We start from the raw sequence: 56,864 nt of genomic DNA on the forward strand, positions 1-56,864 counted from the left end.
TACACCTGTTGAAACACATCCCTGTAGGAGCCGGCGAAGCCTGCGATCTTTTGATCTTCCGGCCCGCGAATCCATGGGAAGTTTCCTGCAAAGTGCGGGGCTGTCCGTGAACTAGGCGGGATTGGTCATGAGGGATAGGCTTTGTGTGTCGCCGCAAAATCGGCGATACGGACGTGCAAGTCCGCATCGGCACACTATCGGTTATAGCTATTCACCGAGCGTTTTCTTATGCTCGCGAATCGTTATGGCAGCTGTGTGTGGGAGATCTCAGGATCTGCCGGTTTGCCGATTGCCGGTCTTGCACACCTATACACAGCTGCCACCTTATTCGAAGTGCGAGCGAAGGGGTGTTAGCTCCTTAATCGGTATATTTCAATGAAGAAACCAACACCCAATCCCCCGGAAACCCCGGACATATCGCCCTACGAATCTCTGGAATCGAAGAAATTCCACGAAGCCGCCGAACGCGCCCTCGACCACCATTTCAAACCAGCCGTCGATCCACACCTCAAACGCGAGAACGGCCTCTTCAAACTCTCCCCCGGCACCGACGCCGAAGCCCTCATGGCCAACGCCTCCGAAGACCTCCTGTCCATCAGCGTCATCGCCTGCGACCTCGCCGACGACCTCCACGGCTCCCGCCGCTCGGTTGCACTCGCCCTGAGCAGAATGGCGGACGGGGTGAGATTGATGGTGGAAGGGACGCTCGACCAGATTGAAGTGCGAAGCGTGGCGGCCAAGCCGTAGCGAGATTTGAGGATGAAAAAAGGGGACGTTAAGTCCCCTTTTTGCAGCCGTCTTCGCTATCTAAAATCTTCAGCGCTTTTAGGTAGTGCCTCTATACCCTGCCGGGCAACCCGACTAACAAATGAATAACCACCCGCGCTGCAAGACTGCCGGAACACTACCTTGTCATCCTTGAGCACAGTCAGAAAACTCACAAACGCCTGATTAACGAGGTAGGTATACGGGCCCTTTTTGAATTTGATGTTGTTCAGGTTAACGCTGCCTTCCGACGCATCCACTACGAAGAACTTGCCCTTGGGAGGCACGTTTTTCTGCGGATAGAGCATTTCTATCTTTCCCGGAACACCGTAACGGTATTGAACATATCCCGCAGTGGGCTTGTTGTTCCCTTGCGCGCAAACAGAAACCGTTTTACCCCCCGTCAAAGGACAGCTGAAGTAGATGTCTTCTTCGGCGGAGCACAACGTTCCATCCTGCCCGCCCTGCAATGGCGCTGTTTCTTGCGAAACGCGTTCTGGTACTTGATTGGCGTCGAAGCAATTGGACAAACAAACCAGCTTCGAAAGATCCGGAACCTCACTTTCAGTAAACAGGTACGTCGCTGAACCGTCACGGTTGCGGGCGTGGTAAACGGGAACACTGACGGCCAGCCCTTTGGCAGACACCGGCACCTCGGTGTCCCGACCCGAGACGACCCAGCCTTCGGCCTCCCCGCACAACGCCTCCAAAGCAACTTCATTGAACGGATCTTTCGTGGGCACGGCGAACGGCTTGGCATCACCTCGGCAGTCGTAGCCATGCCAATAGGGCCCGGTGTTCATATCAATGTCGATCGAGAAAACATAAGCGCCGTCGAGCACCACTTTTCCGCTGTCGTAAGTGAATACCAGCCAGCGACGCGACTTCGCCTGTGAGGAGTTTTCCTCCTCCAGGATGTAGCGCTCGCCATCTCGATACAGCCAGAAAACACTCATCGCTCCGGCCGATACCGGCCTTTCGGAGAGACGTTGCCCGGACTTAGCGTCCACCAGGAAATCGTCTTTCAGCGCCAGCGCACAGTTGCTGTCGGCGGCCATGCAAGACTCGAGTGACGGGAACATCGGCCCTGCCCCCACAGAGAAAGAACACAGCAATAACGCGATCAAGCCTAATCTTTTCAACTTGCTTCCCTGCTCATGATTTACGGATCTGATTGAACAGACTTCTTTCTTCAGCCCAGTTCTCTGCGTTTTAAAGCGAGTAATCCATCACTTCTCCCAACTGCCAGCATTGTCCACGGACAAACCGATACTCGAAGACGTAGTCGGTATCTGGCTTCTGCAGGATCGCGATCGCCTTGTCACCCCGCTGTTCCTTGACGGTCAACGTCAGGCCCTGGGCCTCTCGCGTTGCTTGATCCGGAATGACAGGAAACTTAAGTTGATCGCCGCTGAGACTGCGCTTTTCCATCTCGGGTTCGGGATCGCCGGCCACGGTCGTGACCATTTTCAGCGGTTGTTGTACGAAGGCTTTTTGCACATCTGCGCGTTCGGAGAAAGCTGAGAGGAACGCTGAAAAGTCGGTCGAAGGGCAAGCAACATTGGACGTATCAACCTCGGCTTTGAGTGGATTCTGGCCGATGTCCTGATGCAGTTTTGAATCCGCAATTATCTTTGCATCCAAGTCTGCCAAGCGCTTTTTAATGCTGGTCGCATCCTTGTAAGCACATTCGACCTTTACATCATCCGCCAGATTTAGACCGTCGAGGCAGTTCTCAAGCTCGGGATCTGGTGGGTCGCCGCTAAAAAACCGCAAAGCCAACTGATCGCCGTCCTTGACCAGTGGCAATTCCAGCACCGAATAGGAATCACCTTCGAATTGACTGTGCGAGACTTTTTGTTTTGTCAGAACCAACATGGACTTCCCCGCTTGCTCCGGGAACTTGCGCTCGAAGAAGAACACCGAGGCGATCTGCTCACCTTCGACCTTCCACACATAATTCAGCGAAGGCTTCACCGTATTCGTGGTGGTGTAGAAGATCTCGGCATAAGGAACATGCCCTTCCCTCACCTGACCTTTGAGGTTGTTCTTCAAAAAAAACACGGTGATTTTTTGATCACCGAGCGAGGCAACTACCGGCGGATGCAGCTCACCGATGGTTTGAGGGTCACTTGCTAATGCCGGCTGAGCCAACAAGGCAACCATGAATCCGAGCGCACTCATACAACTTAAGAGCTTGGCCAATTCCACTCACTTCCCTGTTAATCAATCTTCAAATGTTTAGGCTGAGGGTTTTACGATGACTCAGGTGCGCCGCACTTCAGCTCTTTGATTTGCTCATTCTGAATCGGTATCACACAAGCGAGCCGCTTCTCTCTTTCCCCACGAAGCTCGAACAAGCTGAGCGTCAGGTGTAAACCATCAGTAGCGAACGCATGATCCTCAAACACCGCACTGGCATAGCCATCCCAAAACGAATTGCCCTCGAAACTGCAGAACCGCTTGGACGCCAGCACTCGCCAATTGCCATTGGGCGCGAGAAGCTGGACATTGAGGCAAGGGTTGCCAAACGTAGTGACGTAGCGAGCTACCACATCACCGAAACGTTGCGAGGCCGATGCAGAAACCTTGGCCACATCGACCACTTCACTCGGGCCGTCAGGCGCAATCGCATCCAGGTAGGCGGCACGCTCCAGACTCATTCTGGTGATGCACTTATTGAGTACTTGGGAATAAGCCTGCGAACCGGGTGCGACAGCCGTGGTTTCGAGGGGGCAGGTGGTGTCACGCAATTTGATCCAGGCACGTTGCGACCCTTTGGCAGCGGCCATGTTTGTCTTGGTCAGCTCCGGTTCGGGGCTGGACTCAAACCGCGACATCAGTTTTTTGTAGCTGGCATTGAGTCGTGCGTCGGCATTCTTGCGGTCGGCCTCCAAGCACTCATCGTATTGCCAGCTCACGTTGATGACTTTGCAGGTGTCCTCGGCATGCGCGATTGATGCGCACAGCGTTCCAAGAGGCAATGCGATAAAACGGACAATCCTGTTCAATTTTTCATTCCCTGATGTGCAGTTCGCTCAATCACTCTTTGCGGAATTTTCTGCGCCTTGCCGTCGGCGCTCATCGCGTCGCGGTACTCGCGGTAATAACGCTGCGCTTCTTCTTGTCGATCAAGTCGCCACAGCGAATCAGCCATGTTCAGCATCAGCACTGTGCGCTTGCCGACAGCCTCAACGCCTCGATAAAACTTCAGCGCCAGCTCATCTTTGCCGCCCTCGGCCAGGTAAAAACCCAGGTCGTTGTAGGCTTGAACATTTTGCGTCGGGGGATGACATGCCATGTAGGATTCGGGGCTTAAAAAGTCCAGGCTGCCTTCGATGGAGTCAGCCCGGGCCTGCGCAGTTTTAATCGTCGAGATATATTTCAACCAGTCCTTTGGGGACTGCGTTTCCAGGATGGGCGTGAGGACTTCGCCATCTTCCGAAAACCACTGATTACCAACCCATTTGCCTAGACAAAACCGGGGAGAGCGCTCAGCCAGCACGCAACCGGTCTCCATCGAAATCACATCGCAATGCTGTTGCGACACCAGTTTTTCTTCTTGATTCTCATCCGACAACATGCCGAAGACCACCGGGTCGAGCAACAAGGTTTTCTTGTCAGGGCTGAGCCAATCGGAGTGTCCATCGGCGCCAACGTCGGCACTGAAGACCGGGAGGGTTTTGCCGTTGGCGGTGAACCATACGGTCAGTGATTCCACACCGGGCATCGTCCATTTGGTCGCTCGAAACGTCACGGTGTGTCCGTCGATACCGACTATGGGCGGGTCCTCGGCAAGAGCGCTTGTGGCGGCAAAAAGGCAGCTGATCATCACTACCCACTTAAGGCTGACCATAGACGATCCTCTTCACCGCCGGGCTTTCTGACATTAGCTGCCTCTTCGTAACGCCATAGGCCTTGATCAACTCTTCCCGAGATCCCTTCGAGCCAAATGAGCGTTGATTATTATCGAAGCTGTATTGCTCCAATCGGCCTGTTGTCGAGTAATAGCCGTGCCACTCCGGGCAAGAACCACAACCGCCATATCCGCCTATCGAAACAAGGCTGCCCTGGGTGCCTTCCACGCAATCCATCGCCACAACAACATTGCTCAACATCTTCGTCTTCGCACCGTCGGAAGTGAGTTGTGAAACTTTGCTGATATCACGGCGAAACACTTTGCTACCGATGTTGATGGTCTGGTCGGAGCAGACCGGGATGACGTGGGTTCCCGCACCATCCACCGTCACCGATCGGCAGGACGACACCAACACCACTTCAACACCGCCGCACTGCATGACATCGCGCTGAGTAAAGGCGTCCGAAGGCGAGGCGAGAGCTGGAAGCGAGAACAGCAGCGAAAAGCTGCCCGCGAGAAAACGGCTCATCCACTCACTCCTCATCCATCGGCGACGATTCCACATCGGTCATGCTTAGCAGCCGAAACTCATTGTTCACAAACTCGTAGTAACGATCCCGGTTACCACTTTCCAACGCATTCCCTTGGGCATCTTCTTCGCCGTCGAGCGTGATGCCGGACACGATGATCAAGCGGCTCTCGGGTTGGTAAACCATGCCGAACGTGCTGCCGTCGTAAACATTCGGCAAACCACCAACAACCTCACCGGTCTGGGCGTCCAGCACTTCGCCGCAAATCGCGCTGCCGCCACAGCCGAGCCTGTGAAGGATGTAATGGCCGGCGAAGTTGACCTTGCCTTTCAGGGCTTGCACCCGTGCCTGATCCATCATTGGGCTGCTGTTTTCTTGCGGCACCAGCTTATGGTTGGGGCCGTTGAAAACTGGCGTGACGGTGTAATCCTTGAAGGCTGGATCGGCAGCGAATGCCATGGACGCGGCAGCCAATATCAAGCTGCCGAGAAGAACCGAAAATCCTTTCACGCTGTAGCTCCATCTATGCAATGCATCGTCAACATGCTCACTCGAAGGCGATGCTCAGCACTGCTGTTTTGATTTCTTCAAATCCTTCAACGCTTATCGCCAACGGGGCGGATGAGCCCGACTCCGCGGACCCAATCAGTACCTGTTCGTTATGCATAAGGCAGAAGGTGATGCGACTGAACAGACGCCGACTCTCATCGTGATAACCGATGATGAATCCTGACGACTTTGCCCCCTTCAGCGACTCAAACGTGTAGGTTTGCGGATCCCCCGCCAACAACGTTGGCCCCCAGCCGTGATCAGTCAGAGTCGCCGGACACTTGCGGTCGTTGGCTTCACGCAACAGCTGCAACTCCATCGCGCCATCGGCCGGCAACTGCTGACTAGTGAGAGCGGAAAAACTTCCCGCACTTTCACACATAACACCAAACCATGGCTCGCTCAGACCCGCTGACTTTTCGAAATTCCACTCAGCGCTGTTTGAGCTTGGCGCCTGCCACAAGTGCGGCGCGTTCAATGTGTTGGGAAGTTGTTTTGTCGCAACGAATACCAGATCAGGCGAATTGAACTGCAGCCATTGATCTTGCGTAAGCGTCATCGAAAACCGGCAGGGTGTCATAACCACCAAAGCGGTAACTGGCCCATGAGCGGCCTGCAATTGATCGGAAGCATTACCGACCAACACGCTATTAGCGGCGATGGCACGGCTAACCTGCGTGAGTGCAAAGCCAAACAATAGGCTGCGTAGGTAGCGAGGTTTTATGAGCCCTGTCGGTGATACATCAGCCACGGCTCGGGTCGCTCGATTCGGTCTCGCAATTGCTTTTCCGACAGTCATGTCGATAGAGCCAAAACAGCGGCGGCAACAACACCAACAGCGCAAAACCGTCGAGCCACACGTGCGACCAGACCTGCTGTTGCGCCGAGAGCCACATATCCTGCGGCGCCCATAACAGGATGCCAGCGATCAACCAACCCCAGACTGCCGGGGCTTTCAAGCGATTGCCCAGGTGCACCAGCGCGAACATGTACAGCGAATAACTTTGCAACGTCGCGCCGAACAGCGCGAGCCACCAGACTTGTTGTTCGTGGCCGGCGGTGGGAACCGCATCGGCACCCCAGAACGACAGTTCGAGGACTTGCAGGTAGCCATCGAGCAAGCCGGAGTCACCGGCCCAGGTCAGGGTAAGACCGGCGAGGATGTGCGTGATCGCAGCGGCATATAGCCAAAGCACCAACGCTGGGCGAAGCGAGGAAGAAGAGGCTGGCATTCCGTGTCCTGAGCGCGTTCCTTGGGGGTGGGGAGTTTAAAGGAAAATCGCGGTCCTCAGATGCTCAAGCGTTAAACGTTTTAGCGTGAGGGATTCAGACAAAACTTGTGCAAAACCGCCTCAAACAGCCCCTCGAAATTCAAATGCAGTGGCTGGCTTTGATCGGCGCCGTGGCTGACGATCCCAATCGCCCCACGTTGAAGAGGCCCAACTGATCACCCTTGTCAGCCGCCATTTGATAACAGGCTAACGCCCGCGATATATCCTTCGTTCCTAACTCCCCACCCTCAAAGGTAGAGGCCAGGTAATTCATCGCGTCCGTGGAGCCCATGGTAATCGCCCGAATAACCTGCTCTTCTGCCTGCTTGGGGTGAAGGCAAGGGCCGTTATAGTCGGTGGAGTTTCCTGAACAAAGAAACGTCGCATAGCCCATCGCACCCTTTGGTATTTTCGAAGCCGCTTTGAACAAAGCCTCAACCTTAGGGGTTTCTAACTGAGGTGCCATTTGCGAAAGACTCAGGCTTGCCGCCGACAGGCTGGCCTGTGCATCACCTGACTCTGCAGCACACACAAAATTCTCCAGGGACGCCTCAATCAACTCCGCAGTCAGCCGGTATTGCTCAAGAAACCCCAGCCCACCTAAAGCTTCAGCACGCTGATCACAGAAGTTCTCGGCGCGGCTCATTCCCGGGTTCTCTGTTGCGACAAGATCCTTCTCACTGATCGACCAATCCTCAATCCCCTCAAGCACCCAGCACGCCTGACGAGAGAAGTTGAAGATCTTGATATTGCTGTTGCCCGCTCGCTTATCCACCACGTTGACGTGACTGTCGTCGACCTCTTCGATCTCGACTCCAGGCGTTTTGCCGGGTGTGATGGCGGCCATCAGCGGATAGGTAAAAGTAGCTCCACTGACACCCGAGGTGGAAGGCTCAAAGGTGCTACGTTCCTTTCCCGCTACCGGCTTCAACACGAGCGACTTGACCGTCATCGCAGTCAGGCGGCGCTGTGATTCGCTGTTGGCGGAAAATGCTGTCAGGAAAGGCGCGAACTCCTCCGAGGGGCAAGCGTCTCTGGTGGGTGCCGTCGAAGTGCTCTTGTCGGATGCAAGAGCAGGGACGATCTTGTCCAGATATGCCGAGCGCTCGCGACTCATTCTGGCGATACACGAGTTAACGGCAAACACATGCGCTGGCATCCCCGTCTCGATTTCGAATGCCTCCAAAGGGCAGTTCGCATCGCGCAACTTCAACCACGCACGTTGCGACTCTTTGACCTTCGCGGCGTACTCCGCGCCCAATGCCGGATCCGCTCGATAGTCAGACTCAAGTCGCGTCATCAGCTGCTTGTAGCTGACATTCAACTGCGTATCGGCAGCCTTCTTCGCCGCCTCCGAGCAGGGCACCATCTCCAGACTTGAGGTGACCTGGCTGCAGTCATCCTGCGCATAGGCAGCTGAAGCCGGCAGCAATACGGCCAGCAGGGTTAAAACAAAACGTTTCACTGTGTTCATCCTTGAGTCATTCAGGCCTTGCGTTTGGTGAATCGGGTGATGCATTGATCTGGTCCGTTCATGCCCCAGTAAGTGCTGAGCAACGCTTTACGTTTTTTGTCGACGCGCAGGTTAACGAAGCCATCGCCGCAGTCCGGGTGCAACTCTTCGAACGTGCCGGTTTTGGCTTGGTAAACAAACACTCGGTAGTAGTCGTAAGTGCCCATGCCGTCATCGAGCTGCCAGATCGCGAAATCCTGGGCGCCGTCGAAATTGAAGTCATCGAACTGCATGTGGAGTTCGTTTTCGGCTTCGAAATCGATTGTCCGCGACTCGCTGTGCGTTTCGCTTTTAACCGCGATGTTCAGCTTGGAGCTTTCGAGAATCAGCGTCGCTTCAACGCCTTTGGTTGGACTGAACGTGGTGGTTTGGGCTAACGCCGGGATCGTCCACATCAGGCCGAGCAGTGATACCGCTAGAGTTTTGAATTGCATGTGCTCGCCCTACTCCTCCCCGTGAAACGCGGCTCGTCTCAATTGCAGTTTTCTCGAGATTTCGCTGCCTGTGGAATACGTTCACCCTTTCCGTTCGTTGTCATTTTAGCGATGTATTCCTTATAAAGCGGACATGCGTCGGACTTCATTCCGATATCCCAATAAGCATCTGCCAAATTCAATGTTGCAACGACTCTCTTCGGAAACTTTTTATGAATCCCCCTCAAAAGCAAAGCAGCTAAAACATTGTTTTTGCTACGATACAAATAATAAGCATAGTCATTTAGAGGCCCTACATTATCATTGGAAATTATCAACGTTAGCTCATACACCAGCTCTTGAGGAATACTCCTCCTTACCTTGTTACCGCTATCATCGAGCCCATAAAACAATTCTCCTTTTTCGCCCTGAGGAAGCTTACCAAGAATATATTTGAAGTCTTTGCTGATTTCTGCAAGCTGATCCTCATTACTCAAATAGCTAAAATCGGGCCCATTTTCGGAGAACTGAGAAAACAGGGTGCAACACGCCACACGCTGAACATTAAACTTTTGCGAAAATAGTGCTTCAACTGGTACCTTCTCACCACCCAAGGTATATTTTTCATTTCTACTAGGTTCCGCCCAAGTAGATTTTTTATAGAGAACCCAGTCTTTCCGCGCAGAATTCCATTTAAAACTATACTGCGTAAGATCAGTATCACGAGTATAAAAATCCAGCAACAACGAAAACTCACCTGGTAGATAACCTACAGATAACCCACCGTCTCCAAGTTCAAAAATCCCCGAAACTGACTTGTTACCCCCACCAATATCTATAGTAATTCGCGAAATTGTACCGTCATCCTCAAGTGGTCTAACACCATACGGATCGCAGATTCCATCCCCATTCAGGTCAGCCTCGCAGCTAGAGCTCGCATTGACCACTGACGCTAGGAGCGCGAAAACTAAAAAAGCTCCCACCCTCATTCCAAGGTCCCCTCAAGTGCAACTATTCGCGCTTCGGCGTATTGTTTAGCCGCTGAAAATAAAAATGGACAACAAAGGGGACAGATTTATTTTGGCTCAACGATAAAGCAAACGGATAAATAAATCCGCCCCCTTTGATTATTAATAAACTCAGATGAAAACACATCCTTCCTATACCTTAGAGCCTCCCTCAACAAACTCAATAGTTTCAACCATCTTAATGACCTCCTTCAACGCAGAGCCATTTAGATCATTCAAGTAGGCCACATTTCCACCTCCACAAAGTGCAGCAGATCCATGGGGGATGCAAAATCCAAACCCACGCGTTCGGTCCTCCTCTTCACCATTTGTAACGTCCTGAGATATCGCTGGACCTTCCCAGTTCTTCCCTTTTAATACATAAAAAGTATTATGCATGGACGTGTCAGCCGCAACATCTGGATCCAAACTCATGACCCATCCTTTGTCAGTCATTTTCCCACCCGAAAAGTTAGCAAAAGTTTGGGCATCGGCGGGATCCACACATCGAAATTTCAAATCGACTTCTATCGGCCGCCTAGAATCAGGCTTAATAACTTTCGAATAAAATAAGAGCGCAGGCACTTCTTCCTTATCCACCTCATAATCACCACCATACAAATTATTAATTTTAAATTTGCACACATTGAGATCTGCAAATATGACCGACCACTTCACATTCGCTTCATTAGCGAACGAAACCGACGAAATTGAAAGAACCAAAACAATCAACCAAACCTTCATCACTGTCTCCTCGCCTTAAACGGATCTGGGAGCTCACTATTCCTGTTGTTGACACTTGTTGCAAAGCTTCATCAGCAGCGTAGCTGTATTTATATTTACCATTGCTATCAAAGAGGCCAGATGTAGCTAAGCTTTTTTTGAACTCAACAGGCTCAATTAAAAAATATTTTCTTCTGTCAGAATATCTGGCTTTGAACTTACGTTCGTAACCAGTTCTCCGTAGCAAATACCATCTTCAAGTTTTACGTTCAATTTAAAACCTGGGATATCTGGGATTGAAACTCCACATATATTTGAAGGCTGTGACTGAGCCACCGAAAAAACCGACATTAAAAATAATCCAAAAGCAAAAATAGGGATAGACCACGATTCACTGTCCAACACTAAAACGTAGTCTGCCCCTGTATCACTCATTACCTATCCACCTTCATATTCAACATGATAAGTTTTTGAGCCTTTAAGTAACGACAGCATACGCTTTCTGGTAGTTTTAACATCTTCTTCGTCGCCACAGGCCTCTATCATAAAAACATGATCAGTGCCAGCCTCCAATACGGCAGTAAAGCAGTATGAGTTAGAATAATATATTCCTTCCCAGCCGGACCAATTAACCCCAGAAACACGACTAGCCTTTGACAGCGGCTGCATTCCCGTACCAATCTTCAATCCGTCGGCCTCCTGTACAAAGCCGCTAGCTACCGCGTCTGGAAAACTCATCGCTACGCAGTTCATCTTTACATTTTCTGTTCTACCATCTTTATATTTGTACTTAACAAATGAAATATCATCATCAGTCTTGAAAAACAAAACACCAGGAGATTCATTTACCTCCATGACACAACCTTTACTTTGCACAACTACGCTATCACTAGCGTGCACAAACAAAAACGAACTTAACAGATACAAAAAAATAAATTTATTCATTTTTCTGCCTTTTTACAAATCAACAAAGTGGACAGATTTATTTGGGTTCAACGATAAAACCATCGGATAAATAAATCCGTCCCCTTTACCAGTCCCCGCCGAAGAATCCCTCGACACTGCAACGCTCGACAGAGAAGCCGCCGACCGCGCCTTCGCCCATTACTTCCCACCTACCCATGACAAACCGTCCAAACGCCGCAAAGGCAGACTCTTCACCATCTCCACCGGCATTGACCCGGAAGCCCTCCTGGCCAACGCCTCCGAAGACATGCTGTCCATCAGCGCCATCGCTGCTAAATTAGCCGACGATGTCGAAGGCTCAAACCGCTCGGTGGCATTGGCACTGAGTCGAATTGCCGATGGTGCGCAGCTCATGGTGGAACGTGCGTTGGATCATCTGGAAGAGTTGATAGCGGCGAGGCAGGAAGCGATAACGTAAACGGAACGAGGGGGACGGATTAAGTTGACAGCCCGTCCCCTACCCCCCCTGTATCTACTAATTTTTGCTCGGTGTCATAGCCTCAAATGAAGATCTAATATCAGATAACTTAGGATCACTTTTGAGGTTTGACCTAGGCACACATGCAGAAAACTTGACCGTTGCACCTTTCACGCCTTTCAACCCATAGAAACAGTCGAACCACAGCCCCTTTTTTCTCACCGAGTACTTACTCTCAGCTGCAGCTCTGTCTTTTTCAGAGTCCCAAAGCATAAAAGGGGACATTAATACTCTGACTGCGGCGGAACCCGACGCTGACGAATGAGCAAGATCCACCTCTCCCGTTTCTGACCCTTGTTGCAAAGCTTCATCCGCAGCATAGCTGTATTTATATTTACCATTGCTATCAAAGCGGCCAGATGCAGCTAAGCTTTTTTCAAACTCAACAGGCTCAATTAAAAAGACATTCTCCTCTGTCAAAATATCTGGCCTTAAGCTTACGTTCGAGACCAGTTCTCCGTAGCAAATACCACCTTCAAGTTTTACATTCAATTTAAAGCCTGGGATATCTGGAATTGAAACTCCACACATAACCAGCGGATGTGACTGAGCCACCGACAAAACTGCGGCTAAAGACAATCCCATGAGAGGAATTAATAATTTTTTCATTACAAAGACTTTTTATTAAAAGCACTCGACGGCGAAGACGCTAACTCAGAGCACAATAAACCTGGTCCCTTTTTGTTTCAGCAAACTCCCGCCTTATTCAGACTCCCCTTCATACTTTTGAGAGCTAGGATTGAAGTGCCAAATATGAGGTGTCATCAGAGGCTCACCACCTTTTCGCTGGATACTCCCGTTTGAGTTTCGTTTATAAGAATAAATTTTTATGTCTTTAAATACGTTTTTTTGCTCACTTTCCGGCTCCAGGACTTCAACTTTGGCAAAGTACGAAGCACCGAGTGGTTTAAGATAGCCATGACATTGAAGCAGGAAGCTAAACACTCGATCACCACTTGAACCAACGCCTGTTGACGCTTCAAAAATAAAATCGTCATTACCGTCATTATTCAAGTCACCGGCATATACAATACTGCCGTGATCAACTAAAAAGTCTTTTCCATCCTGCATTGACAATACTTTTGTCTTACTATTACCAAGATTCCAATCAGAAATAAAACTTTTCGAGTCTTGTTCTGGATTACAGATATCTCCCACAGAAGACCATGCAATTCCGGGTAGCAAACCAATCAACAGCAAAAAATATTTCATAAGTTACACATCCATAATGAAGGAGTTTCTGCCCGGCCGGACCGCACCTTGCGGAAGATTAGTACCATACTGAATCGCATTAGTGATGGAGTCGTTCAGAGCAGCAAGCCGTCTCTGGATCTCATTGGTTAACAACGTCTCATGCGTGTCCCCCCAGCTAGCAACTGGCAATGCCCAATTTACTTGAGAGTTTGAGTCAATTACAAATTGAATTGCCGGAACAACGAGCGACGCGTTAGTAACAACAAAAGCGGGACGATACACGTGCCAACGGAGCAAAATAGCCACAGATTTTTCTGAAGTAAAAACCGCTCCGAGAGTGCTGACCACCTCATGTCCGGAAACTCTAAATTTGACCTCTCTATCCAATATCTTACTCAGCCGAAGTTTTGTCAGCTTCCACATAGCTTTACGGTAGGCCCCGATGGTTCGACCCGCCATACTAAATCTATAATGCCAGTGCCATGTTTTCATATAATTCGCACCTTCCTTTGTAGTCGGCAACGCCTCAAAGTCAGTTTCAGTGCTAAGCTTAATCCACGTATTATATGTACGTACTCCAGGGAAATATAGTCCGGCCTCTCCCCACTGGAGAACGGTATCTAACCCAAACTTTCCGAAAGCCTTGTTAAAAACTTCAGGATTCAAATTTTTAACATATGCGATAAGTCCAGGCAATTCTCCGGGCGCATACGCTGAATTTGTCGTCGAAAATACCCCCATCGTCCAGTGACATGGTCCGGCAGACATAAGCGCATTATCCCAAGCGTTCAATACATCAAATCGCCCATAGCATTCAGCCTCAGCCACCACACGCATAGTTCGATATGTCGATATCTTGGCGCTATTCGCCTCAGCAGCGTTATAGGCAGAGTCATAAAGATTCAAGATTGACATTTCCGCCTCTGGCGACCAACTATGCTTCTTTGCCGTATTAGGTCCACCGAAACCGCCAGGCTCATAATACCCAAGAGTTTGATACTCTAGCCTACTATGTGTATCAGGATAGTCATAATAGCTAGTGAAATCCCTAAAAAATATTCGCGGGGCATTACTAGCAATACTATTATGCGCCCACAAATTGCATCCGTTGCTGGCTAGATCAGTTCGAACTCCGGCTGCAGTATTATTCCATGCCTCAACGACTACTGGACATCTGTAGTCATGGCTCAACCAATATTCAATTGCAGCTCGAGTAAGCTCGTTTACTACACCGCTTATTGGGCCGGCATAAATCGAAGAGTTAGCGACAGACTGAAGACTATCAACATAATAACTAACAGGACCGACTGTCTCACCGGTTACTGTCGCAGACTTTCCAGCCTTTGCCACTATAGATGCAGAGCTATCGAAATACACATCCATGTTATTAACTTTTACTGGAGAACCTGCAGAGTCCAATAGCAGTTGCCCTTTTTTTTCTTCTCTAACTTTAGCAACTTGCGCCATGGACGCATATATTTGAAATTCTCTGACTGCCCACTCAGTATGACTACCAAACCCTCCATCAGGTGTCCCCACAATGGAGAACCCCAAAGTAATTAAGTCTTCCTGGAGTTTTCTTACATGCTCTGAAACACCAAGAGCTGCGCTAGTACCGAGAAATGCAGCTGCTGTTTCTGCAGTGACTACAGATAACACTGGATTATCATTTCCAGCCCAACGAGGGGGCTTGTTTTGCTCAGGTTTTCCATCATGATCACCTCGACGGAGATCAAAATTACCGTAAATCATTGCTCATTCCCTTATGCAATATGCTGTTCTTCGAGACGCTTGATATCGCTGGAAGAAAGATAATCTTTGTCTGCCAACTCACAAGAACGGTGGAAACAACGGGTGGCATGCTTCGTTTTCGGGCCATTTTCACCGTCGATTTTCCCATCATAGAACCCAAGATTTTTAAGGCGGGACTGAAGCCCTTTCACGTCCGAGGCTTCCGACTGAGCTTTCAAGTCCAACTCCCATACCCATGGCTGAGATTCTGCGCCAAAAGGATAAAAGGTAAGCTTGCCCTTCTTCGCATCGGGCGGAACTGGCTGGTCAACAAACCCTTCACTAGAAGTTGTGCCTTTATAGGTCACGCCGTCCACTTCCAGCATATAGGGCTGTCCAGCAATCCCCTTTTTGTCATAGGGACGCTTCATCTGAATACGGAAGCTCTTTTTCTCGGATGCTGGCGGAGGAGGTGGCGGCGCATTCAATAACGCCTGATCCATCAAACTCCCCGCCTTATCCTTATCCGCCGCCCCCGGCAGCACCGGCGGTTTAATCCCGATCCCTGTGCCGGAACCAGCCGACCCACCGGCATTGATTTTGATCACCGGCCCAACCACGGTCACACCACCGCCATCAAGCTTGATAAAGCTCCCACCCCCAAGAATGGTCAGCTCTGTCCCCGCCTCAATAACGATCTTGTCCCCAGCCTTGAGGTGTATCTCTTTCCCCACACTGGTCAGTTGCGCAGTCCCCAACTTCACATGCTGGTTCTGCCCAATCGTCAGGTGATCATCCAGCTTCGCTTCAATCTTGCGGTCGGAAATCGTGGTGCGGTGTTCTTCAGCCTTCAGCTCGGTGTAGGTGTTCTTCACCACCGTGTCATGACGTTCATTCCCGACCCGTATCTTCTGATCGTGCTCAACGTTCTCATCCCAGTCACGCTGCGCATGAATGTAGATCTGCTCCGCACCTTTCTTGTCTTCAATGCGCAGTTCGTTATACCCACCACCACCCGGCGAGCTAAGCGTTTTGAACACGCTGCGAGTCTTGTTCGCCGGCAGTGCATACGGCACCGGGTTTTCCTTGTGGTACAGGCAGCCGGTCACCAGCGGTTGGTCGGGGTCGCCTTCGAGGAAGGTGACGAGGACTTCCATGCCGACGCGCGGGATGCTGATGGCGCCGTAGCGGTCGCCGGCCCAGGAGCTGGATACGCGTAGCCAGCAGCTGGTTTTGTCGTCGGCGAGGCCTTCGCGGTCCCAGTGGAATTGCACTTTGATGCGGCCGTATTGGTCGCAGTGGATTTCTTCGCCTTTGGGGCCGGTGACCATGGCGGTCTGGCTGCCGAGCACGCGTGGTTTCGGGTGTTCGAGGGCCGGGCGGTAGAACACGTCCCACGGGGTGGCGAGGAAGGTGTTGCGGTAGCCTTGGTGGAAGTCGTCCTTGTTGTCGGTGGTGTCGCTGGTCACGCCTTCTTCGAGGACTTGCGGTTGTTTGCCTTCGTGGAAGATTTCGGTGAGCAGCCAGAGGTCGTTCCACTCGCTGCGCGGGTGGTCGGACATTTCCATGAAGTGGCCGCTGACCAGTTTGGTCTGGTCGCCGCGACCTTCGGCCTGGCGGTAGTCGGCGCGATGGCGTTCGAGGGCGCGTTGGCTGAGGAACTTGCCGCGCGCGCGGTCGATGAAGCGGCCGGGGTAGTCGTAGTCTTCGAGATCCGGTTCAGTGCTGTCGCCGTCCGGTTTGTACGCCGCTTCCATTCGCAGGCGCGGTTTTTCGAAGTCGTAGTCGCGGCGCGTGGTGCGCGTGGTGCGGGTTTCCAGGCGCAGTTTGAAGGCTTTGATCACCGGCTCGTCGGCGACCATACCGCTGCCCTGCACATAAGCAGTTGGCTGCCCAAGGTTCTGGAACACGGTCTGGTCGTCGCCGAACACCAGCAGGTGGGCCTTTTCGCTGTGCTGGAAGTGGTAGTGAATGCCTTCCTCTTCGCACAGGCGCTGAACGAAATGCAGGTCGGTTTCGTCGTACTGCACGCAGTAGTCGCGATCCGGGCACGGCTGGCTGAGCTGGAAGCTGTAGGCGTTGCTCTTGATGCCGTGCTCTTCGAGGATCAGCGCGATGATTTTCGGCGCCGACATCTGCTGGTAGATGCGCTGGTTGGTGCGGTGATGCAGGTATTGCAGTTGCGGCACGATCGACACTTTGTAGCGGGTCAGGCGCTTGCCGGCATCGCCCTGGGCGACGCGGTAGATTTGCCCGTGAATGCCGGATCCTTGTGGATCGAATGCGAGAAACGCCTGCTTGTGCAGCAGTTGTTCCAGATCCAGATCAGGGTTTTCGCTGACCAGTTCGAGGTCGAAGCGATACGCCTGGCTGATGCCTTCGGTGCCGGTGAACGACAGCACTTGCAGGTCGCCGACGTAGTCTTCGACCTTGAGGCTGAAGTGGGTTTCGTTAGCTGAGTTGAACATCGTGTGCTCCCTGTTCGAATGTCATCCGTTACGCCCGAAGTCGCAGACGTTGCAGCCAGGACGAAGTGGCGCCCAAGGCGTCACGCAATTGTTGGGCAGTGATGGTGCGTTCTGCCGGGTTGAAGCTCAGCGCGGTTCGCAGCGCTTGCCAGCCGTGCTGGGGTAGATTCGCTGGGGCGCGCAGCTCGCGCTCCAGGTGCTCGTCGCGGGCCTGGGTCGAGGGTAAGCGGCGGAACGGGTGTTTGCCGCCCGCCAGTTCATAGATCACGCAGGCCACGCCGTACACGTCCGCGCTGGCCGACAACGGTTGGCCCTCAAGCAGTTCGGGGGCGGCGTAGCCCGGGGTCCAGGCGTTGAAGCGCTCGCGGCTCAGGTGAGGCAGACCGGGCAAGGTGCCCTCCTCTGCCTGCCCCAGACCGAAGTCGAACAGGCGCAGGCCGTCTTCGCTGAGCATGACGTTGCTCGGTTTCAGATCACCGTGCAGCACGCCGCGACGGTGGGCGTAGGCCAACGTGTCGAGCAGCGGCAGGACGATGTCACGCAATTCTTGCCACGGCAGGCCGAGGGGCCGCTCGCACAGCAATTTGTCCAGGGTCAGGCCACGCATGTATTCCATGGTGATGAAGGCCCGCTGGCAATCGGTGTCGACTTCAAAGGTGTGCGCACGCACGACGTTGTCGTGGCGCAGGCGTCGGGTCAGGGCGAACTCGCTGTAAAGCAAGGCACTGGCGTCCGGCGATTCGGCAAATTCTTCGCTGAGGATTTTCAGCGCAATGTAAGGATCGGGATCGCCGAACTGCTCGTGCAGCAGATCCCGCGCCCGGTAAACGGCGCCCATGCCACCGGCCCCGAGCAGACGCTCGAGGTGGTAGCGACCGGCGAGTACATCCGGCAGCGCACCGATGCTGGCCTTGGTAGGCGCCAGCAACGGTTCGGCCTGGTTGCCCTTGGCGAAGGCGAAGTAGGTCAGGTTGTTGGCCTGCTCGTCGCTGATCAGCAAGTCATCGATGGGCGATTCGAGTTCACTCATTGGCGGATCACCACGGCAGTCAGGTTGTCGCGCGCGGCGCCCCGTAGAGCGCCGTCGAACAAACGTTCCAGCGCCACGTGCGGCGCGCTGAGGCTGAGGGCGTTGCCGAGGGCATCGCTGCTCAAGCCCTGATACAAACCATCGCTGCAGAGCAAAAACACATCGCCCGGATAAACCTCAAGCTCGAGTACATCCAGGGTCAGTGTGTCGGCGGCGCCGACGGCTCGGGTGAGTGCCTGAGCCGCCGGGTGCGCTGCCGCCTGTTCGACGCTCATTTGCTGCTCGTCGATCAGTTGCTGTTGCAGCGAGTGGTCCTTGGACAGCTGATACAACCGCTGCCCGCGCCACAGGTAGCAACGGCTGTCGCCGGCCCAGATACAGGCCGCGCGATTGCCTTCCACCAGCAGCGCGACGACGGTGCTGCCCATGATGCTGTCGTGACGCCCGGCAGTGACGGTCAACTCCTGCCCCAGGCGCCGGTTCAGCCAGTGCAGGCACTGGCGGATGGCTTTGAGGCGTTCGTCGAAGTCCTCGTGTTGCGGCAACTCAGCCAGGCTGGCGACGATCAACTGGCTGGCGATGTCGCCACCCTGATGACCGCCCATGCCGTCCGCGACCACCCACAGACCATGCTGCGGCGAGTCGAGGAAGGCATCTTCGTTGCGCGCCCGCACCTTGCCCGGGTCGGTACGCGCCGCGCTGCGCCAGGGACTGGCCACCAGCATCAGAGCTGCACCGGCATGCGGAAGGTGCGCAGCACGCCCATGTCGAACGGGTTCGGCGTGCGCTGGCTGGTCAGCAGGTAGTTGGCGCGCAGGCCGCCCACGTCGGCTTTCAGTACCAGCACGTCACGACCGTTCAGGTACTCGGTCTGCATCAGGTCGAACAAACGGAACAGCGACCATGGGCCGGAATTCTTCTCGATGCCGATCGGACGCCCCGCCATCTTGTCCATGACCAGACTGGTGCGACCGTCTTCAGCATCGGTCGGCCACTTGAAGGTCATTGGCAGGATCGGGCCGTGACGGTATTCCATGGTCTTGTCACCGAACTTGAATTCGGAGCGGCTGACCGCCGGATCGAGGGTGTACGGCTCAAGCTTGAACTGCACGGTCGGCTCGGCCGGGTTGATCGAGAAGAAGCTTTGGCGAATGGTCTGCGCCGCCGCCATCTGATCGAGGTAGACCTTCGATACCGGCAGGCTGTGACCGTCGACGCTGCGCATGCGGTAGTTGCCCGGATCGCCGCTGACGAATGGACGCATGTAGCTGTCGAAGAAGCGATCGACAGTACCTTGAGCGCGGAAAAACTCACGGAAGTCGCTGATCGCCACGTCGCTGGTGCTGCTGGCGCTGAACGGATAGCGCTTGCTGATGGTTTTGCCATACACGCTGTACAGCTCGTTCTGATAACGGCCGTTCAGGTATTGATAGGCATCGTTGAGCACCAGGCGCCACGAGTCCTCGGCCAGCACGTTGAACCACACGCTCAGCGGACGCGGCAGACGACCGGAGGCATTGCGCAGGTTGGTCAGCGCATCACGCTGGCCGCTCATGCGCGTCTTGGCCATCTCGAATGCGGCTTGCTCCGGCGTGCTGGAACGGGCCAGACCGGCCAGTTGCAGTTGCAGGTCGTTGAGCGCGCTGAACGCTGGCGTCAGGTCGGCGCCCGGGCCGTTGTTGTCGTCGAGCAGACGATGCAGCGGTTCGAAGCGGCGTTGCAGGGATTTCTTCGCGGTGTCCGGCAGGTTCTTCGCCACGTTCAGCGCCGAAGCCTTGTCGGCGGCAGCCGCGGCGAGTTTGCCGACCTTGCCCAGTTTGCCTTTCTGCCCGGCCAGCGCATCGGCGGCTTCGCCGGCTTCATCGACCGGATCAGCAGCGGATTCGAAGCGGGTGTTTTCACGCACTTCGGTGAGCAGCGCGAGGACCGGCGAGTTGGCCGACGTCAGGCCCGCCAGTTGCTCGGCGCCTTCGCCGGCGTCGCTGATGGGTGGCAGTGCGACCTGGCCAACGGCTTCGCTCCAGTAGTTGGCGTAGTCGCGGAAGTACAGCTGCTCCAGCTCGACCATCAGGCGACGCAAGTCCATGTCGCTGATGCCCGCGCCTTCGCCCAGCACCCAGTTGTCACGCAGGATATCGGTGACCAGCGCGGCGCCCTGCACCGAGAAATACTGCTGATAACCCTGCTGGGTGTAGAAACCCGGGATCACGTATTCAGTGCCGATGAACAACGAGCCCTGCGGGCCGAGGTGTTGGCTGAAGCGGTAGTCCGGCAGGTTGCGCGCCTGCTCGCGGAGCATGCGATACACCACGTTGGCCAACGATTCGCTGCGCAGGACCTGACGCGCCTGCGTGACCAGTTGATCGTTCAGCGGATAAATGAACGGCTGCTTGAGCAAGCGCTCGAGGTGCGTATTCAGACCGTTCTGCACCGCGGTGTTGCCGGTGTAGCGCTGCGACCAGTCAGTGGCGACCCAGTCCTTGAGCCACGCCGCATCGCGACGGTCCTTCATGTTCAGCATCAGGTACGCACGCAGGCTGTTGAGCAGGCGATCGCGGTCCTTCATGTTGGCGCGGATCTGCCCTTCGAGCATGGTTGCGACCCGTGGCAGCAACTGCGCTTCCAGCTCACGCTCGTAGGCGGTTTTCACCACCGGGTTGATTTCTTCGCCCTGATACAGGCCGCCACGTTCGTGGTACGAGACGTCGCCCTTGCTCGGGAACACCTGAGTCGCGGCGTAGCTGGTGTCGAGCACTTTCAACACGCCCATGGCGTCATCGCGCGGCGTCACGGCCGAGCGTTGCTGGGTCCAGTTCTGCGCCAGCGTGCGCAGGTTTTCCAGACGCTCGTAGTTGGCCGAGAAACCACCGGCCCAGAGCATGCCGAACAGTGCCAGTGCCGCCAGAGCGCCGACGTACAGCGCACGCTGGCCCCAATGAATGCGGCTGCGCTCGCGCTTGTCCAGACCGGCCAGATCGGCCTCGGGGAAAATCACCTGGCTGAGCAAGTGGTGGATGAACCGCGAACGACCGCTGCGCAGAGTCGGCAGCACGCCGGCGTTCATGCCCAGGCTGGCGCCGATGCCGGCGGTGGTCGAATCCATTTCCTGGGTCAGGTGCGGTGCGCTGGTCAGATAGAAACCGCGCAGTTGGGTCGCGCGCTGATAACGGTTGCCGGTGAACGCCATGTCGACGAACAGGCACAGACGCTCGCCGATCTGCCCCAACTGATGCGGGAAGTCGAGGATGCGGCCACGGCGCTGAGTATCGCGCTCGGAGTGCATGCGCATGATCACTTGGCTGTTCAAGCGGCGCAGCAGCTCTTCGAACTCGTTGCGCAGGACCGCGACGTCGGTGCCGACCTGATCCTTGCGGAAACTGGTGCCGAGCACTTGATCGCTTTCTTCGCGGGTCAGTTGATCGAAGAACTCGTCGAAGCCGAGCAGCTTGTCAGCCTTGCTCAGGACCAGATACACCGGCACGTCGACGTGCAGTTTCTGGTGCACGTCCTGCAGACGGCTGCGCACTTGGCGCGCGAGGGTGTCGATGTCCTGCTCGCTGCCGCCGGTGAGGGTTTCCACCGGAATGGTCACCAGCACGCCGTTCAACGGACGGCCGCGACGACGCTTGCGCAGCAGTTCCAGCAGGGTGGTCCAGGCGTTGCCGTCGACTTCCGCGTCCGGTTGAGTGGTGTAGCGCCCGGCGGTGTCGATCAGGACACCGTGATCGGCGAAATACCAGTCGCAATGACGGGTGCCGAGGGTGTCGCGGGTCAGCTTGCGGTCGATCTTGTTGATCGGGAATTCCAGACCGGAAAAGTCCAGCAGGCTGGTCTTGCCCGAGGCCTGCGGACCGATCAGCAGGTACCACGGCAAGTCACTGCGCCAGCGCTCGCTGCGACCGCGATACAGGCTCGACGTCTTAAGGGTTTTCAGCGCGTCCTTGAAACGCGCCTTCAACTCTTTCTGTTCTTCGTCGATCAGCTCTTCGCGGCGAATGCGGTCCTGACCGTCCTCGCTTTCTTCCTCGGCTTTCTTGCGGATACCCGCGCGCCAGCTGACGAAGACCATGGTCAGGCCCCAGATCAGGAACAGCACGCTGATGGTCAGCAGGCGCGAGGTCGCGCTTTCCCAGAACTTGTAATCATCGACCGCCAACAACGGGCCGACGAACCACACCAGCAGCGCCACGAACAGCACCAGCAGCAGAGTCCAGACCCAGGTCTGGCGCAGGAAGGCGCCGACTTTCTTGAAAAACTTTTTCATCACACGTCCCTGTTTTACGGCTGCGCCTGCGGTTGTACCGCGGCTGGATCAAGCGGCTGATAAGGATGCAGAACGGTGTCGCGTTGTTCGCTCAGGACCCAGGCGAAGCCCGAATACATCACCGCCAGGCAGACCAGAGTAAAGAGCACCACCATCCACGCCGGCACGATGCGCACCAGGTTGCGGCGCTGATCGTTGAGGCCTTCCCAGTGCGGCGACAACTCGCGCGGCACGTCGCCACGCAACTGACGGATCTGCCGGTACAAGGCGTCGCGGATGCCTTCAAGCTCAAGCATGCCGCGTGCCTGGACGCGGTATTTGCCCTCGAAACCGAGGGACAGGCACAGGTACATCAGTTCGAGCATTGGCAGGTGCTTGACCGGGTTTTTCGACAGCCGATCGAGCAGCTGGAAAAACTTCTCGCCGCCGAAGGTTTCGTTGTGGAAGCTGCTCAGCAGGCTCATCTGCGACCACTCGCTTTCGTTGCCCCACGGCGTGGTCACGACGGCTTCGTCGACCACGGTGCAGAGCACGTATCGCGCGGCCATTACCTGGCTGCTTTCTGCGCCATTGTGCAGGGCGCGTACTTCAAACAACTTCAGCCCGGCGGTCAGACGCTCATTCAGCGCGTACAGGTCTTCACGGGTTTCGCTGTGCTTGAGGCGCACCACTTCCGAGAGCAGGTCGGACGAGGCCGCGACCAGCGAATTGAGGCTGATGTTGAACGCCTCCGCCGGACGCAGGCGCGCGGCGTAGATCATGCGTTCTTCCAGTTGCTCGAAACGCGGCGGCGCGGCGAAGTCGGTCAGCGGACTCGATGCCGGTCCGTGGCCCTGACGGTCGAGCAGGACGGTTTTGTCGTCCTGGTTGTAATCCGTTTCCTTGATCATGTCGGTCAGTTCCTGATGGCCCAGAATTTCAGTTCAAGCTCGGCGAATTCGCCGGACACGTGGAACGCGAAACCGCCGGAGCGCTCGAGTTGTGCCAGGTCTTCGGAACTGAGTTCGAGGATGAAATAGGTTTTGTTCGAGTGGAATGCGATCTGCCGTGGGGCCACCGGCAACGGTTTGACCTTGATCCCCGGCAAGTGCAGGTTGACCAGTTGGCGGATGCGCTCCACCGGGCCGACCTTGAGGTGCTGTGGCAAACGCTGACGCAGTTCTTCGGAGTCGCAATTGGCACTGGCTGCCAGCACGAACGAGGCCGAGCCGAGCAGTTTGTGATCGTGCAACGGCGAGACGATGATGCCGTACTGACGCGCCTGCAGGATCAACTCGATGGCGTGCTGTTCGAGCACCATCGACAGCACCTGACGGATCGCTTCCATCAGTTTGCGGAAACTCGCGCCCTGATCGGCGTGGGAATAGCGGCTGTCCAGACGCGGGCGTTTGCTCTCGCCGGAGAAGGTCGCCAGATCGCCGAGCATGGTCAGCAGCGTGCGATACAACTCTTCCGGGTGCACCTGCTCAAGACCGAGGTAATGGCGCAGCAGCAGTTCGGTGCGGTTGATCAGTTGCAGCATCATGAAGTCGCCGACTTCAGCGCCGCCGACCTTGCCGTTGGAGCGAATCCGCTCGGCGATGGTGTCGCCACGGTGGCTGAGCATGCTGATGACTTCTTTCAGGCACGACAGCAGGTAGCTGGAGGCGTGGGCCTGAATGTAGGTCGGGACGAAATCCGGGTCGAGGCTGATCACGCCGTCGGGCGTGGTGTCGAGCACGTCACAGATCTTCAGCTTCACGTAGGCCTGGTCGCTCTGCTGCTCGCCGAGCAACAGCTTGAAATCCGGACGACCGCAGCTGACCTGGCTGGCGGAATCGTCGCCGGCGTTGGAGTCGGCGACTTCGGCGTCATACGCGGTGTAGCGCGCGAGCACATCGGATTGCTCCGGGCGCCGGGCCTCGATGTGGTTGCCGGTGACCAGAGGCAGCGCCAGATAGATCGGCGTGTTGCCGGTGTTCGGCGGCACGTCCAGCGCCAGCGGTTCGGTGTTGCCACCGAGTTCGAACAGGCTGCCGTCCGGCAGGATCCCCGAGGCTTCACTGATCACCAGTTTGCCCATGTTGAGGAACTGCAAGTCGATTTCCAGATTGAGAAAACCCCAGGTGTAGCCACCGAGCAATTGCGTGCGGGTTTTCATCTGGTGATCGTAATAACGATCGTTGTGCTGGAAGTGCTGCGGTCGCAGCAGCATGCCTTCCTGCCAAATGACTTTATGGGTGTTCATGATCAGTCATCCGCCTTGGCGAGCACTTGTTGGGTGTTGCGGATACCGGCCTGATCGAGGGTCAGATCAGCCTCGGTGAGTTCCAGCGGAGTGATCTGCACGGTGTGCCGCCATTGGGTATCCGGCAGGTCGCGATAGGCAGCGAGGATGCCTACGTAACGGCTGCCCTCCTCCACGCTGAGTTTCAGTTCCACGGTTTCACCCGGGCGCAGTTCGAGTTCTTCGCTGGCCACCAGGTCCGGGTTGAGGGATTCCTTGGCGCGTTCGTAGAGGCTGAAGAAATCAGCATTTTCGAAGGTCACCGGGTGCTTGAGTTCGAACAGGCGCACGACGATCGGCGACGGCCGCCCGTTGAGGTCCGGGTTGAGCTGATCGCTGCCGGTCAGCTTGAGGTTGATCTTGGTCACTTTCGAGTACGGCGACAGCGACGAGCAACCAGCGAGCAGCACCAGCACGGTGAGTGCAGTCAGCGTCTTGAAAAAAGCGGTCGAGCGGCGAGACATGCGCATCATCCTTGGTGGTCGGTGTGGAGGGTGGAGATCAGGCGGATCTGTTCTTCGTAAGCCTGGGCAAAGTCGCGGGCCAGCAGACGCTCGCTCCAGTCATCGTCCTGACGCAGTGCCTGGTGGTAGCGGCCGAATGCTCTCCAGCGCCCGCCCGAAGTGGCGATCAATGGCTTGTTGTCACGCTCGAACCGCAGGGTCAATTGTTCTGGCGAGAAGTGCTCCAGCGTGCCACGCACGGCGGCGCGACTGGCGGTGAGCAAAGCCACTTGGTGCGCCTGCAGATCACGGAATGCGCGGGAGATCGCCTGCTCGGCCGGCAGATGGCCGGGCTTGCTTGGCTGCAACAGAATCTGCAGTGCTTCGCTCGGATCGACGGCAAATTTCAGCGGGTTCTTGTTGGTGCCTTGCACAGTGGTCTGGGCCAGACGCAATTCGTTTTTCAGTTCGGAGCGGGTCCGCAGGCTCTGCTGCAAACCGCCGATGCTCTGGCGCAGCAAGCGCGCAGCGTTGAGCGCCAGCGCTTCGCGTTCGTCGTGGCTGAGGCCTTTGACGTCGACGCCCAGCGCCGCGCCGAAGTGCTCCCAGAAACCTTCGCTCTGACGCTCGACGGCTTTCGGTGCAGGCGCCGGCTCAGGTTCGACCGGGGCGGCGATCAGCTCCGGGACCATCAGGCTTTCCATGTCGATGCGCGCGTAGTCGGCACGTTGACGGGAGTCTTCCGGCTTGGCGGTGGGCGACAGCAGTTCGTCGATTTCCGAGTACACGCGCTCTTGCTGTTCGAGGGCGTTGAGCGGGTCGAGGTCGAGGAACGCGTCGTCCGGAATGATGCTGCCAGCGGCGCGCGGGCGGCCGACTTCGCCGTCGAAGGTCGCCGGGTCACGGACCAGCCGCGCGCGGATTTCGAAGTCGCCGAGAATGTAAGTGCTGCCGTGCTCGATGCGCACCGGCTCGCCCTTGTGCAGGCGTGCGCCGCTGCTGCCGTCCTGGACACCGTTGCTGCTGGTGTCGGTGAGGAAGAACGAGCCCTCGCGGTAGCTGACAATCGCGTGGTGATTGGACAGGTGACGCTTGCGGTCAGGGATGATCCAGTCGCAGTCCTCGCCGCGCCCGATCACGCCACCGGCCTGCTTGAAGGTCCGCTGGCACAGCTCGGTGGGCACGAACTGCTTGGTGTTCAGCATTTCGAAAACCAATTCCATGTTTGATGCTCCTTGCGGTCACTTGCCGCGATTGACCGCTTGCGGATCACCCAACGGGCGATAGTCGTTGTCGTTGAATTTGTAATTGCCGCTACAGCCGCCAAGGCCGCATAGAACGACGAGGGTCAGCAGGACAGCGTGCCAGTGACGAACAGACATCAGAGGGTCTCCAGGTGTAGACAAAGCACAAAGCGCCGACTCTTGCGGGCGGCGCTGAAATAAGTTTTTGAGGTGGGCTCGAAGCCTCTAGATCGGGGCCTTGAGCCATAGCCTGGAGGTACGGCGACCTCCCGTGGCGAGGGGACTTGTCCCCGTTGGGGTGCGCAGCGCCCCCAAAACCTGCCAGCGCGGTCTCTCAGTGAAACCGTATTTACCGGACTGCGACTACTGCGCAGCCGGACGGGGATAAATTCCCTCGCCACTGGGTATGTGTTGGGTTCGAAGAAGTGCTGTAGCTCAACCATCAAAGTCACCCAAATTGATATTCAGGCGCCCGAGGCGGTACAGCAGCGTGCGCCGTGGCAGGCCCAGTTCACGGGCGGCGAGGGTCTGGTTGCCGTCGTTCTTGCGCAGGCAATCGAGCAGCAATGTGCGCTCGACCTGCTCCAGGCGTTCGCGCAGATTCAGGCCGCTGTTGTCTTCGGGCATCGCTTCCAGGCGCAGGGAAAAATGCTCGGCGAGCAATTCGCCGCCCTCGCAGAGCAACACCGCACGCTCGACCAGTGCCTTGAGTTCGCGAACGTTGCCGGGAAAGGTGTAACCGCATAGATGCTCCAGCGCCGAGTCCGACCAGCGCACCGGATCACGCTGCAGAAACGTGCAGGTCTTCTCGGCGAAATGCCGGGCCAGGTCGAGGATGTCGCCTTCGCGCTGACGCAGGGCCGGCAGTTCGATCGGGAATTGCTTGAGGCGGTAATACAGGTCCTCGCGGAACTTGCCTTCGCTGACCAGCGCCGCCAGATCACGGTGCGTCGCGGCGATGATGCGCACGTCGATCTTGTGGGTGTCGTTGGAACCCAGCGGACGAATCTCGCCTTCCTGCAACACACGCAGAATCTTCGCTTGCAGCGACAACGGCATGTCACCGATTTCGTCGAGCAGCAACGTGCCGCCATTGGCCGCATCGAACAGCCCGGCACGGTCGCGATCGGCACCGGTGAAGGCGCCTTTGCGGTAGCCGAACAGCTCGCTTTCCAGCAGGTTTTCCGGGAACGCTGCGCAGTTCTGCACGATGAACGCCTGGGAGCGACGCGGGCCGCAATCGTGAATCGCCCGCGCCACCACTTCCTTGCCGGTGCCGGTCTCGCCACGCAACAGCACGGTGTACGGGCTGTGGAGGATCTTGCTGATCAGCGAGTAGGTCTGGCGCATCGCCGCGCTTTTGCCGATCAGGCCGTAGCCGCTGATGCTCGGCACGCTGCGTGTAGCCGTGACCAATTCGGCGGTTGGCTGACGCAGGCGTTGCAGCAGATGCAGTTGGCCGAGCACGAACGAGCCGAGTTGGCCGAGGGAATCGGCGAAACCTTGCAGGTCAGTACGCCGGCGGCTGGCGCAGAGCAGCAAGCCCTCGACCGACTTGTGCTGATTGACCAGCGGCACGCACAACAGCGACTGCCACGGCGTGCTCGCCGCCGGCAGAAAACTGGTTTCGTGCAGGCTGCCGGTCAGGTCGTCGAGGCACACCACGCGGTTCTGGCACAGGGCGAATTGCAGCAGTTGTTCACCGTTGTAATCGGCTGGAAGGCTCGCCGCCTGACGCGGTTGCAGCGCGCCGTCGAGGCACTCGGCATTCATCCCCAGGCAGGTGTGGGTGGCGTCGAGCAGGTACAGCTGCGTCAGTTCGCAGCCGCTCAGCTCGGCCAGCCCACGAACGAATTCACCCAGCAGCGCAGCACTGTCCGCCGCGCGCGACAGACTGGCGAACTGCGCCAGCAACGCTTCGGCGTAGACCAGTGGCTGCGGCACCTGAGTGAACATCACGCCCACCTCAGACGAACTCGCACGTCACGCTGGAGTTGCCGTCGAGCGTGGCATGCACACGCTTGAGGCTTTCGCCGGTCGCCATCGCGTCGAGCAAACGGTCGGCCACCAGCGGCAGTACGTGTTGATCGAGCAGATGATCGATCAGGCGCGCGCCGCTTTCGCTTTGCGTGCAGCGCTCGGACAGGTGATCGACGAGGTTCTGGCACCAGCTGAAGTCCAGCTGACGACGGTTCAGGCGCTCGCCGAGACGGCCGAGTTTGATCTCGATCAGCTCGCGCAGCACCGGGCCGCCCACCGGGTAGTACGGCACCACTTTCATTCGCGCCAGCAGCGCCGGTTTGAAGTGTTTGCTGAGCACCGGGCGAATGGTTTCTTCGAGCACTTCGGCGGTCGGCCGTGCGCCGTTTTCGCAGAGATCGCTGATCTTGTCGCTACCGAGGTTCGAGGTCATCAGGATCAACGTGTTGCGGAAGTCGATCTCGCGACCCTCGCCGTCGTTGGCCACGCCTTTGTCGAAGATTTGGTAGAACAGATTGAGCACGTCCGGATCAGCCTTCTCGACTTCATCGAGCAACACCACCGAATACGGCTTCTGACGCACGGCTTCGGTGAGCATGCCGCCCTCGCCGTAACCGACGTAGCCCGGTGGCGCACCGATCAGGCGCGAGACGGTGTGCTTCTCCTGGAATTCGGACATGTTGATGGTGGTGATGAAGCGATCGCCGCCATACAGCAGGTCCGCCAGTGCCAGCGCGGTTTCGGTTTTGCCGACGCCGCTCGGGCCGACCAGCAGGAACACACCGACCGGTGCGTCAGGCTTGTTCAGACCGGCAGCGGTGGCGCGCATCGAGCGATCCAGCGCGTGCACGGCTTGCTCCTGACCACGGATGCGTGTGCGCAAATCGGTGGCAAAACTGGCGACCTTGGCGTTGTGCTCGCGGGCCAGCTGCGCCAACGGCACGCCGGTCCAGGCGCTGATCACTTCGGCAACCAGACGCGGGCAGACTTCGAAGCTGACCAGACGCTCTTTAACTTGCGCAGCGGTCAGCGCGGCGTGGGTTTCATGCAGCTGGGCTTCCAGCGCTTCGACGCTTTGGCCTTCTTCAACCTCGGCGACCACGGTTTCAATCACGGTGCCTTCGGCGTCTTCTTCAACGCTGACGGTCGGCTCGACGGCTGCGGCTTCGCGGGCCTTGGCCAGTTGCTGACGCAGTTCCAGCAGGCGCTCGGCCAGTGCTTTTTGCTCAGTCCACAAGGTCTCGAGCGCAACCATCTCGCTTTCGGCTTCGTCCAGCCCCGCTTCCAGTGCCTCCAGCGCTTCGTGGTCGATCAGCAAGCCAGCTTCGGCATCGCGGCGCAGCGCCTGGCGCTGACGGCCACCTTCAGCCAGTTCGCCACGCAGGCGCTCGAGACTTTCCGGGGCCGCAGCGAGGCTGATGCGCACGCGGGCGCACGCAGTGTCGAGGACGTCGACAGCCTTGTCCGGCAATTGCCGACCGGCCAGGTAACGCGCGGACAATTCAGCAGCGGACACCACCGCGTCATCGCGCAGGTAGATGCCGTGGCTCTTCTCGTAGACCTGAGCCAGACCACGCAGAATGGTCACCGCTTCGCTGACAGTCGGTTCGTGCAGTTGCACGGGCTGGAAGCGACGGGCCAGCGCCGGGTCTTTCTCGAAGTATTTCTTGTACTCGGCCCAGGTGGTCGCGGCGATGGTGCGCAGTTCGCCACGGGCCAGCGCCGGTTTCAGCAGGTTGGCCGCGTCGGAACCGCCGGCATTGCCGCCCGCGCCGATCAGCGTGTGGGCTTCGTCGATGAACAGAATGATCGGTTTCGGCGAGGCTTTGACCTCGTCGATCACGCCTTTCAAACGACGCTCGAATTCACCTTTGACGCTGGCGCCGGCCTGCAACAGGCCCATGTCCAGCGACAGCAATTCAACGCCTTTGAGCACCTGCGGCACTTCACCAGCAGCGATGCGCGAAGCCAGACCTTCGACGATGGCGGTCTTACCGACACCGGCCTCACCGACGACAATCGGGTTGTTCTTGCGGCGACGGGCGAGGATGTCGACCATCTGCCGAATCGCGCCGTCACGGCACAGCACCGGATCGAGTTTGCCGTCGCGGGCCTGTTGGGTCAGGTTGTGGGTGAAGCGCTGCAAGAGCGATTCGCCTTGCGCCGCCGGTTTGCCATTGGCCGCCGGTTGCTCCTGTTGCGACAGGGCAAATTCTTTCAGGCGATCGATGTTCAGCTTGGCGAGCAGCGGCTGATAACGGCTGCCGGCATAACGCATCGGATTGCGCAGCAGCGCGAGGATCAGCGCCGCGTCTTCAACCTGGGTCTGGCCCAGTTCGAGGTTGGCCACCAGCAGTGCGTCTTGCAGCCACTGCACCAGTTCCGGGGCGAACACCGGGTTGCGCGAAGCGCTGTGCTCGACCCGCGATTGCAGTGCAGCGGTCAGTTCACCGGCGTCGACGTCAGCATCTTGCAACGCGCGCGACAGCAAGCCGTTCGGGCGTTCGAGCAAGCCCAGCAGCAAGTCTTCGACCAGAATCTTGCTGCCGCCACGGGCGACGCAACGCTCCGCCGAACGCTCCAGATCACGACGGGTTTCGGCGTCCAGCGCCTGGATGAGTTGTTGCAGGTCTACGTTGATCATGGCTCACGTCCTTAATGAATTTTGCTGCCCAGGGTCACCACGCCGTCCGCTTTTTCGCGGCCCAGCCAACTGGTCCAACCGAGGCGACAGGCGTTCTGCTCACCGATGCGCAGCTCGCGGATTTCTTCCTGGCGCAGGACCAGGCGAATGTCGTAATCGAGCGGGTCACGCAAGGTGAACCGCACCAGCGCGCAGAGCGGCTGGTAGCCGAAACCGATCGGCAGGAATTCATGGAATCGCTGCCAGTCGAGTTCGGTGATGTGAATGCGGAATTTGCCGCTGCGATCGCGCACGTGTTCGCCCAGCACCAGGTCTTCGCCGAGTACGCTGTTGGCGCGGCCCAAACGATTGCGCTGCTCGTCGAGAATTTCCACGCGGCGCTCGATGCACTGCTCGATGACCAGGTCTTCGTGCTTGAAGTAGTAACGCAGCACGGCTTCGATCAACGCCGCCGAGTGCGCTCGCAAACTGAGCAGGCCGAGGTACGGCAGCAGGCGTTTCCAGTTGAGTTCCTTGGCCTTGCGGATCTCGTCGCCGCCCAGGCCGATCAACGCAAACAGCTGCGCCGAGAACGGGTCGATCGCGCCGCTCTGGAAGCTCGCGCGGTAGCGGTACTTGCGCCAGATCGGCAGCATCAGCCGTTGCAGGCGGTGGTGGAACAGGTCGAGGAAATTGCGTGTCGGGTTGCCGTCTTCGCTGTCGCCCAGAGCCTGTTCGCCGTAAAACGCCGGCAGCGGCGAACCGGAGCCGACCAGACCGATCAGGTTGAAACGCATGCGCGCGCGCATCTTGCCGTGCTCTTCGAAAAACTCCACGCGATCGACGTCGCTGCGCGGAAAGCCCAGGCTCGGGTTGGCCTGAAACTCGACCTGATCGTACAGATCGTCTTCGCTCAGATGCGGGTGTGCCTCGCGCAGCCGGTCGATCACCAGCAGCACGGCCTGAAACAGCGAGTACTCGCGTATTACCTTGGTCAGCCCGCTTAAAGCAGAGGCTGCAGGCCCATACGTGGTGTCCATTGGTACACCTCTCCCTGTGTGCTTTTTACCCGCAGCTCATGGAATGAATTGAGACTGGCGTAAAGCGCGAAAAACTCGTTGAGAACCGAAGCGAAGACGAACAGGTCGCCTTCGCCGATATAGCCTTCCGGGTCGATGGTCAGTTCGGTGCGCAGACCGCGTACCGGCAGACCGCGATGCAGGCGGTCGACGTGGTGATGCTTGATGTGCTTCAGGCCGCCGAGCAGGCGTTTGCTGACCTTTTCCGCGTGCTGGTCGTAGTAGCGAGGCAAGTCGTAGGTTTCCAGAATCACCTTCAACGCATTGACGTCGGCCAGCGACAGATAGTTAAGCGACATGTTGCTGATCAGCTTCCACAGGAAGTCACGGTTCAGCGGCGGCGCGAAGCTCGACGTGGCCGGGGTGATGTTGCGGAAACTGAGGAATTCCGGGGTCTGCTCGCTGGCCATGCAGATGTCGCCGAGCTTGAGCTTTTTCGGCAGGTTCTGGTTGGTGCACATCAGCTCGATCGACAGGGTTTCGTGGGCTTCGGTGTGGCGAATGCCGAAGCTCAGGTAAGTGTCGAGGCCGTCATGCAACAGCGACGAACGCTGGCGGATGCTGTAATGCGGACGGCTGTTGGGCACGTCGAAACTCGGGTCGTGCTCGAAGGACTCGAACGGCACGTATTCCTGATAACCGAGACCGCCGGGCTTCCAGCCAGTGACGGTTTCCACCGAGAACACACCGCAGTTTTCCAGGTCGTATTCCGCCGGCAGCAGGAGGTACTCGTCCTGCTTGCCATCGAGACGAATCGGCAGCGCATCGTGCTCGAACAGATTGACGATCGGCGTGCAGAACAGCTTCACGTTATCGAGCGTCGGGCGCATGCGCATGATGCCGCTCTTGCGAATGTCAAAACGCAATTCGAGGCCGCGCATCTGCTTGAGGGTGTCTTCCGGCAGCGCCTTGAGAATGTCCAGACCGTTGACGTCGACGAAGAGGAATTTGTCCTGGAAGGCGAAGTATTCCTGCAAATAGCGATAGCCACGGAAGGTGTTCAGCGGATAGGGGATCAGCGCCTCTTCTTCGGCAAAGCCCACCGGTTTTACCCGGTCGCCGGGAATCTTGAACGCCATCGGCTTGCCGCTGACGCCATCGATCGGCTTGCCGGCGCCGTCGAGCGGGATCAGTTCGATGCCGTCGAGGTTGCGCAGCAGGCTCAGGTACAACATCTGGCTGATGTAACGCTCGCCGGCAAAGTGCAGGCGCAATTTGCTCAGCTCCAGTTCGCCGAGGTGGCCGTCAGCGCTCATTTCCAGGCGCAGGCTGAGCAGCGAGCCATCGCCCTTCACCGAGTAGTTCAGCGCGGCCAGATCCAGCGGCAACACCTCGGTCGGGTAGCAGGTGCGGAAACGGCAGCGCACGTCTTCGATCGGCTTGCTCTCGATCGGCGTATCGCGCTCAACCAGCAGCGCCGGACCGGAGCGCTTGAGCGGATCGAACTGCAGAATGCTGAACGCCGGCAGCGGGCGCATGTAGTTCGGCCACAACAGTTGCATCAACGAATGGCTGAGCTCCGGCAGCTCGTCGTCGAGCTTCTGGCGCAAACGCCCGGTGAGAAACGCAAAGCCTTCCAGCAACCGCTCCACATCCGGATCCCGCCCGGCCTGCCCCAGATACGGCGCCAGCGCCGGACTACGCTCGGCGAAACGGCGACCGAGCTGGCGCAGTGCGGTGAGTTCGCTTTGGTAGTAGTGGTTAAAGGACACGGGTTACCTGCTTGGTGGTAGTGGTTCTACGATCCATCACGAATGCTCATCAATTTTCCAGATGCACATAGGGCGTGTTGCTGATAAAAATATTCATCCAATGCCACTCCCATTGCGGCATAGCAATATCGAATGTCTTTTTATCTTTGTTGAAGTACATCCAATAAACACCCACTGAGCTCTGATCCTCGGTCAGGCGCATATCCAGCAACTGTGTTGAGTAAAGCGGAGTGCGATAAACTACTTCCGGGTGTTGTTTGTCAATGACTCGAAGGTAGGCCATTCCAGCAAATCCAGGAATCCCGCCAACTGGAACATTTTCCAGAAGATAGCGCCCGGATGTATCGACAGTCGTCACATTGGCCGGAAAGTTAAGCATCTTGTTAACTACCAGAAATAAAACAGCGATGCAGATGATCAACAACGCTGCAATACACAACATCTTTTTCCTGCGGCCCGGAAACGCTTTAGTCTTCACAAACATAATCTATCAACCACCTTCCGCCGCACGATCAGCCTGAAATTGAAATAGTGAATGGCGGGACGGCTTCATACTTGATATCGGACAGCACACGAAAATCCCCGCCTTTGCCATGGCACTGCCTGTATTCGACAAAGTCACTGTTTTGAATCAGATAGTAACGCTCACCTTCTAGCTCCTTGAACACTTCCGCCGCGTCGGCAGCGTCCAAAACGCCTGTTTCCATGATGGCAGTTTGGTTGGAGTTGATACTGACGTTACGTGCAGCGGCTTCCGGAGGAATCACCGTGCCGTTAAAGTTCCAGAAACCGAGAGGCTGACTAATGAAGTCAGAACCGTCACCAAAGTCATAACTGTCTTCAACGTAAAATCCAAGCCCATCGACTAGGAATTCTATTTTCTTGGCAGCAATGACAACTTGCCCTTGCGCTATGACTCGTAGATTGTAGTTGGCGAGCGCCCCCCGCAAGTCGTCAAGGACGTCCATACGCCATTGCGCCATGGTGACGGAAACGGTATTGCTGTAGCCAAACTCTTCAGCTTCGCGGGCGCTATTGAACACCACTGGATACTTACCGTCGGCGTGATCTTTATATTTCTTGATTATCGCGAAACGTATTTGCTTCTGCGCATTCGGACTGTTCCACATGGACTTTAGATATGCGTAATCTTTCTGCACGCGCTCAAAGGAAAGGAGCCAGCTCATCTTTACGATCGAGTCGTCGATGTACTGCTCAGGTATCTCCTTTTGGTGGAGTTTGCTAGCCGCGTCCATTCCACCGTTTTCGGTGGGCCATGGTTTACCAGAAAACCATCGGCGCATCAGCGCAGCAGATGTCGGCCACTTCATTTTATCCATGGCTGCCGGTATGTCTGAGATACCGAATTTGCGCTTTGCAATCGCACACTGCCCAGCCTTGTTACTCGCTGGAGTCATGGTTGCAGTCACCGCTGTCTTCGCCATCTCAAAATCCTTGCATAAATAATCCGGGCAATCCCAAGCACTGTCGACTCACCGAGCAACTGTGGTTGCTTACGCAATCGCAACCTTTGTTTGTTGCTCAATCACCAATTCGATGGCTTCCGCTGTCATGGAAAAAACGCGCTGTGTCTTTCCATCGTTGTCGGTAACCCCATTGATAACCTTTCCCGAAGCGGTCTTCAGCGTGTATTCAACCCCTGCCAATGGCTGTCCGGTTTCTTCACAGTTGACTATGAAATGCTCACTGAACGGCCACTGGATATCGACGGGCAACGGCGGCATAAACGGCGCTGGCGTATGCGAATTGCCAATAATCACCGTCCCGGAACCTGCCGTAACCTTGTTCCCGTGAGAGCCAACGGAGCCGACCGTGGCGGCCGGTTTGCCGTTGATCAAAACGGTAGTCGCAAGATCGCCGACCATCGCACCACCACACGCCGAGGCATCGCCTTGGCGGGCGGCCGCGAGGCCGTCGAAGAACACGTCGCCGGAACCGGCGGTGATCGGGTTTGTACCGTGGCCAGGTAGTGGGCAAGCGGTGGGGTCGGATACGCGTGCTGCGGGTTTGCCAGACATCGGGGATCTCCTTAGGTGACCTTGACTTGACCGCTGCCATCCAGGCGCGCGGAAAAACTGACCTGACGCTTGAACCCTTCAACTTCCAGCAGGCCTTCGATACTGAAGGCCAGGCGCAGTTGATCGTGGTCACGCGGCAGGGAAATGACACGCACATTGCTCAGGCGTGGCTCGTAGGCTTCGATGAAGTTTTCGATGGCCAGGCGGGCCTGACTCAGCGAGTCGTGCAGGCTCAGGCGCATGTCATTGAGATCGGGCAACCCGTAGTCGGCCAGCGTTTGCACGCTGCCGGCCCGGGTGCTGAGCATTTTGGCCAGATGGGCAGCCACTGACGCCATGGCACAAGCCTCAAGGCTGTTGCCCTTGCGTAGTTGTGCGTCGCCGTTGAGGCGTTCGAACAGGCTGCCGTATCCGTCCATGAGTCGCTCTTACTCTTTGTCCAGCTTGCCAACCAGCGACAGGGTGAAATCGGCACCCATGTACTTGAAGTGCGGACGCACGTTCAAGCTCACGCGGTACCAGCCCGGCTCGCCTTCAACGTCGCTGACGATCACTTGCGCAGCGCGCAGCGGACGACGGCCACGGACTTCGGCGCTCGGGTTTTCCTGGTCGGCAACGTACTGACGGATCCACTTGTTCAGTTCCAGCTCGAGGTCGGTACGCTCTTTCCACGAACCGAGTTGCTCGCGCTGCAGCACTTTCAAGTAGTGAGCCAGACGGTTGACGATCATCATGTACGGCAGTTGGGTGCCGAGCTTGTAGTTCAGCTCTGCGGCCTTGCCTTCTGCGCTGATGCCGAAGAACTTCGGCTTCTGCACCGAACTGGCGGAGAAGAACGCCGCGTTGTCGGAGCCTTTGCGCATGGTCAGGGAAATGAAGCCTTCCTCGGCCAGTTCGTATTCACGACGGTCGGAGACCAATACTTCGGTAGGAATCTTGGTTTCGATTTCGCCCATGCTTTCGAAATGGTGCAAAGGCAGGTCTTCAACCGCGCCACCGCTCTGCGGGCCAATGATGTTCGGGCACCAGCGGAATTTGGCGAAGCTGTCGGTCAGCTTGGTGCCGAACGCGTAAGCCGTATTGCCCCACAGGTAGTGCTCGTGGCTGTTGGCAACGGTTTCCTTGTACACGAACGATTTCACCGGGTTTTCTTCCGGATCGTACGGGTTGCGCAGCAGGAAACGCGGCACGGTCAGGCCAACGTAGCGCGAGTCTTCCGAGGTACGGAAGCTCTGCCATTTGGCGAATTGCGGACCTTCGAAGTGGTCTTTCAGATCTTTCAGATCCGGCAGGCCGGTGAAGCTTTCCAGGCCGAAGAATTTCGGCCCGGCGGCAGCGATGAACGGCGCGTGGGACATGCACGAAACGCTGGCCACGTACTGCATCAGCTTGACGTCTGGCGAGCTTGGCGACATGTAGTAGTTGGCGATGATTGCGCCCACCGGCTGACCACCGAACTGGCCGTATTCAGCGGTGTAGATGTGCTTGTACAGGCCCGACTGCATGACTTCCGGCGAATCTTCGAAATCGTCCAGCAGGTCTTCTTTGGAGACGTTGAGGATTTCGATCTTGATGTTTTCGCGGAAGTTGGTGCGGTCAACCAGCAACTGCAGACCACGCCACGACGATTCCAGCGCCTGGAAATCCGGGTGGTGCAGGATCTCGTCCATCTGACGGCTGAGCTTGGCATCGATCTCGGCGATCATGCGGTCAACCATGGCTTTCTTGACCGGCTCACCGTTGTTCTGCGGCTTGAGCAGCTCTTCGATGAACGCCGACACGCCACGCTTGGCGATGTCGTAGGCTTCGTCGTCCGGGGTCAGACGGGTTTCGGCGATGATGCTGTCGAGAATGCTGTATTCGCCGCTGGCGGCGCTCTTCTCTTGTGCTGCGCTAGTGCTCATTGTGTTGGCTTCCTTGGCTACTGGAGTCTCAGGCGTCCGGGGCTGCGGCGTTCAAGCCCAGCTCACCGAGTACGCGACCGCGGGATTCGTCGTCGGCGAGCACGCCTTCGATCGCTTTACGGAACGCAGGTGCGTTACCCAGCGGGCCTTTGAGGGCCACCAGCGCATCGCGCAGTTCCATCAGTTTTTTCAGCTCAGGCACTTGCTCGACCAGGCTGGCCGGGTTGAAGTCCTTCATCGAATTGACGCGCAATTGCACGGCCAGCTCTTCAGCCTCGCCATCTTCCTGCAGACGGTTCGGCACGCTCAGCGTCAGACCCAGCTCTTGCTTGGCCAACACTTCGTCGAAGGTCATCTTGTCGATGCTGATCGGCTTGCGATCTTCGATTTTGCGATCGTCCTTGCGGTGGGTGTAGTCACCGATTGCCAGCAGCTTCAGCGGCAGTTCAATCTCTTCCTGAGCACCGCCGGTGGCGGGTTTGAAGGTGACGTTGATGCGTTCCTTGGGGGCTACCGAGCCTTCTTTGGCCATGGCTTTTCTCCTTGCGGTTGTGGCCCTGGGGCCTATTCGAGTACCACTTCGAGGTCGAGGTGGCACAGCCTGCGATAAATCTCTTCCTTGCTTTCACGTACGGCGTGGTTCTGCGGCAACAACTCGCAGCAACTGTGCAGCAGGTGCAGCACTTGCAATGCAAGATCGGGCTCCCAGGCGTGCAGGCCTGAGTCCTGTAGTGTCTGATCGAGGGTTTCGAGCTGGTTCTTGGCCAGTTCGTATTTCTTGGCCAGGAAACACAGCCGCGCGAGGCTGAACTGCCAGAAGAAGCGTTCACGGCCACCGTGGGCAGATTGCAGACCCTGCTTGAGAATCTGCACGGCCGGCTTCAAACCTTCCTTGCGCAGGATCGGCTGGACTTCCTCGAGGGCTTTTTCCCACGCCGGCTGGGTTTCGACGTTCTCGCTTTCGACCTTGCGCGGCGCGCTGGCGCTTTGCAGGTGCGGCATGACATTGGCGGCGATCCACGCCCGGGTGGACGGATCGGCAAACGGCGCGCCGTCATGGAAGCGCAACTCGATGATGCCCGGCAGGCGCTGAATCAAAAGCGCGAAGTGGATTTCCACTTCGCGCATTGCCAATTCGGCGTTGAGGTTCTGGAGACATTCCCAGACCATCCTCTGGCCATCGAACCAGAACGGCGCCTTCGCCAGGCTCGCCTCCAGTTCCACCAACAGGTCGGCGTATTTGCCCTGATCGAAACGGTCCTGATAGAGCTTGAGCTTTTCCAGCGGCAGGCCGCGCAATACGGTGATCTGCTCGGCGTTGCGCTCGGGCACCGCGTCGATGGTCATCCACAACAGCGTGCGATTGAGGCGCAGGGCGCGCAGATCGGTAGCCTTCTGTTTGAGCCACCAGGCACACAACGGCCGGGCGCTGTCCTGCTGGGCGCGCAGGGCTTTGTGCGCATCGCGTTCGTTGTCGATCGGCGCGCCAGGAGTGAGCAACTGGGTCGCGGCCTGCTTGACCTGCGCCACCGCCGCGCCCACCACGCCGGGGGCCGGCTGGTTGTCGGCGGCACGCTGGATCATGGTTTTCAGGCGCCGGGAGATCGGCAATAACAGCGGCGCGTCATCGCCCAGATGTGCAGTGCACGCTGCCTCAAGACCGGCCAGGTGCTCGGACAGCTGCCGGAACATCGGCAACTGCTCTTTGATCGCAATGTTTTCGGTGATGACCTGCTCGAGACGCGGCACCAGCCAGCCGATCGCGGCGGCACGGGTACGGGGTTTGAGCGGGTGAACGTCGGCCCAGTTGTTTTCCGACAGATGGTGCAGCAGACCGAGGCCGGCCAGCAGCCCGGGGAAGGATTCGCGCTGGTACAGCGACCAGGTCAGCCAGGCGCCGACACGCAGATCCTTGGATTGGGTACGCAGCAGATTTTCGCTGTTTTCGCGGATTTTCAGCCAGTCGATCTGCCCGCTTTCGTGCATCGACGAAGCCTTGGCCAGCTCACTTTCCAGCGCCTCGAATTCGCTCGAGAAACGAACGTCTTCGCCCGCGAAATTCTCTTTGGAAACAGAGACTTTTGCGAGTTCGAGGTAATGGGCGGAAAGTTTGCTTGAGTAGGACATCCATGGCCTTTATTAAGGTTTACAGTCATGCGTGCGAATAGAGTTTCAGCAACGCGGGACAGTATCGAAGAGCAGTTCAGCGACTCATCCAATTGAGATGTGCTCTTTCAAGTGGGCGCATCGTAATCACTATGATGGCCACTAGCAAGCATCTGATTAAACAACAAGACGAACTGTTCGTTGAGGTCTGTAGGAGATCGCCCTATATGTCGCAGGGGTTTCCCTGAGGCCGATTAATACACGACGAATTTTCCATGACCCTGTCAAACCCTTGACCCAGAGCCCTGCGCCACGGCCGGGCGAGTTTACCTTACGCTCGTACCCCCAAGCGGCGTGCAGCATGCCAAATTCAAAAAAAAATAGAAGTAGGACACTTCCGAATACGGATAGCCATCTTTCAACCATTCGCCTGCGACAACGAACAACACGAAAAGTGCTAGCACAATGATGGCATTTCATTAACTTGAAACTTTTATCTTCAAGAAACACGCCCCTGCAGTGCAAACTCGATAGTTATCGATGCATCCGTCTCCAGAAATCCCTTCACTTCATGCCGGAGAATACTCTGACAAAACTCAGGGATACTTCTTACATGAAAACCAATGGTCAGGAGCTTTAACTCATGGAATTGAAACCCGTATTTTTCGCCGCGCTTATGTGGCTGCCCATCACCCAAGCGTCAGCGGAAACCCCACCATTGGACGGCCATTACTACCTGACCGGCGCGATGGAAATGGGCGCCGAGTTGCTGTTGCGAAAGGACGGCACCTTTGATGCCGGTGTGGCATATGGCAGCGCCGACGGCTTTGCCAAAGGCACCTGGAAGGTGGAAAACCAGACAGTAGTGCTGGAAAGCAAAACCAAGCCTGCCTCCAACAGCGATCTGGGCGGACTGTTCCAGGACCTGCAACTGGCGATCGAGCCAAACTGCCTGGCCGTGGATTTCGGCAACGGCAAGGCTTGCTTCCGACGCCAGTAAGCCAAGAGGCAGCCACAAAAAATGGGCACCCGACCGCAATCGGTGTGCCCATTTTTCATTTGCGGTTCTCCCGGTTATTCAGGGGAGCACGCCGCCATCAAGGATTGACGCTGTCTTTCAACGACTTGCCTGGCTTGAACGCCACGGTGTTGCTGGCCTTGATTTTGACCGGTTCGCCGGTCTGCGGGTTTTTGCCGGTGCGGGCGCCGCGGTGGCGTTGCAGGAAGGTGCCGAAGCCGACCAGCGTCACGCTGTCCTTGCGGTGCAGGGCGCCGGTGATTTCTTCGAGGACGGCGTTCAGGACGCGGTTGGCCTGTTCTTTGGTCAAGTCTGCCTTTTCGGCGATTGCAGCGGCGAGTTCTGGTTTACGCATTAGTGAAGCCCCTTTGACGGTTTTTTGTTGTTATGTCCGTGCTGTTCTCGTTGGAACAGCGCCCAAGGCGCCGCAGGCTCTACTCTGCGGCAGACGGGAGTGAGAATGGCACGCCGCCAGCGGCGGCGCCAGTCTCCCCACGACCTTTGTCGGGGCAAAAGAGCGGTGTTTACGACAGAACGACCGGCATTTACGCCAGCAGCGGCGGCAGCTGTTTGTTCAGGGCCAGTTTTTCCATGACCGCCCCGCCGGTCAGGGCGTAACCGAGCAAATGACCGTCGGCACTGTGGCACAGCGCTTTGATATCGGCGCCCTGCCCTTCGACGCTCCAGACACCTTCGCTGCCGCGCGGCGGCGGCGACACCACCAGCGGGCACACCGGGGTTTTCACGGTGATCGGCATCGGCCCGTAGCTGACCGCGGTCGGGTTTCCGGCGAGGGTTTGCGCCAACGCGCGCGCGCAACTCATCAGCGGCATAACGTAGAGCAGATTGAGCCCGTCGACTTCAGCGCAATCGCCCAGGGCGTAGATATTGGCGTGGGAGGTTTTCAGGTAACGATCAACCATCACGCCGCGATTGACCTGCACGCCGGCTGCGGCCGCCAGATCGATGCGTGGGCGCAGGCCGATCGCCGAGACCACGACATCGCAAGGGATGACCTCACCGTCGGACAGGTGCGCTTCGAGGCCATCGGCGACTTTCTCCAGCCGGGTCAGCACCGGGCCGAGGTGAAACTGCGCCCCGATACTTTCCAGCCCGGCCTGCACAGCCGCCGCAGCGGCGGGATGCAAGAGCATCGGCATGACCTGTTCGCACGGCGCGACCAGTTGCACTTCGTAGCCGCCGAGAATCAGGTCATTGGCGAATTCGCAGCCGATCAACCCGGCGCCGAGCAACAACACTCGACGCTTGCCCGCCGCCGCGGCACGGAAGCGCGCGTAGTCTTCGAGATCGTTGATCGGGAATACCAGTTCCGCGCCGTCGCCTTCGATCGGCACGCGCACGGTTTCCGCGCCCCAGGCCAGAATCAGGTCGCGATAGGGCACGGCTTCTTCACCGATCCACAAGCGTTTGTGGCCGGCGTCGATACCGCTGATGCGCGTGTGGGTGCGCACCTCGGCTTTCAACTGCTCGGCCATGGCGCCGGGTTCGGCCATGCTCAGGCCATCGGCGTCCTTGTGCTTGCCGAAACCGGTGGAGAGCATCGGCTTGGAGTAAGAGCGGCCGTCGTCGGCGGTGATCAGCAGTAGCGGGGTTTCGCTGTCGAGCTTGCGAAACTCGCGGGCCAGGTTGTAGCCCGCAAGCCCGGTGCCGATGATGACGACTGGTGCGCTCATGCCTTACTCCTCTGATTTGCTTAGTTGATTTCGATCATTTCGAAGTCCATCTTGCCGACGCCGCAGTCGGGGCACAGCCAGTCTGCCGGTACGTCTTCCCAGCGGGTGCCCGGCGCGATGCCGTCATCCGGCCAGCCGTCGGCTTCGTTATAGATCAGGCCACAGACGATACATTGCCACTTCTTCATTCAGGTACTTCCTCAGGGTTCAGGCGTAGTGCCGGCGCGGACGGTCGATGGGTGCTGCGCTGCCATCCGGCTCAGGGCGTTTTGTACTGAGGGTGCCGGGCAGATGCAAGCCTGTTCGGCGCAACGGCGGCCGGCGCCGCTCGATCTTGTCGCCCGCCATGGTAAGCTCGCCGCCTCATTTGCGGCCAATAATGACTCATTGTGCAACATTCAAATGCCTGCCCCGCCCCGCTCTGGCTGACCCAAGACCGCCTGACGCCCCGCCCCGATCCGTTGACCCTCGACTGGTTGTTCGACGAAGGTTCGCTGACCCGCCGGTTGACCCGTTTGTCCGAGGATGGCTTCAGCGTGTCGCCGCTGTTCGAGGGCTGGGACACCCTGCGCGCTGATGAATGCGCGGCGTTGGAGCTGGCCGAAGGCAGCGAAGGCTGGGTCCGTGAGGTTTATTTGCGCGGCCACGGCGAAGCCTGGGTGTTTGCCCGCAGCGTTGCCTCGCGGGCGGCCCTGCAAGGTGATGGCTTGCACATGGATGAACTGGGCAGCCGCTCGTTGGGTGAACTGCTGTTTTGTGATCGGGCATTTCAACGCCGCGCCATTGAAGTCTGCCACTACCCTGAACAATGGTTGCCGCCAGCGGTGCAAGCCCCTGAGCTGTGGGGCCGGCGTTCGCGTTTCGATCGTGGCGCGCTGAGCGTGCTGGTCGCGGAAATCTTCCTGCCGAGCCTGTGGGACGCCGCCCGCGCCCATCCGGAGAATTGCTGATGTATCAGAGCCTGCTCAAGTCCCTCAACCGGCTGAACCCGCGCGCCTGGGATTTCGTTCAGTTGACGCGCATGGACAAGCCGATCGGCATTTACCTGCTGCTGTGGCCGACGCTGTGGGCATTGTGGATTGCCGGCAAGGGCTCGCCGTCGCTGGCCAACGTGGTGATTTTTGTTCTTGGCGTAGTGCTGACCCGCGCCGGTGGTTGCGTGATCAACGACTGGGCCGACCGCAAGGTCGACGGCCACGTCAAACGCACCGCGCTACGGCCGCTCGCTGCTGGCCGGATCAGCTCGAAGGAAGCGCTGGTGTTCTTTGCCGTGCTGATGGGCATCAGTTTTCTGCTGGTGCTGTGCACCAATGCGCCGACCATCTGGCTGTCGCTGGGCGGTCTGGCGCTGGCGTTCACGTATCCGTTCATGAAGCGCTACACCTATTACCCGCAAGTGGTGCTGGGGGCGGCGTTTTCCTGGGGCATGCCAATGGCCTTCACCGCCGAGACCGGCGAGTTGCCGGCGGCGGCGTGGCTGCTGTGGATTGCCAATTTGCTGTGGACGGTGGGTTATGACACTTATTACGCGATGACCGATCGCGATGACGACCTGAAGATCGGCGTGAAATCCACAGCGATTCTGTTTGGCGAGGCGGATCGAATGATCATCCTTAGCTTGCAAGCATTGTCGCTGGGCTGCCTGATGCTGGCCGGGTCGAAGTTCGAGCTGGGGATCTGGTTCCACCTTGGCTTGCTGGTGGCTGCCGGGTGTTATGCGTGGGAGTTCTGGTACACCCGTGATCGTGATCGCATGCGCTGCTTCAAAGCGTTCCTGCACAACCACTGGGCTGGGTTGGCGATATTTGTCGGGATCGTGCTGGATTACGCATTGCGCTAATGCATGACACCTGCTCGCGAAGGCGTCATGTCAGTCACCTCTGCGATAACTGACACAACGCTTCGCGAGCAGGCTCGCTCCCACAGGGTTTTGGACCGTGGTTATTTGGCCTTGGCGACTTTCCAGGCGCCGTCCATTTTGCCGTCGCCGGTCATGTCGCCGGCCTTCTTGTCCATCACGAAGGTGTACAGCGGCATGCCCTGGTAGGCCCACTGCATCGAGCCGTCGTCACGCTTGATCACCGTCCAGTCGCCCATGGATTTGTCACCCGCCTGCGCCATCAACGGCGGCCAGTTCGCCGCGCATTTGTCGTTGCAGGCAGACTTGCCAGCGGAGTCCTTGGCGAAGGTGTACAGGGTCATGCCCTTGTGGTCGGTGTACATGCCGTCCTTTTCCATCGCCGGATCGGCCGCCATGGCCAGCCCCGGTAATGTCAGGGCAGCGGCCATCAGCAGGGCTTTGAAAGAAACAGTCATCTGAGTCATGGAAACCTTCTTTTGTGGTTGTCAGGATTCGGACTTAGAGCTTAGTTCAGGATCGGCACAAACGCCGTCGCGCTGAAATACTGTCACACGACTGCAATAATTCCGTTATCTAATGCGGCGCAAGACAGTTAAATGACAAGAGGATTAAGGCATGGTTGGCAGGAGCATTCTGATCGTCGACGACGAAGCGCCCATTCGCGAAATGATCGCCGTGGCGTTGGAAATGGCCGGCTATGACTGCCTCGAGGCGGAGAACTCGCAGCAGGCCCACGCCATCATCGTCGACCGCAAGCCGGACCTGATCCTGCTCGACTGGATGCTGCCCGGCACCTCGGGCATCGAACTGGCCCGACGCCTCAAGCGTGACGAGCTGACCGGGGACATCCCGATCATCATGCTCACCGCCAAGGGCGAAGAGGACAACAAGATCCAGGGTCTGGAAGTCGGCGCCGACGACTACATCACCAAACCGTTTTCGCCGCGTGAACTGGTCGCCCGCCTCAAGGCTGTACTGCGCCGTGCCGGGCCGACCGATGGCGAAGCGCCGATCGAAGTCGGCGGCCTGCTGCTCGACCCGATCAGCCACCGCGTGACCATCGACGGCAAACCTGCCGAGATGGGCCCGACCGAATACCGCCTGCTGCAATTCTTCATGACCCATCAGGAACGCGCCTACACCCGTGGCCAGTTGCTCGATCAGGTCTGGGGCGGCAACGTCTATGTCGAAGAGCGCACCGTCGACGTGCACATCCGCCGCCTGCGCAAGGCCCTCGGCGACGCTTACGAAAATCTGGTACAAACCGTGCGCGGCACCGGTTATCGGTTCTCCACAAAAGCATAAAAGCAGCTGCAAGCTTTCAGCTACAAGCGGCAAGTGAAAGCCGATCCGTTTTAGCTTGGAGCTTGCGGCTTGAAACTTGAAGCTGCGGCTAAGGACGCCTCTGTGAATCAAAACTGGCATGGCACCCTGATTCGCCACATGCTGTTGCTGGTCACCGCCTGCCTGGTGATCGGTCTGATCACCGGCTATTACGGCTGGAGCCTGGCGGCGGGTCTGGGGCTTTATCTGGCCTGGACGCTCAAGCAATTGCTGCGTCTGCACGAATGGCTGCGCAAGCATCAACCCGACGAAGCACCGCCCGATGGTTATGGCCTGTGGGGCGAGGTGTTCGACAGCATTTATCACCTGCAACGCCGCGACCAACGGGTGCGCGGGCGTCTGCAGGCGGTGATCGACCGGGTGCAGGAATCCACCGCCGCGCTGAAAGACGCGGTGATCATGCTCGACAGCGACGGCAACCTCGAATGGTGGAACCGCGCCGCTGAAACCCTGCTCGGCCTGAAGACTCCGCAGGACAGCGGCCAACCGGTGACCAACCTGGTGCGCCATCCGCGCTTCAAGGAATACTTCGAGCAGGACAGCTTTGCCGAGCCATTGGAAATCCCTTCGCCGACCAACGATCGCGTGCGCATTCAGCTGTACCTGACCCGCTACGGCAACAATGAACACCTGATGCTGGTGCGTGATGTCACACGCATTCATCAGCTGGAACAGATGCGCAAGGACTTCATCGCCAACGTCTCCCACGAGCTGCGCACACCGCTGACGGTGATCTGCGGCTATCTGGAAACCCTGCTGGACAATGTCGAAGAAGTGAACCCGCGCTGGAGCCGGGCGCTACAGCAGATGCAGCAACAGGGCGGGCGCATGCAGACGTTGCTCAACGATCTGTTGCTGCTGGCGAAACTGGAAGCCACCGACTACCCGTCGGACAACCAGCCAGTGCAGATCGACACGCTGCTGCAATCGATCACCAGCGATGCGCAGCAGTTGTCCGGGGCGAAAAACCAGCGCATCAGCCTCGAAGCCGACGCGCGCCTGCTGCTCAAGGGCAGCGAAGCCGAGCTGCGCAGTGCGTTTTCCAATCTGGTGTTCAACGCGGTCAAGTACACCCCGGCCGAGGGCAACATCCGCATTCGCTGGTGGGGCGACGAGCAAGGCGCGCACCTGAGCGTGCAGGATTCCGGCATCGGTATCGACAGCAAACACCTGCCGCGCCTGACCGAACGCTTCTACCGTGTCGACTCCAGTCGCAATTCCAATACCGGCGGCACCGGCTTAGGCCTGGCCATCGTCAAGCACGTGCTGCTGCGCCACCGCGCGCGGATGGAAATCAGCAGCGTGCCCGGCCACGGCAGCACGTTCACCTGCCATTTCGCCCCGGCCCAGGTGGCCAGCGCACGGGCGATCAGCGCCACCGAGTGATGCCGCCCGGCACACGCCACTAGGCAATCGTACAGTCAGCCGCTACATTGGCTGCCTTGTGCCTGCCTTTCAGGTGCTGTTTCTCCCTACTTTCGAATCACACGGAACCCGCAAAACTCCATCATGGACCCTTCCCCTGGCTTGTCCCTCGCTACCATTTTCGCCGACTTCGGCATGATCCTTTTTGCTCTGATCCTGGTGTTGCTCAACGGCTTTTTCGTTGCGGCGGAATTCGCCATGGTCAAACTGCGCTCGACCCGGGTCGAGGCCATCGCTGAACAACACGGCTGGCGCGGGCACATCCTGCGCACCGTGCACAGTCAGCTCGATGCCTACCTGTCGGCGTGTCAGCTCGGCATCACCCTTGCCTCCCTCGGTCTGGGCTGGGTCGGTGAGCCGGCGTTCGCGCACATTCTCGAACCGCTGCTGAGCGCGGTCGGCGTCGACTCGCCCGAGATCATCAAAGGCGTGTCGTTCTTCACCGCGTTCTTCATCATTTCGTACCTGCACATCGTGGTCGGTGAGCTGGCGCCCAAGTCGTGGGCGATCCGCAAACCCGAGCTGCTGTCGTTGTGGACGGCAGTGCCGCTGTACCTGTTCTACTGGGCGATGTACCCGGCGATCTACCTGCTCAACGCCAGCGCCAACGCGATTCTGCGTATCGCCGGGCAAGGTGAACCCGGCCCGCACCATGAACACCATTACAGCCGCGAAGAGCTGAAACTGATCCTGCACTCCAGCCGTGGCCAGGATCCGAGCGATCAGGGCATGCGCGTACTGGCCTCGGCGGTGGAAATGGGCGAGCTGGAAGTGGTCGACTGGGCCAACTCCCGCGAAGACCTGATCACCCTGGAGTTCAACGCGCCGCTGAAGGAAATCCTGGCGATGTTCCGTCGCCACAAGTTCAGCCGTTATCCGGTGTACGACAGCGAGCGCCAGGAGTTCGTCGGCCTGCTGCACATCAAGGATCTGCTGCTGGAACTGGCCGCGCTGGACCACATTCCCGAGTCGTTCAACCTGGCCGAGCTGACCCGCCCGTTGGAGCGCGTATCGCGGCACATGCCGCTGTCGCAGCTGCTGGAGCAGTTCCGCAAGGGTGGCTCGCACTTCGCCGTGGTCGAGGAGGCTGACGGCAACATCATCGGCTACCTGACCATGGAAGACGTGCTGGAAGTGCTGGTCGGCGATATTCAGGACGAACACCGCAAGGCTGAACGCGGCATCCTCGCCTATCAGCCGGGCAAGCTGCTGGTGCGCGGCGATACGCCTTTGTTCAAGGTCGAGCGCCTGTTGGGCATCGATCTTGATCACATCGAAGCGGAAACCCTCGCCGGGCTGGTTTACGAAACCCTCAAACGGGTGCCGGAAGAGGAAGAAGTGCTGGAAGTCGAAGGCCTGCGGATCATCATCAAAAAGATGAAAGGGCCGAAGATTGTCCTGGCCAAGGTGTTGATGCTCGATTGACGGGAGTTTGGGGGGCTCTTGTGGCGAGGGGATTTATCCCCGTTGGACGGCGCAGCCGTCCCAAAACCATTGAATGCAGTCAGTTAGTACAGAGTTGCAATATTTGGGGCCGCTTCGCGGCCCAACGGGGATAAATCCCCTCGCCACAAAAACCCTCAACACCCTATCGCGCCTACTGCTTGCCCAACGCAAAGTTGGGTAACGCCCCCAGCGGCTGGTTGAACTGATAGGGAATCGACACCAACCCTTCCCCGGTATTGCGCTGCACCACGAAGTGCAGGTGCGGGCCGCTGCTGTTGCCGGTGTTGCCGGACAGCGCCAGCGGGCTGCCGACCTTGACCCGCTGGCCTTCGCGCACGCTCACCGAACCCTGTTTCAGATGCAGGTACACGCCCATGGTGCCGTCGTCGTGCAGCACCCGGACGAAATTGCCGGAGGCATCGGTGCCGCGCCCGCTCTGGGAGTTCTCGGTCTTGACCACCACTCCCGCTCGCGCGGCGATGATCGGCGTGCCCACCGGCATGGCGATGTCCATGGCGTAGCGGTTCTTCGGCCCGTAGTGGCTGTATTGGCCGTTGGCGCCCTGACTCAGGCGAAACGGCCCGCCACGCCAGGGCAGCGGATAGCGATAGCTCTGCGCGGTGCCTGCGGGGTCGCCCAGCGAATACTGGAACTGCGGCGAATACACCAGCGGCTGGTCACGACTGATCGCCGTCAGCAGCGCCAGCCGCGTGTTGCTGCGCGGTGGCAGCACGCGACGGATCGCCTGCGCTGGCGCGCCACGCACATTGCTCGTGCCGATGAAGGCCAGGGCAACCTCGACCGGCGCGTACAGATCGTTGCGCGCAAACACCACGTCGACGCCCTTCTGCTTCTTGATGTCCAGGTACACCTGGCGGTCGAGGCGCTCGACCATACGGTCCTGAAACACGAACACTTTCGCGCCTTTGCTCGGGCGGTCGCTGTACGAGACCACGCCGTTGGCGTCGGTGGATTTGTAGATGGTCATGGCCATCGCCAGCCCGGAGGCCAGGCAGAGACCGCAGAAAAACAGCAGGCGCGCGAGCATGGGCAAAAGTCTGTCGAAGGAAGGCCTGGGAATCAGCCTAGCAGCTGAGACAGACCAGGCTAGTCGACAGATGTTTCAAATTCGCCTGCACGGGAGATGGTTGGTGTTTTGGCTGGCCCCTTCGCGAGCAGGCTCGCTCCCACATTTGGAATGCGTTCCAAGGTGGGAGCGAGCCTGCTCGCGAAGGCGGCTTATCAGGCGACGAAGCTTACGCGCCCGGTACGAAATGCTTCTGCGCCGTGCCACGGGCGATCAGGCGCGAGATGTAGTCGAGCTTCTGCGCATCCTGGTCGACAAAGCGGAAGGTCAGTTGCAGCCAGTCGCTGTCGGCTTTCTGCTCGTGGGCGACGATGGCGTGCAGGTAACCATTGAGGCGCGCGATCTCGGCGTTATCGCCCTGCTCCAGATCGAGCACGGCGCTGTCGAGGATCTGCGGTAGGGTTTCGGTGCGCTTCACTACCAGCAGGGCTTCCTTGATGCTCAGGGCCTTGATCACGCATTGCTGAGTACCGCTTGGAAGGCGCAACTGGCCCTGACCGCGACCGCCCACCGGCGCCTTGGATGCACCGGGTGCCTGAACTGGTGGGCTGTTGAGCAAACCACGCGATGGCGCAGCTGCAGCGGCGGGCTTGGCAAACGGGTTGGCCGCAGCAGCAGCCGGAGCACCACCGACCACGGCAGGCTTGCCGCCGGTCAGTGCGCTCAGCGAGTCGTTGCCGAACGCCGAATTCATCTTGGTCGGCGCGCTGTTCATCAAGGTGTCGAGCTTGCCGACCTTGTTCAGTGCCTGCTTGACCTTGGTCAGCAGTTGCTCGTTGGTGAACGGCTTGCTGACGTAGCCGGAAACGCCGGCCTGAATCGCCTGCACGACGTTTTCCTTGTCGCCACGGCTGGTGACCATGACGAACGGCATGGTCTTGAGGTTGTCCTGCTCGCGGCACCAGGTCAGCAGTTCGAGGCCGGACATTTCCGGCATCTCCCAGTCACACAGCACCAGGTCAAAAGCCTCTTTGGCCAGCATGGCCTGGGCCTTTTTGCCGTTGATGGCGTCCTCGGTGCGGATTCCCGGGAAGTAATTACGCAGGCACTTTTTCACCAGGTCACGAATGAACGAAGCATCGTCCACGACCAACACACTGATCTTGCTCATCCAACACCCCTATTAAAATCCCGGCAAGCATAACGCTGGCTGATGGCACATTGCCAAAACTCTTCAGTCACGCCGGGACTTTTCGTTCGCGGGTGCTGCTTTTTAATTCGATCTGCCTTGTGTAAAGCGCAAACAAAAACGCCCGGCCAGAGGGCCGGGCGCTTTTCTCAGGCAATCTTACTTATCGTCAGCTTCGCCCGGAACATTAGCGGTTTCAGTGCTTGTGCCTTCAACTTCTTCCTTCATGCGCTTGAGGCCCATGTGGCGCACGTCGGTGCCGCGCACCAGGTAGATCACCAGTTCGGAGATGTTGCGCGCATGATCGCCGATGCGCTCCAGCGAACGCAGGACCCAGATGATGCTCAACACCCGCGAGATCGAGCGCGGATCTTCCATCATGTAGGTGGCCAGCTCACGCAAGGCGGTTTTGTATTCGCGGTCGATGATCTTGTCGTACTGCGCCACCGACAGTGCCAGATCAGCGTCGAAACGCGCGAACGCGTCCAGCGCATCGCGGACCATGTTGCGCACCTGGTCGCCGATGTGACGAACCTCGACGTAACCGCGCGGCGCTTCGCCTTCTTCGCACAACTGGATGGCACGGCGGGCGATCTTGGTCGCTTCGTCGCCGATGCGCTCAAGATCGATCACCGACTTGGAAATGCTGATGATCAAACGCAGGTCGGACGCCGCCGGCTGACGACGGGCGAGAATACGCAGGCATTCTTCGTCGATGTTGCGTTCCATCTGGTTGATCTGGTCGTCGATCTCACGCACCTGCTGAGCCAGGCCGGAGTCGGCCTCGATCAGCGCCGTGACCGCGTCGTTGACCTGCTTCTCGACCAGCCCGCCCATGGCCAGCAGGTGGCTGCGCACTTCTTCCAGTTCGGCGTTGAACTGCGCGGAAATGTGATGGGTTAAACCTTCCTTCGAAATCATGATTTGCTCCGCAAAAGCCATGAGCTGCAAGCTACAAGCTGCAAGCTGATTTGTGTCGTACTCGAACCGCTCTTTCTTGCCGCTTGAAACTTGCGGCTTGCAGCTGTTCGATCAGCCATAACGACCGGTGATGTAGTCTTCGGTCTGCTTCTTCGCCGGATTGGTGAACAGGGTATCGGTGTCGCCGAATTCCACCAGTTTGCCCATGTACATGAACGCGGTGTAGTCGGACACCCGTGCCGCCTGTTGCATGTTGTGGGTAACGATGACGATGGTGAACTTGGACTTCAGCTCGTAGATCAGCTCTTCGACTTTCAGCGTCGAGATCGGGTCGAGAGCCGAGCACGGTTCGTCGAGCAGCAGCACTTCCGGCTCAACCGCGATGGTGCGCGCGATCACCAGACGCTGTTGCTGACCGCCGGACAGGCCGAGGGCCGAGTCGTGCAGACGGTCTTTGACCTCGTCCCACAATGCCGCGCCTTTCAACGCCCATTCAACGGCTTCGTCGAGGATGCGCTTCTTGTTGATGCCCTGGATGCGCAGGCCATAGACCACGTTTTCGTAGATGGTCTTCGGAAACGGGTTGGGCTTCTGGAACACCATGCCGACGCGACGACGCAGTTCGGCAACGTCTTCGCCCTTGCGATAGATGTTGTTGCCGTACAGGTTGATCGCGCCCTCGACACGGCAGCCGTCGACCAGATCGTTCATCCGGTTGAAGGTACGCAGCAGCGTCGACTTACCGCAGCCCGACGGGCCGATGAACGCAGTCACGCGCTGTTTCGGGATGTTCATGCTGACGTCGAACAAGGCCTGTTTCTCGCCGTAGTACAGGCTCAGGCCCGGTACTTCGATGGCAACGGTTTCCTGCGCCAGGTCCAGGCTCTGCTTGTCGCGGCCCAGGGCAGACATGTTGATGCCGTGGCTGTGTGTTTCGTGCTGCATGGGGTCTCACTCCGTTCGTAGCTGCAAGCTTCTAGCTGCAAGCTGCAAGTTTGAGCAAAAGCGGCTTTTAGCTTGCCGCTTGTGGCTAATGGCTTTAGCTGTCCAGTGCTTTGTATTTTTCGCGCAGGTGGTTGCGGATATACACCGCCGACAGGTTCAGCGTCGCGATCACCAGCACCAGCAGCAGCGCGGTGGCGTACACCAGCGGGCGGGCTGCTTCGACGTTCGGGCTCTGGAAGCCGACGTCATAAATGTGGAAGCCCAGGTGCATGATCTTCTGGTCCAGGTGCAGATACGGGTAGTTGCCGTCCACCGGCAGCGACGGCGCCAGTTTCACCACACCCACCAGCATCAACGGCGCCACTTCACCGGCGGCACGCGCCACAGCGAGGATCATGCCGGTCATCATCGCCGGGCTGGCCATCGGGATAACAATTTTCCACAGCGTTTCCGCCTTGGTCGCGCCCAACGCCAGCGAACCTTCACGCACGGTGCGCGGGATGCGCGCCAGACCTTCTTCGGTCGCCACGATCACCACCGGCACGGCCAGCAACGCCAAGGTCAGCGAGGCCCAGAGCAGGCCCGGGGTACCGAAGGTCGGCGCCGGCAGTGCTTCAGGGAAGAACAAGCGGTCCACAGAACCACCGAGTACGTAAACGAAGAAACCCAGGCCGAATACGCCGTAAACGATCGCCGGTACGCCGGCAAGATTGTTCACCGCAATGCGGATCACCCGGGTCAGGGTGTTCTGCTTGGCGTATTCGCGCAGGTACACCGCCGCCAGCACGCCGAACGGGGTGACGATCATCGCCATGATCAGGGTCATCATCACGGTGCCGAAGATCGCCGGGAAAATCCCGCCTTCGGTGTTCGCTTCACGCGGGTCATCGGAGAGGAATTCCCAGATTTTGCTGAAGTAGAAACCGAGTTTGGTCAGTGTGCTCATCGCGTTCGGCTGGTAGGCGTGAACCACTTTGCCCAGACCGATTTCGATTTCCTTGCCGTTGGCATCGCGAGCAGTCAGTGCGTCGCGGTTGAACTGCGCATGCAGGTCGGCCAGGCGCGCTTCGATGTCCTGATAGCGCGCGTTCAGCTCGGCGCGCTCGGATTCCATGTCCGCTTGTGCGGTGGCGTCGAGTTTGCCTTCCAGCTCCAGCTTGCGGCCGTGCAGACGGATGCGTTCGAGGCCGGCGTTGATCGCGCCGATGTCGGTTTTTTCCAGCGACTTCAGTTGCGCAGCGAGGCCGTTCACACGATCAATGCGCGCCTGCAGCTCAGGCCATGCGGCCTCGCCCTCCGCGATGACCTTGCCGTCCTGTTTGACGTTGACCAGGTAGCCGTAGAAGTTACCCCACTCACGACGCTCGATCGCCATCAACTCCGGCGGCGTGGTCTGGTTGCTCAGCCACTCGCCGACGATCCAGGTGAAGTCGTTGCCGTTCAGGTCACGGTTGCCGACCTTGATCAGCTCGCGAGTCATGAACTCCGGACCCTCGTCCGGCACCGGCAAACCGGCACTCTTCAGACGCGCGCGCGGCACTTCTTCTTTCTGTACCACTTCGCCGATCACCAGATGATTGGCCTGGCCCGGTACGTCGTAGTGAGCGTGGATCAGATCCGCCGGCCAGAAGTGACCGAGACCGCGCACGGCAATCACCGCCAACAGGCCAATGGTCATGATGACCGCGATGGACACCGCGCCACCGCTGATCCAGACGCCCGGGGCGCCGCTCTTGAACCATCCTTTCAGGGAGTTCTGTTTCACAGACTTCTACCTTTGCTTAAAGCGACGAGTATTTCTTGCGCAGACGCTGACGAATCAGTTCTGCCAGGGTGTTCATGACGAAGGTGAACAGCAGCAGCACCAGCGCCGAGAGGAACAGCACGCGGTAGTGGCTGCCGCCGACTTCCGACTCGGGCATTTCCACCGCGACGTTGGCGGCCAGGGTGCGCAGGCCTTCGAACAGGTTCATCTCCATGACCGGGGTGTTGCCGGTGGCCATCAGCACGATCATGGTTTCGCCGACCGCACGGCCCATGCCGATCATCAGCGCCGAGAAGATGCCCGGGCTGGCGGTCAGGATCACCACGCGAGTCATGGTCTGCCACGGCGTCGCACCCAGAGCCAGCGAACCCAGGGTCAGGCCGCGCGGCACGCTGAACACGGCGTCTTCAGCGATCGAGTAGATGTTCGGGATCACCGCAAAACCCATGGCCAGACCGACCACCAGAGCGTTGCGCTGGTCATAGGTGATGCCCAGGTCGTGGGAGATCCACATGCGCATGTCGCCGCCGAAGAACCAGTTCTCCATGAACGGGCTCATGTACAGCGACAGCCAGCCCACAAACAGGATCACCGGAATCAGCAGCGCACTTTCCCAGCCATCCGGGACTTTCAGGCGGATCGATTCAGGAAGGCGACTGAAGGTGAAACCGGCGACCAGAATGCCGATCGGCAGCAACATCAGCAGGCTGAAGATGCCCGGCAAATGGCCCTCGACATACGGCGCAAGGAACAGGCCGGCGAAGAAACCGAGGATCACCGTCGGCATCGCTTCCATCAATTCGATCACCGGTTTGACCTTGCGGCGCATGCCTGGAGCCATGAAATACGCGGTGTAGATCGCTGCCGCAACGGCCAGTGGCGCGGCCAGCAGCATCGCGTAGAACGCAGCTTTCAAGGTGCCGAAGGTCAGCGGCGACAGGCTCAGTTTCGGTTCGAAATCGGTGTTGGCCGCGGTCGATTGCCAGACGTACTTAGGCTCGTCGTAGTTCTCGTACCAGACCTTGCTCCACAACGCGCTCCACGAGACTTCCGGGTGCGGGTTGTCGAGCAGCAGCGGTTGCAGCTTGCCGCCGGCTTCGACGATCACGCGGTTGGCGCGCGGCGACAGACCGAACAGGCCTTGCCCTTCAACCACCTGATCGACCAGCAGCGTGCGGTGCGCGGTGCTGTGGAACACGCCGAGCTTGCCGCTGGCATCGAGGGCGAGGAAGCCTTTGCGGCGCTCTTCGGCAGCGATTTCAACGATTGGCGTGGTGCCCATCTGGAAGGTGCGGATCTGCTTCAGGCGCAGCTCGCCATCGGTGTCACGGGCCATGAACCACTGCGCCAGACCACCCTTGGAGTCACCGACGATCAGCGAAATGCCACCGACCAGTTGCGTGGTGGCAGTGACTTCGGCGTCAGCATTTTCCAGCAACTTGTAACGCCCGTTGAGGCTCTTGTCGCGCAGGCTGAACACGTCGGCCTGGGCACGCCCGTTGACTACATACAGCCACTGCTGGCGCGGGTCGACGAAGATGTTTTTCACAGGCTCGGTCATCTGCGGCAGATCGATACGCTTCTGCTCGTTGGTGACTTCGCCGGTCATCATGTTTTCTTCGCTGGTCAGCGACAGCACATTGAGTTGCGAGCCAGTGGAGCCAACCAGCATCAGTGTCGAATCAGTGGCGTTGAGGCTGACATGTTCCAGCGCACCGCCGCTCTCGTTCAGCGCAATCGGCGCCTCGCCGTACGGGTATTCGATGGCCGGGCTGATGGTTTTCTTGCCATCCGGGTAGCTGACTTTATAGGTATGACGGAACACCAGCGCCTGACCGTTGGACAAGCCCACGGCCACCAGCGGATGACCCGGCTGGTCTTCGCCAATGGACGTTACGCTGGCACCGGCCGGCAATGGCAGATCGACGCGCTTCAATTCAGCGCCACTGTCGATATCAAAAAACAGCGCCTGGCCCTTGTCGGAGACGCGCATGGCCACCTGATTCTGCTCTTCGAGCGAGATCATCAGCGGCTTGCCGGCGTCCTGCATCCAGGCCGGGGTGATCGAGTCT

55 protein-coding genes are annotated in these 56,864 nt (G+C 58.1%); 8 read left to right on the forward strand and 47 right to left on the reverse strand.

Annotation, left to right across the window (positions count from 1 at the left end):
* The first annotated feature begins 375 nt into the window (after positions 1-375).
* Entirely contained in the window at positions 376-747 is a 372-nt protein-coding gene (locus tag ACZ0AZ_RS08240) for a DUF6124 family protein (RefSeq protein WP_129997945.1), read from the forward strand.
* Between the two features lie 56 nt (positions 748-803).
* Here ACZ0AZ_RS08240 and ACZ0AZ_RS08245 read toward each other — a convergent pair whose 3' ends face one another.
* The 14 genes from ACZ0AZ_RS08245 to ACZ0AZ_RS08310 all read right to left on the reverse strand — a co-directional run bounded on the left by ACZ0AZ_RS08245 (position 804) and on the right by ACZ0AZ_RS08310 (position 11,575).
* Positions 804-1,823, reverse strand: a complete 1,020-nt coding sequence (locus ACZ0AZ_RS08245; protein WP_240783171.1) for a hypothetical protein — start codon at positions 1,821-1,823, stop codon at positions 804-806.
* Positions 1,824-1,977: 154 nt separating this feature from the next.
* Positions 1,978-2,976 (reverse strand): hypothetical protein, encoded by a 999-nt coding sequence (locus tag ACZ0AZ_RS08250; protein WP_240783172.1) that lies wholly within the window; start codon positions 2,974-2,976, stop codon positions 1,978-1,980.
* A gap of 44 nt (positions 2,977-3,020) precedes the next feature.
* Positions 3,021-3,776, reverse strand: a complete 756-nt coding sequence (locus ACZ0AZ_RS08255; protein ID WP_129997946.1) for a lysozyme inhibitor LprI family protein — start codon at positions 3,774-3,776, stop codon at positions 3,021-3,023.
* The gene (locus tag ACZ0AZ_RS08260; protein ID WP_463537183.1) at positions 3,773-4,621 is read right to left on the reverse strand and encodes a tetratricopeptide repeat protein; all 849 of its coding nucleotides are present in this window, start codon (positions 4,619-4,621) and stop codon (positions 3,773-3,775) included. Before ACZ0AZ_RS08260 ends, ACZ0AZ_RS08255 begins: the two co-directional genes overlap by 4 nt.
* The gene (locus tag ACZ0AZ_RS08265; RefSeq protein ID WP_129997948.1) at positions 4,608-5,153 is read right to left on the reverse strand and encodes a hypothetical protein; all 546 of its coding nucleotides are present in this window, start codon (positions 5,151-5,153) and stop codon (positions 4,608-4,610) included. Before ACZ0AZ_RS08265 ends, ACZ0AZ_RS08260 begins: the two co-directional genes overlap by 14 nt.
* A 4-nt stretch (positions 5,154-5,157) precedes the next feature.
* Positions 5,158-5,613 carry a hypothetical protein gene (locus ACZ0AZ_RS08270; protein WP_129998090.1) on the reverse strand — a complete coding sequence of 152 codons (456 nt, stop codon included), beginning with the start codon at positions 5,611-5,613 and terminating at the stop codon, positions 5,158-5,160.
* Between the two features lie 88 nt (positions 5,614-5,701).
* Positions 5,702-6,454: a hypothetical protein gene (locus ACZ0AZ_RS08275; RefSeq protein WP_240783173.1), complete on the reverse strand. Its 753-nt coding sequence runs from the start codon at positions 6,452-6,454 to the stop codon at positions 5,702-5,704.
* Positions 6,447-6,935: a cell division protein gene (locus ACZ0AZ_RS08280; protein WP_129997949.1), complete on the reverse strand. Its 489-nt coding sequence runs from the start codon at positions 6,933-6,935 to the stop codon at positions 6,447-6,449. The genes ACZ0AZ_RS08275 and ACZ0AZ_RS08280 overlap by 8 nt, the downstream gene beginning before the upstream one ends.
* A 139-nt stretch (positions 6,936-7,074) precedes the next feature.
* Complete coding sequence (locus tag ACZ0AZ_RS08285; protein ID WP_130928416.1) at positions 7,075-8,439, reverse strand: lysozyme inhibitor LprI family protein; 1,365 nt, start codon at positions 8,437-8,439, stop codon at positions 7,075-7,077.
* A 20-nt stretch (positions 8,440-8,459) separates the two neighbouring features.
* Complete coding sequence (locus ACZ0AZ_RS08290) at positions 8,460-8,921, reverse strand: XAC2610-related protein (protein WP_130900283.1); 462 nt, start codon at positions 8,919-8,921, stop codon at positions 8,460-8,462.
* Positions 8,922-8,959: 38 nt separating this feature from the next.
* A complete protein-coding gene (locus ACZ0AZ_RS08295; protein ID WP_463570917.1) occupies positions 8,960-9,883 on the reverse strand; it encodes a tetratricopeptide repeat protein in 924 nt (307 codons plus the stop codon).
* A 177-nt stretch (positions 9,884-10,060) separates the two neighbouring features.
* Complete coding sequence (locus ACZ0AZ_RS08300; RefSeq protein WP_463537185.1) at positions 10,061-10,651, reverse strand: hypothetical protein; 591 nt, start codon at positions 10,649-10,651, stop codon at positions 10,061-10,063.
* Between the two features lie 156 nt (positions 10,652-10,807).
* Positions 10,808-11,065, reverse strand: coding sequence for a hypothetical protein (locus tag ACZ0AZ_RS08305; protein WP_463537186.1), 258 nt, complete (start codon positions 11,063-11,065; stop codon positions 10,808-10,810).
* A gap of 3 nt (positions 11,066-11,068) precedes the next feature.
* Positions 11,069-11,575 carry a hypothetical protein gene (locus tag ACZ0AZ_RS08310; protein WP_463537187.1) on the reverse strand — a complete coding sequence of 169 codons (507 nt, stop codon included), beginning with the start codon at positions 11,573-11,575 and terminating at the stop codon, positions 11,069-11,071.
* Between the two features lie 70 nt (positions 11,576-11,645).
* Here ACZ0AZ_RS08310 and ACZ0AZ_RS08315 point away from each other — a divergent pair, with 70 nt between their 5' ends.
* Positions 11,646-12,014, forward strand: coding sequence for a DUF6124 family protein (locus tag ACZ0AZ_RS08315; RefSeq protein WP_160060151.1), 369 nt, complete (start codon positions 11,646-11,648; stop codon positions 12,012-12,014).
* Between the two features lie 57 nt (positions 12,015-12,071).
* Here ACZ0AZ_RS08315 and ACZ0AZ_RS08320 read toward each other — a convergent pair whose 3' ends face one another.
* The 23 genes from ACZ0AZ_RS08320 to tssA all read right to left on the reverse strand — a co-directional run bounded on the left by ACZ0AZ_RS08320 (position 12,072) and on the right by tssA (position 40,178).
* Positions 12,072-12,683, reverse strand: a complete 612-nt coding sequence (locus ACZ0AZ_RS08320; protein WP_463537188.1) for a hypothetical protein — start codon at positions 12,681-12,683, stop codon at positions 12,072-12,074.
* 93 nt (positions 12,684-12,776) lie between these two features.
* Positions 12,777-13,286, reverse strand: a complete 510-nt coding sequence (locus ACZ0AZ_RS08325; protein WP_238785184.1) for a hypothetical protein — start codon at positions 13,284-13,286, stop codon at positions 12,777-12,779.
* A 3-nt stretch (positions 13,287-13,289) separates the two neighbouring features.
* Complete coding sequence (locus ACZ0AZ_RS08330) at positions 13,290-15,020, reverse strand: peptidoglycan-binding domain-containing protein (protein WP_463570915.1); 1,731 nt, start codon at positions 15,018-15,020, stop codon at positions 13,290-13,292.
* An 11-nt stretch (positions 15,021-15,031) separates the two neighbouring features.
* Entirely contained in the window at positions 15,032-17,467 is a 2,436-nt protein-coding gene (gene tssI / locus ACZ0AZ_RS08335; protein WP_463537191.1) for a type VI secretion system tip protein TssI/VgrG, read from the reverse strand.
* Between the two features lie 28 nt (positions 17,468-17,495).
* Positions 17,496-18,497 (reverse strand): serine/threonine-protein kinase, encoded by a 1,002-nt coding sequence (locus tag ACZ0AZ_RS08340; RefSeq protein ID WP_463537192.1) that lies wholly within the window; start codon positions 18,495-18,497, stop codon positions 17,496-17,498.
* Positions 18,494-19,222: a PP2C family protein-serine/threonine phosphatase gene (locus ACZ0AZ_RS08345; protein ID WP_016772513.1), complete on the reverse strand. Its 729-nt coding sequence runs from the start codon at positions 19,220-19,222 to the stop codon at positions 18,494-18,496. Before ACZ0AZ_RS08345 ends, ACZ0AZ_RS08340 begins: the two co-directional genes overlap by 4 nt.
* A complete protein-coding gene (tssM, locus tag ACZ0AZ_RS08350; RefSeq protein WP_463537193.1) occupies positions 19,222-22,761 on the reverse strand; it encodes a type VI secretion system membrane subunit TssM in 3,540 nt (1,179 codons plus the stop codon). Before tssM ends, ACZ0AZ_RS08345 begins: the two co-directional genes overlap by 1 nt.
* Before the next feature lie 14 nt (positions 22,762-22,775).
* Positions 22,776-23,651 carry a type IVB secretion system protein IcmH/DotU gene (gene icmH / locus ACZ0AZ_RS08355; protein WP_129997957.1) on the reverse strand — a complete coding sequence of 292 codons (876 nt, stop codon included), beginning with the start codon at positions 23,649-23,651 and terminating at the stop codon, positions 22,776-22,778.
* Between the two features lie 5 nt (positions 23,652-23,656).
* The gene (gene tssK / locus ACZ0AZ_RS08360; protein ID WP_016772510.1) at positions 23,657-24,988 is read right to left on the reverse strand and encodes a type VI secretion system baseplate subunit TssK; all 1,332 of its coding nucleotides are present in this window, start codon (positions 24,986-24,988) and stop codon (positions 23,657-23,659) included.
* Positions 24,989-24,990: 2 nt separating this feature from the next.
* A complete protein-coding gene (tssJ, locus tag ACZ0AZ_RS08365) occupies positions 24,991-25,491 on the reverse strand; it encodes a type VI secretion system lipoprotein TssJ (RefSeq protein WP_016772509.1) in 501 nt (166 codons plus the stop codon).
* Between the two features lie 5 nt (positions 25,492-25,496).
* Positions 25,497-26,693 carry a type VI secretion system-associated FHA domain protein TagH gene (gene tagH / locus ACZ0AZ_RS08370; protein ID WP_056790868.1) on the reverse strand — a complete coding sequence of 399 codons (1,197 nt, stop codon included), beginning with the start codon at positions 26,691-26,693 and terminating at the stop codon, positions 25,497-25,499.
* A gap of 18 nt (positions 26,694-26,711) precedes the next feature.
* Positions 26,712-26,852, reverse strand: coding sequence for a hypothetical protein (locus tag ACZ0AZ_RS08375; RefSeq protein WP_003229566.1), 141 nt, complete (start codon positions 26,850-26,852; stop codon positions 26,712-26,714).
* Positions 26,853-27,149: 297 nt separating this feature from the next.
* Positions 27,150-28,670, reverse strand: coding sequence for a sigma-54 interaction domain-containing protein (locus tag ACZ0AZ_RS08380; RefSeq protein WP_463537194.1), 1,521 nt, complete (start codon positions 28,668-28,670; stop codon positions 27,150-27,152).
* A 10-nt stretch (positions 28,671-28,680) separates the two neighbouring features.
* Positions 28,681-31,338 carry a type VI secretion system ATPase TssH gene (tssH, locus tag ACZ0AZ_RS08385; RefSeq protein WP_463537195.1) on the reverse strand — a complete coding sequence of 886 codons (2,658 nt, stop codon included), beginning with the start codon at positions 31,336-31,338 and terminating at the stop codon, positions 28,681-28,683.
* Positions 31,339-31,349: 11 nt separating this feature from the next.
* A complete protein-coding gene (gene tssG, locus ACZ0AZ_RS08390) occupies positions 31,350-32,357 on the reverse strand; it encodes a type VI secretion system baseplate subunit TssG (protein WP_024014824.1) in 1,008 nt (335 codons plus the stop codon).
* Positions 32,321-34,108: a type VI secretion system baseplate subunit TssF gene (tssF, locus tag ACZ0AZ_RS08395; RefSeq protein WP_039757337.1), complete on the reverse strand. Its 1,788-nt coding sequence runs from the start codon at positions 34,106-34,108 to the stop codon at positions 32,321-32,323. The genes tssG and tssF overlap by 37 nt, the downstream gene beginning before the upstream one ends.
* A gap of 49 nt (positions 34,109-34,157) precedes the next feature.
* A complete protein-coding gene (locus ACZ0AZ_RS08400) occupies positions 34,158-34,592 on the reverse strand; it encodes a hypothetical protein (protein WP_463537196.1) in 435 nt (144 codons plus the stop codon).
* 28 nt (positions 34,593-34,620) lie between these two features.
* Positions 34,621-35,553 (reverse strand): DUF6402 family protein, encoded by a 933-nt coding sequence (locus tag ACZ0AZ_RS08405; RefSeq protein WP_463537197.1) that lies wholly within the window; start codon positions 35,551-35,553, stop codon positions 34,621-34,623.
* Positions 35,554-35,622: 69 nt separating this feature from the next.
* Positions 35,623-36,147, reverse strand: a complete 525-nt coding sequence (locus ACZ0AZ_RS08410; protein ID WP_463537198.1) for a PAAR domain-containing protein — start codon at positions 36,145-36,147, stop codon at positions 35,623-35,625.
* A gap of 11 nt (positions 36,148-36,158) precedes the next feature.
* Positions 36,159-36,566 (reverse strand): type VI secretion system baseplate subunit TssE, encoded by a 408-nt coding sequence (tssE, locus tag ACZ0AZ_RS08415; protein ID WP_007920274.1) that lies wholly within the window; start codon positions 36,564-36,566, stop codon positions 36,159-36,161.
* 9 nt (positions 36,567-36,575) lie between these two features.
* Positions 36,576-38,051: a type VI secretion system contractile sheath large subunit gene (gene tssC / locus ACZ0AZ_RS08420; RefSeq protein WP_016772499.1), complete on the reverse strand. Its 1,476-nt coding sequence runs from the start codon at positions 38,049-38,051 to the stop codon at positions 36,576-36,578.
* A gap of 28 nt (positions 38,052-38,079) precedes the next feature.
* Positions 38,080-38,583, reverse strand: a complete 504-nt coding sequence (tssB, locus tag ACZ0AZ_RS08425) for a type VI secretion system contractile sheath small subunit (RefSeq protein WP_016772498.1) — start codon at positions 38,581-38,583, stop codon at positions 38,080-38,082.
* A gap of 32 nt (positions 38,584-38,615) precedes the next feature.
* Positions 38,616-40,178, reverse strand: coding sequence for a type VI secretion system protein TssA (gene tssA / locus ACZ0AZ_RS08430; RefSeq protein WP_039757327.1), 1,563 nt, complete (start codon positions 40,176-40,178; stop codon positions 38,616-38,618).
* Positions 40,179-40,800: 622 nt separating this feature from the next.
* Between tssA and ACZ0AZ_RS08435 the strand changes: the two genes are divergently transcribed.
* Positions 40,801-41,157, forward strand: coding sequence for a hypothetical protein (locus ACZ0AZ_RS08435; protein ID WP_129997964.1), 357 nt, complete (start codon positions 40,801-40,803; stop codon positions 41,155-41,157).
* A 97-nt stretch (positions 41,158-41,254) separates the two neighbouring features.
* Here the strand turns inward: ACZ0AZ_RS08435 and ACZ0AZ_RS08440 are convergent, their stop codons facing one another.
* The 3 genes from ACZ0AZ_RS08440 to ACZ0AZ_RS08450 form a co-directional block, all read right to left on the reverse strand.
* Positions 41,255-41,530 (reverse strand): HU family DNA-binding protein, encoded by a 276-nt coding sequence (locus tag ACZ0AZ_RS08440; RefSeq protein WP_003213368.1) that lies wholly within the window; start codon positions 41,528-41,530, stop codon positions 41,255-41,257.
* A gap of 190 nt (positions 41,531-41,720) precedes the next feature.
* Positions 41,721-42,869, reverse strand: coding sequence for an NAD(P)/FAD-dependent oxidoreductase (locus ACZ0AZ_RS08445; protein WP_463537199.1), 1,149 nt, complete (start codon positions 42,867-42,869; stop codon positions 41,721-41,723).
* A gap of 20 nt (positions 42,870-42,889) precedes the next feature.
* Positions 42,890-43,057 (reverse strand): rubredoxin, encoded by a 168-nt coding sequence (locus ACZ0AZ_RS08450; protein WP_003177199.1) that lies wholly within the window; start codon positions 43,055-43,057, stop codon positions 42,890-42,892.
* Between the two features lie 201 nt (positions 43,058-43,258).
* On the opposite strand from ACZ0AZ_RS08450, the gene ACZ0AZ_RS08455 reads away from it, so the two are divergent.
* Positions 43,259-43,819, forward strand: a complete 561-nt coding sequence (locus tag ACZ0AZ_RS08455) for a chorismate--pyruvate lyase family protein (protein WP_122612777.1) — start codon at positions 43,259-43,261, stop codon at positions 43,817-43,819.
* Positions 43,819-44,709, forward strand: coding sequence for a 4-hydroxybenzoate octaprenyltransferase (ubiA, locus tag ACZ0AZ_RS08460; protein ID WP_463537200.1), 891 nt, complete (start codon positions 43,819-43,821; stop codon positions 44,707-44,709). The genes ACZ0AZ_RS08455 and ubiA overlap by 1 nt, the downstream gene beginning before the upstream one ends.
* Before the next feature lie 101 nt (positions 44,710-44,810).
* Here ubiA and ACZ0AZ_RS08465 read toward each other — a convergent pair whose 3' ends face one another.
* Positions 44,811-45,194 (reverse strand): COG4315 family predicted lipoprotein, encoded by a 384-nt coding sequence (locus ACZ0AZ_RS08465; protein ID WP_039757314.1) that lies wholly within the window; start codon positions 45,192-45,194, stop codon positions 44,811-44,813.
* A gap of 151 nt (positions 45,195-45,345) precedes the next feature.
* Between ACZ0AZ_RS08465 and phoB the strand changes: the two genes are divergently transcribed.
* The 3 genes from phoB to ACZ0AZ_RS08480 all read left to right on the forward strand — a co-directional run bounded on the left by phoB (position 45,346) and on the right by ACZ0AZ_RS08480 (position 48,924).
* Complete coding sequence (phoB, locus tag ACZ0AZ_RS08470; RefSeq protein WP_007896474.1) at positions 45,346-46,035, forward strand: phosphate regulon transcriptional regulator PhoB; 690 nt, start codon at positions 45,346-45,348, stop codon at positions 46,033-46,035.
* A gap of 138 nt (positions 46,036-46,173) precedes the next feature.
* Positions 46,174-47,460 carry a phosphate regulon sensor histidine kinase PhoR gene (phoR, locus tag ACZ0AZ_RS08475; RefSeq protein WP_463538769.1) on the forward strand — a complete coding sequence of 429 codons (1,287 nt, stop codon included), beginning with the start codon at positions 46,174-46,176 and terminating at the stop codon, positions 47,458-47,460.
* A 123-nt stretch (positions 47,461-47,583) separates the two neighbouring features.
* Positions 47,584-48,924: a hemolysin family protein gene (locus ACZ0AZ_RS08480; RefSeq protein ID WP_016772486.1), complete on the forward strand. Its 1,341-nt coding sequence runs from the start codon at positions 47,584-47,586 to the stop codon at positions 48,922-48,924.
* A gap of 172 nt (positions 48,925-49,096) precedes the next feature.
* Here ACZ0AZ_RS08480 and ACZ0AZ_RS08485 read toward each other — a convergent pair whose 3' ends face one another.
* The 6 genes from ACZ0AZ_RS08485 to ACZ0AZ_RS08510 form a co-directional block, all read right to left on the reverse strand.
* Positions 49,097-49,993, reverse strand: coding sequence for a M23 family metallopeptidase (locus ACZ0AZ_RS08485; RefSeq protein ID WP_310402959.1), 897 nt, complete (start codon positions 49,991-49,993; stop codon positions 49,097-49,099).
* Positions 49,994-50,201: 208 nt separating this feature from the next.
* Positions 50,202-51,143 (reverse strand): response regulator, encoded by a 942-nt coding sequence (locus tag ACZ0AZ_RS08490; protein ID WP_129997969.1) that lies wholly within the window; start codon positions 51,141-51,143, stop codon positions 50,202-50,204.
* Between the two features lie 177 nt (positions 51,144-51,320).
* On the reverse strand, positions 51,321-52,082 hold the full coding sequence (gene phoU / locus ACZ0AZ_RS08495; RefSeq protein WP_039757305.1) for a phosphate signaling complex protein PhoU: 762 nt from the start codon (positions 52,080-52,082) through the stop codon (positions 51,321-51,323).
* A 111-nt stretch (positions 52,083-52,193) separates the two neighbouring features.
* The gene (gene pstB / locus ACZ0AZ_RS08500) at positions 52,194-53,027 is read right to left on the reverse strand and encodes a phosphate ABC transporter ATP-binding protein PstB (RefSeq protein ID WP_016772482.1); all 834 of its coding nucleotides are present in this window, start codon (positions 53,025-53,027) and stop codon (positions 52,194-52,196) included.
* 94 nt (positions 53,028-53,121) lie between these two features.
* Complete coding sequence (gene pstA / locus ACZ0AZ_RS08505) at positions 53,122-54,792, reverse strand: phosphate ABC transporter permease PstA (RefSeq protein WP_039757302.1); 1,671 nt, start codon at positions 54,790-54,792, stop codon at positions 53,122-53,124.
* 16 nt (positions 54,793-54,808) lie between these two features.
* Positions 54,809-56,842, reverse strand: a complete 2,034-nt coding sequence (locus tag ACZ0AZ_RS08510) for an ABC transporter permease subunit (protein WP_200890451.1) — start codon at positions 56,840-56,842, stop codon at positions 54,809-54,811.
* Positions 56,843-56,864: the final 22 nt, after the last annotated feature.

This window comes from Pseudomonas sp. AC239 (genome assembly GCF_979258545.1).

Coding starts and splice junctions, on each gene's coding strand:
- tssK (WP_016772510.1), bottom strand. CDS start 24,988: ATGAACACCCATAAAGTCATTTGGCAGGAAGGCATGCTGCTGCGACCG.
- phoB (WP_007896474.1), top strand. CDS start 45,346: ATGGTTGGCAGGAGCATTCTGATCGTCGACGACGAAGCGCCCATTCGC.
- ACZ0AZ_RS08445 (WP_463537199.1), bottom strand. CDS start 42,869: ATGAGCGCACCAGTCGTCATCATCGGCACCGGGCTTGCGGGCTACAAC.
- ACZ0AZ_RS08465 (WP_039757314.1), bottom strand. CDS start 45,194: ATGACTCAGATGACTGTTTCTTTCAAAGCCCTGCTGATGGCCGCTGCC.
- tssJ (WP_016772509.1), bottom strand. CDS start 25,491: ATGTCTCGCCGCTCGACCGCTTTTTTCAAGACGCTGACTGCACTCACC.
- tagH (WP_056790868.1), bottom strand. CDS start 26,693: ATGGAATTGGTTTTCGAAATGCTGAACACCAAGCAGTTCGTGCCCACC.
- ACZ0AZ_RS08240 (WP_129997945.1), top strand. CDS start 376: ATGAAGAAACCAACACCCAATCCCCCGGAAACCCCGGACATATCGCCC.
- tssM (WP_463537193.1), bottom strand. CDS start 22,761: ATGAAAAAGTTTTTCAAGAAAGTCGGCGCCTTCCTGCGCCAGACCTGG.
- ACZ0AZ_RS08320 (WP_463537188.1), bottom strand. CDS start 12,683: ATGAAAAAATTATTAATTCCTCTCATGGGATTGTCTTTAGCCGCAGTT.
- ACZ0AZ_RS08305 (WP_463537186.1), bottom strand. CDS start 11,065: ATGAGTGATACAGGGGCAGACTACGTTTTAGTGTTGGACAGTGAATCG.
- ACZ0AZ_RS08400 (WP_463537196.1), bottom strand. CDS start 34,592: ATGTTTGTGAAGACTAAAGCGTTTCCGGGCCGCAGGAAAAAGATGTTG.
- ACZ0AZ_RS08375 (WP_003229566.1), bottom strand. CDS start 26,852: ATGTCTGTTCGTCACTGGCACGCTGTCCTGCTGACCCTCGTCGTTCTA.
- ACZ0AZ_RS08510 (WP_200890451.1), bottom strand. CDS start 56,842: ATGCAGGACGCCGGCAAGCCGCTGATGATCTCGCTCGAAGAGCAGAAT.
- ACZ0AZ_RS08440 (WP_003213368.1), bottom strand. CDS start 41,530: ATGCGTAAACCAGAACTCGCCGCTGCAATCGCCGAAAAGGCAGACTTG.
- ACZ0AZ_RS08405 (WP_463537197.1), bottom strand. CDS start 35,553: ATGGCGAAGACAGCGGTGACTGCAACCATGACTCCAGCGAGTAACAAG.
- ACZ0AZ_RS08490 (WP_129997969.1), bottom strand. CDS start 51,143: ATGAGCAAGATCAGTGTGTTGGTCGTGGACGATGCTTCGTTCATTCGT.
- tssB (WP_016772498.1), bottom strand. CDS start 38,583: ATGGCCAAAGAAGGCTCGGTAGCCCCCAAGGAACGCATCAACGTCACC.
- tssE (WP_007920274.1), bottom strand. CDS start 36,566: ATGGACGGATACGGCAGCCTGTTCGAACGCCTCAACGGCGACGCACAA.
- ACZ0AZ_RS08485 (WP_310402959.1), bottom strand. CDS start 49,993: ATGCTCGCGCGCCTGCTGTTTTTCTGCGGTCTCTGCCTGGCCTCCGGG.
- tssH (WP_463537195.1), bottom strand. CDS start 31,338: ATGATCAACGTAGACCTGCAACAACTCATCCAGGCGCTGGACGCCGAA.
- ACZ0AZ_RS08435 (WP_129997964.1), top strand. CDS start 40,801: ATGGAATTGAAACCCGTATTTTTCGCCGCGCTTATGTGGCTGCCCATC.
- ubiA (WP_463537200.1), top strand. CDS start 43,819: ATGTATCAGAGCCTGCTCAAGTCCCTCAACCGGCTGAACCCGCGCGCC.
- ACZ0AZ_RS08325 (WP_238785184.1), bottom strand. CDS start 13,286: ATGAAATATTTTTTGCTGTTGATTGGTTTGCTACCCGGAATTGCATGG.
- ACZ0AZ_RS08380 (WP_463537194.1), bottom strand. CDS start 28,670: ATGTTCACTCAGGTGCCGCAGCCACTGGTCTACGCCGAAGCGTTGCTG.
- icmH (WP_129997957.1), bottom strand. CDS start 23,651: ATGATCAAGGAAACGGATTACAACCAGGACGACAAAACCGTCCTGCTC.
- ACZ0AZ_RS08290 (WP_130900283.1), bottom strand. CDS start 8,921: ATGCAATTCAAAACTCTAGCGGTATCACTGCTCGGCCTGATGTGGACG.
- tssG (WP_024014824.1), bottom strand. CDS start 32,357: ATGGACACCACGTATGGGCCTGCAGCCTCTGCTTTAAGCGGGCTGACC.
- tssC (WP_016772499.1), bottom strand. CDS start 38,051: ATGAGCACTAGCGCAGCACAAGAGAAGAGCGCCGCCAGCGGCGAATAC.
- tssI (WP_463537191.1), bottom strand. CDS start 17,467: ATGTTCAACTCAGCTAACGAAACCCACTTCAGCCTCAAGGTCGAAGAC.
- ACZ0AZ_RS08480 (WP_016772486.1), top strand. CDS start 47,584: ATGGACCCTTCCCCTGGCTTGTCCCTCGCTACCATTTTCGCCGACTTC.
- ACZ0AZ_RS08345 (WP_016772513.1), bottom strand. CDS start 19,222: ATGCTGGTGGCCAGTCCCTGGCGCAGCGCGGCGCGTACCGACCCGGGC.
- pstB (WP_016772482.1), bottom strand. CDS start 53,027: ATGCAGCACGAAACACACAGCCACGGCATCAACATGTCTGCCCTGGGC.
- ACZ0AZ_RS08330 (WP_463570915.1), bottom strand. CDS start 15,020: ATGATTTACGGTAATTTTGATCTCCGTCGAGGTGATCATGATGGAAAA.
- phoU (WP_039757305.1), bottom strand. CDS start 52,082: ATGATTTCGAAGGAAGGTTTAACCCATCACATTTCCGCGCAGTTCAAC.
- ACZ0AZ_RS08450 (WP_003177199.1), bottom strand. CDS start 43,057: ATGAAGAAGTGGCAATGTATCGTCTGTGGCCTGATCTATAACGAAGCC.
- ACZ0AZ_RS08280 (WP_129997949.1), bottom strand. CDS start 6,935: ATGCCAGCCTCTTCTTCCTCGCTTCGCCCAGCGTTGGTGCTTTGGCTA.
- ACZ0AZ_RS08340 (WP_463537192.1), bottom strand. CDS start 18,497: ATGAGTGAACTCGAATCGCCCATCGATGACTTGCTGATCAGCGACGAG.
- ACZ0AZ_RS08270 (WP_129998090.1), bottom strand. CDS start 5,613: ATGGCATTCGCTGCCGATCCAGCCTTCAAGGATTACACCGTCACGCCA.
- ACZ0AZ_RS08260 (WP_463537183.1), bottom strand. CDS start 4,621: ATGGTCAGCCTTAAGTGGGTAGTGATGATCAGCTGCCTTTTTGCCGCC.
- ACZ0AZ_RS08410 (WP_463537198.1), bottom strand. CDS start 36,147: ATGTCTGGCAAACCCGCAGCACGCGTATCCGACCCCACCGCTTGCCCA.
- phoR (WP_463538769.1), top strand. CDS start 46,174: ATGCTGTTGCTGGTCACCGCCTGCCTGGTGATCGGTCTGATCACCGGC.
- ACZ0AZ_RS08245 (WP_240783171.1), bottom strand. CDS start 1,823: ATGGCCGCCGACAGCAACTGTGCGCTGGCGCTGAAAGACGATTTCCTG.
- ACZ0AZ_RS08310 (WP_463537187.1), bottom strand. CDS start 11,575: ATGAATAAATTTATTTTTTTGTATCTGTTAAGTTCGTTTTTGTTTGTG.
- ACZ0AZ_RS08265 (WP_129997948.1), bottom strand. CDS start 5,153: ATGAGCCGTTTTCTCGCGGGCAGCTTTTCGCTGCTGTTCTCGCTTCCA.
- tssA (WP_039757327.1), bottom strand. CDS start 40,178: ATGTCCTACTCAAGCAAACTTTCCGCCCATTACCTCGAACTCGCAAAA.
- ACZ0AZ_RS08300 (WP_463537185.1), bottom strand. CDS start 10,651: ATGAAGGTTTGGTTGATTGTTTTGGTTCTTTCAATTTCGTCGGTTTCG.